This is a genomic window from Photobacterium proteolyticum, assembly GCF_001939735.1.
In the GTDB taxonomy this organism is placed as follows: Bacteria; Pseudomonadota; Gammaproteobacteria; order Enterobacterales; family Vibrionaceae; genus Photobacterium; species Photobacterium proteolyticum.
Genome location: NZ_MJIL01000040.1, coordinates 1 through 45,308, shown reverse-complemented (window position 1 = coordinate 45,308; position 45,308 = coordinate 1). Strand labels below are relative to the sequence as shown.

Sequence of the window (45,308 nt, the reverse complement as noted above, 5' to 3'; positions counted from 1 at the left end):
GGAATCGGTGATCGGTTTAAACCGGAATGAGCGATCGGATAATCCCGGAATCAGGGGTCGCAATACTCCGGAATATGCACTATGGATAAGAAACAAGCTTGATATACCAACAATCTGGCTGGATTCGCAAAATTGCATATGCTCGCATGCATCTATAACGCATATACGCCTGAATAATTGGATAGATACTAAATTTTATTATAAAACATAAGCTTAAATTTCAGAAAATATAAAGTAACACCTTTACTACCCCATTGAGTATTAATTGAACGCTAAGCTCTATCATTTCAACAACCTGAATAAGTAATTATACTATTGATTTAATACAGAACAATATCTATGGTGCCAAGGCTGTTGTAATGATAATATGTTAAACAGCTGATCTTGTTACCTTTAAGGATTCTACTTTGTCTCCTCCATTTACTGAACACCCAACTCCTCCAATGAAAATTACAGCTAAATGCCTCATTGAATATGCTTGGGACATGAACCTTCAGATTATATCAGCTGATAGTTACTTACTGAGAAGTGGATTTATTGAAGAAGCATCAGAATTAGCGAGAAAAGCGGGGGTTGATGTGCAATATCTTGACTTTAGTCGTTATGATAGTCCAGAAGAGGCATTAAAAAATCCCGACAATATGAACTTTCTTCACGCTATTGAAGATGATACTAAACCACGGTTACTCTGGTTTGATAACTGTGACAGTCTTGCTCCCTTATCATGCTCTTTAACATATTCATTGAGGAGCCAACTTACTACACGACTAACAAATAATATACAAAGCGTTTTTATTGCTAAAAAAGAAGCACTTGATCTAATGTTTAACAACTATTCTGCAGCTTTCTACCATTCAAACTTTTCCATTACTCAATAAATACCGGTTACTCCTATTCGCTAAGCTATTTTGTATTCGACTATTTCATACCAATCTCTGACGTAATGATAGCATTAAGTTGAGAATTTCTCCTGAGTAAACACCATGTATACCATCAATGATATACATGTCACCATTTTAAATGAAAATTTCCTTTTTTAAGAAATCACTTTTGAAAGCATGCGCATTAAGCTAATCTTTGAACATCATCAACTCTTCCGACACTATCAATAAAACAAATTGAAAACATAATTGAATAGCTATGTATTCTCTTCCGTCATTGTTTTAAGCACATTACAGACATAAGTAAACATTGGTTAACTGACAATCTAACAAAGTTAGAGGTCTTCGATTACCAAAAACTGTTGAGCATTTTCGAGTTTACTTGGTATATCTCACTCGCAGATATACAAACAAAACACCCCAGTAATCACTGGGGTGCCTACATTATATACTACCTTTTCGGCAGGTCTAATTTTGCCTGTTACGGATGTTCACTTCTTGGCCTTATCTCAACTGCCTATACGGCAGGTCACGTGCGTGATGTCCCTATCCCACCGTCCACACTTTTCTCAGCTGCCTATGCGGCAGGTTACTGTAAAGTTTAGTAGATATTTATTTAACTTACGGTGAATTATGGTGAAAATAACCGTTATATCCTTTTTCTTCAGCCCACATCAACCACCTAATTTTAAAGGATAATTTATCACAAGCTAAAAAAGGGGTATCACAATTTTTAACTCTGGTACGGTTCCTTCAAGCTCATCATTCGTTGCCAAACCATACTGGGAATACTGACTTGAACGTTGAGCTATATTAATATCTTTCTGAATATGAAGTAGAAACTTTGTTCCTTTACTCTTGCTTGTCATGAATGCTCGATGGAAGTGATCAACTTCTCGCTCCAATTCACACAATTGTGGTTTAAAAGCTTCCCCTCTAGCCTCCACACGACGCTTTGCCCTAGCTAGCCTTCGGCGTTTTTCACCTGCGAAACACTTAGCTACCCCTTGATTTCGTTTGAAGCGTATCTCTGGCACATCAGTTGGTACGGCTTTAACCATAGATATATCAAAGAGGTTATCCGCCTTCATGACTTTAAAGTATTGTTGCTGTTTTAGCTGCTCTAAGTGCTGCTTATTTTCTGAAACAAATGCGACACTTCGCCCTAAAGACTCTTTACACCATTGCGGAAAAGCAACCCCAATACCACCATCAATATCATTCTGCTCTGAAGACAACACACCATGCAGAATGCTAATGCATCGGCCAGCTAATAACCCATCATCGACATCATCAGGTACATATCGAATTAGAAAGTAAAAGCGGTTGCTCATCAGTTTTTACCCCGCTGAAACATACCTGCCTTGCACAGCACAGCCATGACATAATGTATTTGAGGAGGGATCTCACCACCTTTATCTCTTACGTTCCGAAGCTGCCTTATAAACACTGCGGTTAGCGTCAGCAATGAGTAAAAGTCTTGCTTCTTTACTGGATGACGGCGTGCAATAAGATAATCTCGATCAGCACCATACTCATGCGTTCTTAATCGCTTATCCGCGTCTTCATCCCACCAATCATCAATTAGATGTAACGCAGCCCCTACCTTCTCCGCATGGAAGCACGCAGCCTGATTACCATCGACACATCCCACAGTGGCGTACTGCTTTGATGACTCACCTTGTCCATGGTTATCAATAAACTTCTGACTTGGATGTAGCTCCTGACAGAACCCTGTTTTCAATGTTGCTTTGATATCTGCAAACCAATACTGCTTAGGCTCACACAGCGCCATCGCCATCTCTGAAGTTAAGTCGTTAAGCACTGCTTGTTCTTCTTCAGACCAAACAGACAGCCAATCCAAACGCCGAGCATCAACAATAACGTAACTGTTACCATTTGAGGTTTGTACATCAACCTGTGTACCAAGCGTATGCTCATTTCTCCATAACCATGTACCCAACAGAATGTTTTTACAGTAACGCCGAGCCAATTCTTGATAACCACCAACTTGAGCATAGGTTGCCGCTAACTTAGTTAAGTACCGCCTTACCTTCTCATCTTCACAGCAATCAGGTTGCAATGAGTTCGCCTCAACCCTCAGTGAAAACTCTGGGACATTTGGCGGGACATAACAGGCATCTATACATTGAGGGTTACTGTATGCAAGATCTTGGGGTGCCAAATTCTTTAGCTTCTGATTTTTATCATAGGCTTCCGTGAAACCACTTTTTGCCGCTCTGATCCTGTTAGTTTCCACTTGAATCGGCACAAAATCACACTCTGGGGCCTGGTAATAGAACACAGCCTTACCTGGAGAAAGGGAACGTATATAGTTTAAGTGTCGGCAGAGCTGCATACTGCTTACCTCAAAATACCTTTTTCATAAGCATAGCGTTATTTGCAATATCAAAGTGCCAAAAAGCTGACTGGTAAAATTGCTTACTACCTGACAGCCTAACGTTAATGGGGTTTATACACCGAACAACCCCGATACAAGGTTCAACATAACAATGAAAAGGAGTTATGCTCCCTACACGGTTCTGGGGCTCTTCAAGTGGCAGGAAACCAAGCCCGATAGGTTTTAAATCCGGCTCGCTGTCTAACCTGGTAACCAGATTATCAAACGAACTAACACCTTTATTATCAGGATAAATCCAGCACCCTCCTCGAGGTAAACGAGCTAAAACAGCAAACAATTCACTTTGGCTGAAATAAACCGACAACCAATCAGTTTGCTCAAACAATGAAGGCGGGTGAAGTGTCCCACCAGCAAATCGAGAGGGGAAAGCAGCTTGTAAAATGGTAATATCTGGTATTGAGAGCGACTCTGGTAACTGTAATTCAAACACCAAGTCCATTGTTAAATCACCATATATTCCATCAACTATTCCTGGTCGCTGTACATCTGATGCTTTATTTTGATACCTCACCTTGTCCGGTTCAGGTAACTTCTTACCTGCTTGCCGGTGGTATTGAGCAATAAACCATGCGCCTCGTTTAATTGAGCACTCACGACCAATCAATGCACTGAGCTTTCTCTGGTAGTTATGCATTACCCCTCCCAAAGCCGTTAGGGAAGGAATACCAGAAACATAGGGGTTAGAAAGTAACGATGCATCATGAACCTTCAATTGCTTAAGATGCAGGTACACACAGCTTGATTGGGACTTGATAACGGGATCTTCTGGATTCGCGATAAAGTTAAGTAGCCACTTCATCTGCTGCTTTATAGGATACAAAATATCAGGATGAAAAGCGTATTGCGCCCCTCTGTGATGATACTGTAGTGCCTTGTGAAAACGTGCATTCAAGTCACTGAGCACATCAGGCAAGCTTTTTACAGGAAGGTATAACAACTGCTCTTCCAGTGTTTCAACAGGCGAGCTGTAAGCAGTCCGAGTCTCTATACTATCCCGCCACTCCATCATCGGAGCTAACCATAATGCAAGCTGCTTTCGAACAAAACGTAATGCCGATATACGTAACTGTCGTCGCTGCCTCAGCGTTGGGGCGGGTTTCTCTCCGGCAATTCGGCATAATGCATCCAAAAAACGTTTATCTTTTATTGCCGAATAGTCAAAGACATCCTTGGTACTGCCATCTCGATATTCAGCAAATTTCCCTGATACTTTATGGGCAACAGTGGGGGGATAATTCAGTAGCCTGATATTCCCCCCTAGCGCCGCCACCAAGTTCCCAACACTAGCAGGATGGCCATGCTCAACATTGGTAGCTCTAACCTCCCGGTTAAATACCATCTTCTGTATTTGGGCTTGGACGCTATGGCTGATTACAGGAGTTAATGCGCAATAAGCCTCCTGAAATGGCACTCGGATTTGTTTGGAATACTCACTGACTTCTGACGGTAAATGGTTATAGGTATGACACTCCGAAAGATTTTCCCTCATATCTGACAACTGTTTTCTTGTCATCCCCAAAGCCTGAAACATAGCTTGCCACTCAGCAATATTATCGAGCACTACCTCAAGTAATGAGGTTTCTTGATTTTGCCAATGAAACCGTATACCGAAGAGCTTAGCGGGATTAACCTGTGAACTATTATGCGACCAACCAAAAGCTTGAGATAGATTTGAGCTACATAGAACACCATCAGCAGGCTTTTGTACTTGGGCGATTATACGTTGCCCTTTCACTCGAGAATCAGGGTACTTCACATTATGGGTATGAAACCACTGAACTTCATCAATACAGTGCTGAATGTGACTTTCGTCCATCAGCAATGATTTTGCTAATGACTTATCTAATAAGTCGCCTACTTCCTTTTTGGGCAACGTTAGGTTAATGGCGATAATCAGTAGCTGAAGCTCACAGCCTGACACATCAACCTCATCAGTGTAAGCAACCAACGTCCTTCTCAACAACTGATTGCGTTCACCTATATCTTGAACTTGCAGTAACTCCGATAAGTGCATTGGCTTCACCATGATGGAAGATAAACATCATTGGTACTGTAATCAGATGCCATACCTGACCAGCGCAGCTCCATTACATGACGCAGGAAAAACACCGCATCATTGGACGAGAGCTTTGAATGTAGTTTTAACCTTGTTACAGACTGTAAATATCCCTCTTCATAGAGTCGATAGACTTGCTCTATTGAGGTGGTTAGCAATGCGGCAGCCTCCAATACTGTTAACTTCAAATCTGCAATATTGGCCTCTTTTGTTTTCGGGTTATCGCGAACCAATTCCTGAAGGAAATCAAGTACAGCCTTAAGGACAAAGTTCTGCCGTAAATCGCGTGATGGCAATTTACGGGAAGAAACAAGCAGCTCTCCAAATACATCAGAAAAACGCGTATGGTTGAATCCTTTCACAAGCTTAACTTCTGCCTGACTCACAACCTCTTCTAAATCACGTACAAAGGCTTCAGGCCAATTTGAGAAGTACTCAACCGCTTGGTCAAACTCAGGCTCACCGAATTCATTATGAGCAATCTGATTATGCTTGATCCTTGAGTGCCAAAGTAACGCCCCTAGCCAATTGGTAATCGAAAGTGCATTCTGAGTTTCACCTTCGACAACAAGTTGGCTAATGACGATACTTTCAGGCGGTGCACTTTCAGTTCCTGCATCTCGCAGATCATAACCACAGTGGCAGTAAAGAGTTTGCTCTGATTGCTGATAATTCAAAGCTTCTTGGCAGGCAGGACAACGGAAAAGCATGCTAACGCCATGATGATGGCAAGACTGGTAGGGTTTGAAGTGCCAGTATTGGCGGATATAGGGTGATTCAGCTAAGCAAGTTGGGCATACCGGTGTGTAGCTACTTCGAATAAAACAAAGCGGAATATGTATGCCATAGCGAAACAACGCAGCTAATCTGGGCGAGAATGTTACCGCAGAGTGGAGCAAGGCATGCTGCATCAACGGCCTGGCATCACTATCAAACAGTGAATCCAAAAGCTGAAAGGCTCGCAGGCGAAACCCACTCGAATGTTTGGAGTGATAAAGGTTTATCTGACTGAGTTGGCGAGGTAACGCCCCTGCCGCTTGATGATCGTTATCAACCAACCACTCCCACAACGCACCACTAAGCAATTGAAATGATTCAAAACCATTACATTCACAGAGTCGAATCAGGAAGCTTTCGAGGGACTCATCAGGATATTGCTTATCTGGTGTAATCAGGAACATAGCCAGCCCAAACTAAGAATTACTTAGTTTAGGTATAGCAGAAATTAAGAACTGAGTTAAACTATATGCAAGTAGACCGGAATGCTAACAAGTTCAGCTCTAGTGAAGTGAAGAACCCACAGTATAATTGCTAGGATAGTAAGAATACCTGATGCCACATACAAGTACGACTTACTCTCTGAAGTGCTTATTGCCTCACTAAGTGATTGAGAATTGAAGAAATCACTGATTTCACTTTCACTCAGGAAAACTCTGTTCCGAGTTTTAATTTCATCTAGCTGATACTTGTGAATCTTAACAGTTTTATCTAATTCTTTGCTCGCAATAAATATGCTTAGAAAAGCAGCCACAATGAAGACGCTGGATAACACGGCCAGTTCGATACTGAATATGTTTTCAATCTTACCCTTGTCTATCGCAGTAAACACAATGATCGAGAAGAAGTAAGAGACAATAACAAAAATGGATTGCTTGATAGTGGCCCTGCTTGAGGATACTGCTTCATTTATTCGGTTGCATAAATCCAATGTCGCGTCGCTGACTCGGTTTCTGACCTCAATATAATGCTCAAAATCTTCCTTAATGTAGACTTGATAAATTGAGTCTAAAATTTTGATTATATTGGCATCAAACACTGAAATGATGTTTTTGCTCTGAGCTATAGCTTGATTAATGATACCAATCCTAGCTGACAGTCTTTCATCTGTATAAGCCCACTGGAATACTCGATATATAGATTCACCTTGATCAAAGTAAAAATTCTCATCGACTAGGTTAAGATCAAGCTTGCTTTCTCCATCGAAAGTGAACGTTTTTTCGTTTAGGCTGCTGGCTCTGGAGATCAAGCAAAGGCATAAGACAGTCCTTAGTTCAAGCACATGATCAAAGAAACTAGAGAAATCATAAAACTCCTCCAAAAGAAAATCGAAGTAGCAGACGTTCATCTTGATGCCAACAAGATCAGCAACAGTATCCTTTTTGTGACGTTCTATACTTTCAGCGGTAACATGTTCTTTGTATCTGGTCAGCTCAAAGGTTTGTCCATTAACTTGAATAGTTGTGTAGTTGTCTTTTACATCTCTGAGCCAGAACTTGAGTTGGTTTTGTTGGTCTCTTTTGGCTAAGTTACTAATGAAAGATTTGACATTAACTACTCTTAGGCATTTGTCTTCTGTCTTCTCGCATTTCAGTTCAAGAGTTACGTCGCCTTTGTCGAGTAGTCCAAGTTCTACATCAAGATCAGATAGATAATCTCCAGTTAGCGAAATACTTTCAACAAAATTATCGTTCTCTCGAATTTCGCAATCCAAGCTCTTGGCAATGCCGTGGAATTTTTGTACAAAATTAGACACCAATGCTGTCACATCGGTGTCTTGATTTAATGAAACTATTTGGTAGTAATACTCTTCAGTATCGTTAATTGTTATGTTCATTTTTGAACGATATTCCGCACTTTGAAACCGTCTATACCGGAGTCAGTTCTGATCAACAGATAGTTCTCGTCATCAAGCTGAGTTTTGAAAACTTTGTCTCCGATGTTTCCGTCTGATTGAAGAACCATTCCATCATCTAACTTGATTTTGTTCCGGATCTTACTTTTTATGCTGGAGAGGACAATTGAAAACTGACCGTCAAACTTACTTTTCTCTTTGAGGGAAGTGAGCTTGGTGGCAATTTCATTAACGTCAACTGTTTCGCTACTAGGAGTAAATGTTTTAATTGATTGTTCTACAAATTCGTCAAATATGAATTCTTTATGAGTCATAAAGTAAGCGTTCATACATTCTATGAGGCCGAACATATCTTCTTTAGAGTCTGCGCAAGACCTAGATATTACGCGTTTTATAGCTGAGTAAGCTGTTTTTGTGTTGACGTCGTCTTTTTGTAACGGTTCAGCGTCTAGGAAACCGTCATACCAAAAGACAGCGATATCACCATTTTTGTCAGATAGTCGAATCTCTTCTTTACGCGTATTGTCTTCATTTATCTCAATGATACAAGACTTGAGGATACCTTTTTCTTCTGGAAGACCAGCTTCTTTTTCGTAAGTAGCACGAGAGAAATAATTCTCGAAATCCAGCTTGGACATTATGATAACGTCTCGGTCATCAGCATTGATTCGCGCGAAGATGAATGTACCCTCTTTGATCTCGAAAGATGGCTTTTTCTCAGCGGTCCCTAAAGCATTAGCAATCTTTTGAGCAAAGGTTTTGCTACTTTCAGGAGATTCAATGATCTTGTCCACGTACGTCGAGACTTTGCTACCCTCAACAAACTTGTACGTGCGAGAAGAATTACTGCCATAGGTATGACGGCATAGTTCAACTAGGAATGATTTGAGTTCAGGTTTGCTTTTTAGGTCAACGTTACTTTCGGAGTAGTCCCCAACTTCATCTACATCGAATAGGTGTAGCTCCTTAATAAGTTCAGGGGGTTGTTCTTGTGATTGTAGTTGTTCTTCGACCTCAAGCGTCTCAAGTGTATCCGTCATATAAATAGCTCTGCATTATCCGATTACAGCCTATTATATTTTTTAAGCTCGACCTTGAGCAATTGATTTGTATGAAACTTGTGAGTAAAAAACAAGATCAATACTTGGTACAATTAAACATAATGTGAATATTGAGGCGCGATAAGTTACGAACACTGACTAACTTTATGGTAGACAAACGAAATACAATCTCATCATTATTCACTCTTTTTCTTAATCAACTCCAACATTTCTTTCTGCTTTTGGCTATCCATCTTTCCTAAAGCACAAATCAACTCAGCCAATAAATCATCATCACAATAGAAGTAAGCCACAGGCACACCTAACTCATCAGCGATACGCTTCATGGTCTGATAATCAGGAGTATGCTTACCCTTCTCGTACTGATTCATCCTCGCACTTGCTGTATTTGGTTCCATACCCAAAGCCATACCTAATTGTTGCTGAGTGTACCCTGCTGCTTTTCTTGCGGATTTCAGGCGAACAGGAATTGGGTTTGTCATAGCAAGCTCTTAGCAAAATAATGATTTAGCTAAGATTGTCTTAGTATGAACACTTTAAATATACTAAGGATTACTTAGTTTTTCTAGTTTGACGTAATAGTTGTGATAGAGGAAGGAGATCTGTGTACTTAGTGGGGATTACTGCATCAAACTCGTTATCAGCACCACTGTCATAATATGAAACTTCACTGACCTCTTGCCCTTCAATCTGATCGATAGATAGGAGGAACGGATTCGATGCATCAGAAAACATCAGATGATAAGCATCGGCAAGATGTTGATTTGATAGTGTTGGTGAGTTCTGAGCTAAAGCTTGTTTTACCGCTTCGTTCACCAAATGCTTAAGGGTTCTAATTTGTCCTTTAGATGCTGCAAACAAAGCTAATATTGTATGTTTACTATCTAGCTTTGGGGGTTGCTCAAAAGGCATCCTCATCGCAAGCCCCTTAACAAAACGAATGAAAGCTTCTGGCTCTTTAGAAAGAGTAAAGTATGATAAAGCCCTTCGAATCAGGAGCCTTGAAGCCCATTCAGGTACTTCAGCAATCTTTTTAGACCAAGGCATTCCGACAAGCACGATTGGAACTGTGGCAGCCTCACTAATGTATTTAAATTGAGTCGCTATATCATTAAGGGCTTGTCCAGATTTAAACTCCACTAACTCTTGAAACTCGTTAACAATAATCAGCTCAACCTCTGATGACTTTAAGCATCTAATCAGCGATTCTGTCAGAAATTGATCTCTGCTTATTCCCTTCCGATATGTTGCAGAGAAATGTCCTATGTCTTTGAGTAACTCAATGATCGTTGAGTCTATAGTTGGTTTACTTGGGATACGAGTGGATAGCACTAAACGTTTATTAGGAGCAGATTTAGATATACGTTCACAATATTTATTAACTAGATATGACTTGCCTGAACCAGTATCCCCAGTCAACAGCATGCATTGCTGATCACCACCAAATTTATGGTTATACCTCAGTCTGTCGAAGTCAGCCATGATAGTTGTAGCAATTGGCATTTCAACAAAAACATCAACAAACTGTTGATACTTAAATTCATTATCTGGTGACAATAAGGCCATCAATAAGGATCCAATTCTGATATAAACTCATCCCAGTCGTCTGAACCGGGAAAAAATTTAGAGTCTGGTTTTGTATGGGTTAAAGATAGCTCTGGTAACACTTCAGGTTCGCAATTAGCATTACTATCGCTGGCAACACCGTTATGCTTCGCTAGCCGTGCCATTCCTTTTGTTTTCCGCTTGGTTGCTCCTCGACTCAGGTTATTTATCTCTTCAGCTTCTTGCTCTATACGATCATGAATATATAACCTCACACGAGCTAACGCGTCTAGGTCTAACTTGTCACTGATAAAGTCCCGACACAGGCGTTTATTGATATTATGCTGGGTCAGAGATAGCTTCTTGGTATATCCAACAGGGTCGATGCAGGGTACTTTCAAGTATCTCTGTTCTCGTTCTAGGTAAACATAAACACTTGATATATCGTCAGGGTCTGTCTTGGTTAGTACTTCAATATCACTTGGGTTCATCCGACGATAGTCAGCTAACTCTTCACTGTCATAACGTAAACCATGAAGATGAATACCACCTCGGCGGTGCTTACGGTTTTCTTTCAAGCCTAAAATGACTGAGAGCTTTTCTAATTCATCATGGCTGTAAGTTATCGGTGGCATAACAGAAACGCCTTCTTGCCATTTTAGATACGGAATTGCTCGCTTCTTAGAGTCTGAGTCATAATGGTAAACATCAATAATCCACTTATGAAATAGCTCATTGAACGTTGAGAAATGCATAACGGCATCTTTGCGTGAATCATACTCTTCACGCTCTAAAATATTAGAGAAGGTCTTGCCGGGAATAGAGACTAACAACTTACTGCTGATTGTCCGAAACAACCGCTCTACTAAGGGCTTAAGCCAAGGCTTTCTAACTGGGTTATATTGAATATGTATCCCAACTTCCAAGCAAGATTGTTCTAAACTCTTACTCCAAAACTCAGCACCATTATCCACAACCAACGATTCCATCTTTCCTTGGCAATACCATTCATTTTCAATGCTGGGAAAACGTTCATGAATATCCGTTTTGGGCTTTATCGCATTTAATATCCCTTTCATAACTGAGTAATAGCTGGGGTCTTTAAAACCAAGGTGAAACCCAACAATACTCTTACTGTATTGATCGATAAGTAGAGTGAGATACGGCCGCCCCAGCGGTATATCAAGCTCATCATCAAGTAGAATAAGATCTAAAGGAGAGTGATCTATTTCAACTTTCTCTAGTACACGGCTTGGCGGCAAATGAGCATCAATCTTATTGAATTCAATATCAGCGAGATACTTTCCATGCCTGGCGACAGCGACCTCATAGGCTGGAAGTTTTTTTATTCGATTATAGAAGCCTTTATAAGATAGAGCTTGAATCTTCTCACCAACAAGTTGCATGTTCTCACGACGAATAAGGTCAGAGTAGTATTCATAGACTGCAGCAATAGAGGGGCGCTCAGGTACTAAATAACGTTCGACAGCACGTTCAAAGAAAACAGTATCATTCTCAACTTTTTGCTTTCGATTACCCTTTAAATGCACCTTTGGTACTAGAGACGTTATCTTTTTTCCAGATGAAGAGTATAAACTCCACCACTTCGCTAATGTCCTCCACTTTGGAGGTGGATATTCTATCTCCTTTGCAGCCTCAACAAGCAATGGCTCTAAGTTATTTTGCGTCCAACCACCAGCAAGATGCTTTTCTATCCAAGTTAGATATTCATATCGACGTCGAACTTCAACTTGAACATCATCAAGATATGTCGCTAAATCTCTTTCAAATAACTCTGACTCAGTTGACTTACGATCAAGGTCATTAGTTTTATTGTGACTATCTACTTCGCCATGCATCTCATTCCAAAAAGTTTGTTGCGGTTTGTTGATACTCATATCATTTACTCCATATGAGCGAAGAAAAGCTAAGTTCTTCATCTACCAAATTAGTGTGCAACACCCCTTGCGATACCAAACTAAACGACACTTTAATCATCAAACCTAAATCGATATTCAAATAGCTAGCGGCATCAAATATGCTTACTTTCCCATTTAACTTTACTAGCGACAGTAGCTTGATATGTATATCAGTGAAGGATTGAAATCCTGAGTAGCGGTGCAAGATCTTCAAATTATTGAGAACAGGATTAACTCTTATCTGCTTCTCTGTCACAAGCAGTAAAGGAATGCCAATTTGTTGAGCTTTGACCTGTTTAGCTCTGAACAGTTCTAGAAACGCTGGATTCTGAGTCTTTCCAAATGGCTTTACTTCTATCCACTTAACTTCTTTATTTTCAACAATATGGAAATCAGGCGTGTAAGAACGTTCGCGCCCTTCGAAGCAATAGGTAAAACCTTCAGGTTGAGCAATAAATGAAGATATAGATGTGGAATATTCGAGGTGAAAACAGGTATCAAACTCAAGGTATGATTCGACCGTTAGTACTTGGTTCATCTTGGCACTAACGAATTTGAAAAGGTTCTTTACACGTGAATGTTTAAGCTGACGACGGTACATAATGACCTCGCCCTTTTTGTTGTTAAACTACAACAAAAATAGCTTATGTACGCTTATCATGCCAGTTATGCAAGGTATTAAGGAAGATATGCAGGGATATGGTGCAGATTACAAACGCCAGATGGGTGGAAGCCCCCACCAGCCACATCCCGGCACACACGTCGCCTGCTGCGGTTGCTCCCTTCCGGGCCTGGCCGAGTTCACAGGTTAGTGTTGCGGGAGGACCAATGGGGGCCTCCATAGATTCGTTGTCTCGTTTCGAGAACGGGGGTGATTATCCGCTAACGCCTGCGACAATGCAAGGGGGCAATCCCCCTTATTAGACTGACTGCTGATTTATTACCCAGATAATACCGCTTAGGTAAAATAACCAGCATAACAGCCTGAATAGAAAGCAGGTTTACAGCTCTTCTTCCGGCTCTTCCAGCAAGAACTCGCCCAGCAGCGCCCCACCCAGAACCAGCAACCAGGCCACCAGTACCGGGTTCGGTACTTCAAAGTACGGCACCAGTACCAGCGTGGCAAAGCCGACGGCCGGCAAGACCCAGGCAAGACGAGGCACCCACTCACGCAGCTTGCCTTTCATCATCTCCTGCATCGAAGCTATCAGGCCTGTGACACACAGAGCCACCAGCGCGGCATGCTCCATGCCGCCAACCCACAGCGGGATCACCAGAAACAGTGGCCACCAGGTGTTCCCCTCAACCGGACGCCAGCTGCGGGCCACATACCAGATCAGAGTGACAGCCAGAACCTGGATCACCGTATAGGATGCATACCCCGGCAGTTTGCCTTCACCCTGAAGTGCCATCAGGCCAACATCCATGGCCAGCACGATAGAGATCAGCAAAGCTGCTAGCTGCCAACCACTCTTAGGCGAGAAACTGACAGAAAAAACAGGTAACATCATAAAGATACTGATAGACAGGGCCAGAGGTTGTTCGGGCAGCACGGCACCGAATGCGCCGAGTCCGACGAGTAACAACCAGGCGCGAAGACCACCTTGCGGTAGCAACCACAAGGCGGGAATAGCCAATGCCAGTGCGGGAAGCTCTCCTTGGCTGTAACCCAAAGCACTGACACCCAACACGGTCAGCGCAATGCTAACCACAACAAGTAACGCGGCATACAACATGGCAGCACCTCCTTGCGTTATCCGATAGTGCGAAGGAGAAAAACAGAATTCAGCAACTATCGGGATGTTTTGTTCGGTTCAGGTATAAATATGGACGATTTTGCGAGTCAAATCTATAGCCAGGTTCACCAAATTCCCCACGGAAAAGTGGCAACTTATGGGGATATTGCCAAATTTGCAGGCTATCCTGGTTATGCACGTCAGGTAGGACGGCTTATGGCGACCCTGCCCGAAGGCTCGAAGCTGCCCTGGCACCGCGTCATCAATGCGAAAGGCATGATCTCCCTATCCGGGAACGATCTGCAGCGTCAGCGCGAGCGACTACTTCAGGAAGGTATTGAGGTGGCTGAATCTGGCAAGCTCAGGCTTGCCAAGTACCGCTGGGACGGAAGGTAGGCAAATCACCTCCACAGCCTGATTCCGCCGTGGAGGATTCTCGTATTACTGAACTTTTACCAGCATCAGGTTGAGCTTGGTCGTCAAAGAGGGATCGGTAATAACGGGATTGGACGTATCAGTAATAAACATCAACTTGCCGTTCACTTCGATACGGGCACTGACTGAATAGGTATGGTTCGGCTTAATTTCTTCTTTCATGAAGTTAAGCTGAAAATCAAGCGGAACCTGCTTGCCCTCAGACAGGAAAGCCTGGCTGCTGATCACCTCGGCAGGGACATCCATTTTTGATACATCAGATAGGGTTACCGTAATACGGGCATTATTCGGTAAGGCAACACGCTCTTTATAAGTCAAAGAGCCATCCACTGTTCCCAGATCCGCATCCTGTTTGATTAAATTGGTACAAGCTGAAATAACCAATAACGCGATCAATGCTGAAAGCAGTGTAAATATCTTTTTCATCCCTCTCCCCTTGCAATCAGACACAAACCCGTAACATTGCAATTACCCGTTAATTACACTTGAATTTGTGACCAAGTATCCGTAAAAATCAGCTAATCATATCATGGAACTTGGAGCTCCGATGAGCAAAGAACTGAATGAACTTCTCACTCTGTTACACTTAGAGCAACTTGAACAAGGTTTATTCCGCGGCCAGAGTGAACATCTAGGCTTGCCTCAGGTTTATGGTGGCCAGGTTATTGGGCAGTCTTTGTCTGCCGCCAAAGAAACGGTTGACGAAAACCGCCAGGTTCACTCATTTCACAGCTACTTTCTGCGTCCGGGCGATCCGCAAAAACCTATCATCTATGATGTCGAAAACCTGCGTGACGGCAGAAGCTTTAGCACCCGGCGGGTAAAAGCGATTCAATATGGCCGCCCTATCTTTTATCTGACGGCATCTTATCAGGCTGAAGAGAGCGGCCTGAGCCACCAGTCCACCATGCCGGATGTACCGCCGCCCGAGTCGCTAATTTCAGAACAGGCTCTAGTGCAGTCAATCGCCGAGCACCTGCCGAAAGCTGCCGTCGAGACATTTGGCCGCGAAAGGCCTATCGAGGTGAGGCCGGTCACCGTCGTCAACCCGCTGGCACCCAAACCAGAGGCCCCCAAGCAATACCTTTGGATCAAGGCCAACGGCGACATGCCTGATGATCCCCGCATCCACCAGTATGTACTGGCCTACGCCTCAGACTGGGGCTTTTTGGTCACGGCACTGCAGCCTCATGGGGTAACCTTGATGACACCGAAGATGAAGGTTGCCACTATCGACCATTCGATGTGGTATCACCGCCCGTTCAGGATGGACGAGTGGCTGCTCTATGCCATTGACAGCCCGTCGGCCAGTGGCGCACGAGGGCTGGTACGCGGAGAGATTTACAACCAGAAAGGTGAACTGGTGGCCTCGGCGGTCCAGGAAGGACTGATGCGGCAAGGCCAATAGCCGGAACGCAACAGAGGTTGAGCAATCAACCTCTGTTGTAAGCCATCACAAGCAGGTAGCCTTCCATGCCACCTGTCTTAGATAGATATTGTTAAGTCGAGCATTTAAGCAGATAGTTCGGCAACGCCCTGCTCTTCTATCTGGTGCAAGTGCTCGCCCGCCTGCTGCAACTGGTACATTTGCCAGTAGTGCCCTTCCTGAGCCAGTAACTGCTGGTGATTGCCCCGCTCCGTCACGGCACCATGGCTTAGCACCAATATCTCGTCAGCCTCCATGATGGTCGACAAACGGTGCGCAATCACAACAATACTCATATCCTGACGCAAGGCATTGAGCGCCTGCTGAATATGATGCTCGGTACCCGAGTCAATATTGGCGGTTGCTTCGTCAAGAATTAATATCTTAGGCTGCACAACCAGCACCCGCGCCATGGCCAGCAGCTGCTTTTGACCAGCAGACAAGTTGGCTTCGCCACTGCCCAGACGGGTATCCAATCCTTGTTGATAGGCCCGTATCTGCTCGGAGAGCCCCACCTTTTCCAATGCCTGCCAGATCAAAGTGTCACTGACATCCCGCCCGAGACAGACATTTTCTCTGACGGTATCGTTAAGAACATGCGGGTCCTGCTGCACCATGGCAATCCCTTCCCGCAATACCGAATGCTCCAGCGAGTCCAACGGCCTGCCATCGAGCTTCAGCTCGCCACTGGTGATCGGATAGAACCCCATCATGAGCGAGGCCAGGGTACTTTTACCGCTGCCGGTATGGCCGACCAAGGCCAGAAAGCCCCGATGCGGCAACTCGACATTGATCCCCTTCAGTACCTGCTGCTTGCCATCATAGCTAAACGCGACATCACGGCATTCCAGGCGGCCTGCCGCCATTGGCAGAGCATCATCGCCATAGCGCTGCTGCTTGGCATCGATAAACCCGAAGATCCGCTCGCTGGCCACTAACGCCTGCTGCAACAGAGAAAGCTGCTGGGTAAGCTCAATCAATGGCTCGGTAACCCGGCCGAGATAGCTGATAAAGGCATACAGCACCCCGACACCGACCAGCTCGGCACCACTGATACCGAACAGGGCAACCAGTGACAGCAACGCCACCCCGGAGAGAAAATCAATCAAGGGCCGAAGCATCAGCCCGTTAAGTTTCATCACCCCGATCTGTGACTCCAGATGGCGCCGGGTCAGGCTGGAAAACTGCTTGCTGAACGCCTGCTCCTGGCGCATCAGCTGGATCAGACTCATGCCCTGAATAGATTCACTCATCGAGGCATTGATATCGGCCAGCAGATCACGCATTTTCCGGTATGCATCCGCACTCTTGCGCTGATAGAGCACCATCACGGCAACAACCGCAGGCAGCAATACCAAAACCACCATTGTCAGGCGCCAGCTCAGCATGCTCATGACCACCAGCATCACGCTGATAAAAATCACATTCTTCAGTACCGTGCCTATCACGAAGACATAAAAGTCCTTGATCGCCTCGGTATCATTGGTGATCCGGGAGATCAACTTACCGGTCGGCATATAATCAAAAGCCGACAGTGGCTGATTGAGCACCTTGCCAAACAACTGTTTGCGGACGGTCTGCACCACACCGATAGCAATTTCGTTAAATCTCAGTGCCTGCACATACTTAAACCACGCCGCTATCCCCATCAGGGCGATATAGGCCAGTGCCAGCCCTGCCACCATATCCAGCGGGTACTCATCTTTGGCGATATAGTTATCGATAAAGTGCTGGATCATCCAGGGACCAGAGACATCCGCCAGCGAAGCCACCAACAGCAGGCCAACGGCAATCGCCAGTTTTTTCTTATCATGCAAGGCATAACCCAGCAGCCGTTTGAGGACGGCTTTATTTACGGCTTTCCCTGTCATTTCGCCTCCTTAATTGCCTGCTCCAGTTGTTGATAGCGGTACATTTCACCGTACCAGCTTCCCGCCCCAATCAAGGTCTGGTGATCGCCCTGCTCGGCTATCTGGCCATGCTGCAACACCAGAACAGTATCCGCCTGCTCCAATGCCGTCAGGCGGTGAGCAATAACAATAACCGTCTGCTTCTGTTGCTGCCTCAAATTGGCCAGGATCCGGTGCTCTGTCTTACCGTCAACGGCAGACAACGCATCATCCAGAACCAGAATTTCCGCCTCTAGCAACAAGGCCCGGGCAATCGAAATACGTTGCTTTTGTCCGCCCGACAGGGTGATCCCCTTCTCGCCGACTAAGGTCTCGTAGCCATCCGGGAACTGGATAATATCTTCATCGATACAGGCCGCCTGAGCTGCCGCGCGGATCTGCGCCATAGAAGCGTCCGGCCTGCCAAGGGCAATGTTTTCGGCGATTGAACGCGAGAACAGAAACGGGCTTTGACTGACAACGGCAAACCGGCTCCGCCAATGGTGAAGATCGGCTTCAGTAATACTGATCCCACCATAGCTGATACTGCCCTGCTTTAACTCCTGCTGACGAAGCAGCAAAGAGAATAAGGTGGACTTACCGCTACCAATCGGCCCGGCAATGCCGAGCATCTGACCCGGTTGCAAGGTCACATTCACCTCGCTCAGCGCTGGTTGCGTCTGCCCGTTCCAGTAAAACGCCTCGATATCAACCTGCAAGTCCTGCTGCGTTGCAGCCAGGGCGGCATCACCGCTGACAATTTCCGGTGCCTCGTCAAAAATATGCTGAAGGCGCTTCCAGGCTGCCGAGCCACGTTCGAGAATGTTGAACAGCCAGGCCATCGCCAGCATCGGCCAAATCATTAGCCCCTGATAAAGCGCAAAAGCCGTCAGATCACCCAACGTCAGACGGCCCTGAGAGACCATATAGCCGCCACCGGCGATACTGAGAAAGAAAGACATCCCAATCGTCAGCTGGATCACAGGATCAAACTTGGCATCGACCTTTTCCACCGCAAGGTTCTTTTCCCCGACCCTGTCGACCACATCGGCAAAGTCAGCCTGCTGACGCTGTTCCAGGCCAAAGGCACGGATCATTCTCACACCATTGAGGGTTTCCTGCGTTTTGTCCGTCAAGTCGGAAAATGCTGCCTGAGACTCAGAAAAACAACTATGAAGCTGACGACCAAAACGAAAGACCGCCATCGCCATAAAGGGCATCGGCAGCAAAGCCAGAACAGTGAGCTCCCAGCTCAACATTGTGGTCATCACAAATAGTACCGCCAGCCCCATGATCAGGGAGTCAGCCGCGGTCAGCACGCCTTCACCGGCAGTCATCACCACGGCATTGACATCATTGGTGGATCGCGCCATCAAATCGCCGGTTTTATAGCGTTCAAAAAACACCGGAGGGTGGGAAGAAAAATGACGGTACAGGCGGTTACGCAGCACAGTGCCAAGCTCGGCGGCAGCGCCGAATAACCAGACTCGCCAGATAATGCGCAGGATATAAACCACGAACCACAAGACGGCAATGCCTGCTAACCAGCTCAGCATTACCGGCAGGGTAATCTCTCCCGTTACGACACCATCGACAATCCAGCCTATTGCCCGTGGCGGCAATAGCTCGAACAGAGAAACCAGGATCAAAATTACTATCGCGCCGCCGTAACGACGCCATTGTTGGCGGAAATACCATCTCAACTGCCAAAAAATCTGCATAGTCCCTCCACAGAAACAGGCATAGCCAAAGTTTAAGACGAATCAAAGTCAGTCAGAGCAGCAATTACCTCGGGATGCAATTTGCAGGAGAAGAGATACCAATCAAAGAGAAAAGAAAGGCTGTTGTATCATGCTGGCCTTGTTGCTTATAAACAAAGCCATTATCGGAAAATTGACTAATAAATCAACCAAATGGAGGCAGCAAAATACAAAACAATCACTTTCTCCATGATAATTTATAAATTAGTTATATCTGCTTTTTTATACAGTATTTCACACCGGCAAAGCAGTGGTATATTTCAGCGGCTCCATGGCAAAGGTCGAGGTCACATTGGTCAGCCCTTCGATGCTGTTGACCAGCTTTTTGTAGAACTTATCAAATGCGGCCATATCAGCTACCTGCACCTTCATCATGTAATCGTACTCACCGGCCATTCGGTAGAACTCCATCACTTCAGGAAAGTCCGATACCGTTGCGACAAAGCAGTGGTACCACTCCTTGGAGTGATTACTGGTTTTGATCTGCACGAATGCCGTAAACGACAAACCGAGCTTCACCGGATCAAGCAAGGCTACCCGCTGTCTGAGGATCCCGCTCTCCTCCAGTCGCTTTAACCGCTTCCAGCAAGGTGTCGTCGTCAGGTTTACCGCCTCAGCCAGTTCGGCCAGCGCCAAGGTACCGTCTCGTTGCAGCATCCGTAGCAATGTTCTGTCAGTGTTATCTAAGTCAGCCAAAGTATTACCCCTAAATTACAACATAGAGAAAATTTTTCTCCCCATTATCGTTATAAAAGCAAACAAAGCAAAGATTTTTCACGTGCTTCAAGTACTATGCTAAGCATTCCAATAAGAAAATAACCGTTGGTATTCACCCCCTATTACCGACCGAGCCGCCTGAGAAAGAGGAAGAGACATGAGCCATGACCCGCAGTGGATTAACAGTGCCATCCGTAAGATAGAAGCTGACTTTCAGCGTTCGGCAGACACCCACCTCATCAAGCTGGATCTTCCTTCTCTTGACGGTATCGATATTTATCTAAAGGATGAGAGCACGCACCCGACCGGCAGCCTGAAACATCGCCTGGCCCGTTCGTTGTTCTTGTATGCCCTGTGTAATGGCTGGATCGGTCAGGATACAACAGTTATCGAATCCTCGTCCGGCAGCACCGCCGTATCAGAAGCCTATTTTGCGCGCTTACTTGGCCTGCCGTTTATTGCAGTTGTGCCTCGCAAAACAGCCCGCAAGAAAATCGAACAAATCGAGTTCTATGGTGGCCGTGCCCATTTCGTCGACAGCCCTGGCGAAATTTACGCCGAGTCGCGCCGTCTGGCCAAAGAGCTCAACGGCCATTATATGGACCAGTTCACCTTTGCCGAGCGTGCCACTGACTGGCGCGGCAACAACAATATCGCCAACAGCATCTTCGAGCAGATGCAGCTTGAAGAGCACCCGATCCCGAGCTGGATCGTCATGAGCCCGGGTACCGGCGGCACATCAGCGACAATCGGCCGCTATATTCGCTACCAGATGCACCAGACCAGACTCTGCGTGGTCGATCCCGAGAACTCGGTCTTCCATGACTATTACAAGACCCGCGACCTGACTCTGACTGGCACTGTCGGCAGCCGGATCGAGGGCATCGGCCGCCCGCGTGTTGAGCCGAGCTTTATCCCTGATGTGGTTGATGAAATGCGCACCATTGCCGATGCGGCCAGTATCGCCACCGTCCACTGGTTGGAAAAACTGCTGGGACGCAAGGCCGGCGCCTCAACGGGGACCAACCTCTACGGCGTGTTGCAGCTGGCCTGCGAGATGAAGGCCCGCGGCGAGAAAGGCTCTATCGTTACCCTGCTTTGCGACAGTGGCGAACGCTATCTTGATACCTATTTCAACGAGCAGTGGGTGGCCGACAACATCGGCGATATCTCTGCTTACCTCAGCCAACTGGAAACCTTCGAGAAAACCGGTTCGCTGTAACCCCAAACTATTATGAAATAGCTTGGGTGTATTTTTCTTTGTTCTATCCTGCAATCTACACGTTAGTTTGCCGCAGCCTGTCTGCGGCTTTTTTTTTACCTTATGTTTGTCGGCTGAGCAGAGAAACTTTCCTCACCAACAACTCTGAGGTAGCATTGCCGTGCCAACAGAGAACCTGCTGATGGTAGTAATACCTGCTTATAATTAACTGGCCGATCAGATAATTAATAAGCTGGTATGTTCATTCAAGCCACCGACTGTTTTTCGGTAAGGCTATAACACAGGAAAGACAAAGTATGCGTAAAGCCGTAGTCGTTTTTAGTGGCGGCCAAGACTCCACCACCTGCCTGATCCAGGCACTTGCCAACTACGATGAAGTTCATTGCATCACCTTTGATTATGGCCAGCGTCACAAGCTGGAAATTGAAGTGGCACAATCTGTCGCCAAAGATCTGGGCGTTGCCGCGCACAAGGTTATGGATGTCGGATTGCTCAACGAGCTGGCGATCAGCTCGCTGACTCGCGACAATATTGCCGTCTCCCATGAGCTGCAGGAAAACGGCCTGCCTAACTCATTTGTTCCCGGTCGCAACATCCTGTTCCTGACTCTGGCCGGGATCTATGCCTACCAGATTGGTGCCGAGGCTGTGATCACCGGCGTCTGCGAAACTGACTTTTCCGGCTACCCGGACTGTCGCGACGAATTCGTCAAATCCATCAACCAGTCTCTGGTACTGGGTATGGATCGTCCGCTGGCTATCGAAACGCCGCTGATGTGGCTGAACAAGGCCGAAACATGGGCGCTGGCCGATCAGTACAGCAAGCTGGACTACGTCCGCCAGCAAACACTGACCTGCTATAACGGGATTATCGGTGATGGCTGTGGCGACTGTCCGTCTTGCGATCTTCGCCGTGCTGGTCTCGAAGACTACCTGAGCAATAAAAAGTCAGTGATGGCTGAACTTGAGGCCAAACAGGCCAAAGGCAATGCCTAGCGCCCGCTCAGTCATATCTGACTAGGTCACCCCATAAAAAAACCGGAGCTTGTGCTCCGGTTTCTAGTTTCTGGTATCTGGCTTCTTACAGGAACGACTCGATATTAGTCACGGTAAAGTGAAAACTCGTCCTGACATTCAAGCAGCTGCTCACGGGTCATCATAAAGACGCCGTGGCCACCGTTCTCGAACTCAATCCAGGTAAACGGAATGTGCGGATACTGCTCTTCCATATGGATCATCGAGTTACCCACTTCACAGATCAAGACACCATTCTCTTTCAAATAATCCGGTGCATTGGCAAGAATACGACGAACCAGCTTCAGACCATCGGTACCCGCTGCCAAGCCTAGCTCCGGCTCGTGACGGAACTCATCCGGCAGGCTGTTCATGTCTTCCTGATCAACATACGGCGGGTTGGTCACAATCAGGTCGTACTGATCTTTTGGTACATCGCGCAACAGATCAGAGCGTAGCGGGATCACCTGCTGCTCCAGACCATGGTCCTGAATGTTCTGCTCGGCAACTTCCAGCGCATCTGTCGAGATATCAACCAAGTCAACCTCGGCTTCCGGGAAGGCATGCGCACAGGCGATACCGATACAACCGCTGCCGGTACACAGGTCCATGATACGAGTCGGGCTCTCAGCCAGGAACGGTTCAAAACCATTCTCGATCAACTCGCCGATCGGTGAGCGAGGCACCAGTACACGCTCGTCGACAAAGAATTCCATGCCGCAGAACCACGCTTTGTTGGTCATATAAGCGACAGGGGTACGTTCGTTAATACGACGGATCACGCGCTCGACAATACGCAGACGCTCGCTGCTCGTCAGCCGTGAAAAGCGGACTTCCGATGGAATATCCAATGGCAGATACAGGGTCGGCAGTACCAATTGTACCGCTTCGTCCCACGCATTATCCGTGCCGTGACCATAAAAAAGACCCGCAGCATTGAAACGGCTTACCGTCCAACGTAGCATGTCCTGCAAAGTGTGAAGTTCGTTGACGGCCTCGTCGACAAAAATCTTATCCAAAATAGCCTCCGAATGACGCTACAATACCGCTATAGAGTTGTTGGAATATCATTATGAGTAAAAAAGATCTTACCCTGGAAGATGACCTGGCACTCTTTCAGGATGCGGTTAAAGGCGTAAAAAAGTTGTCGCATGATACCATAATCACGCCACGCCGACAGAGCCCAAAGGCTGATAAGCCCAAAGTCTCGGAAAAAGAAACCCAAAACCACGAGTTTTATTTCTCCGATGAATTCGAGCCCCTCCTCAACGAGCATGGCCCGATGCAATATGCCCGTACCGGTGTATCGAAATATGAAGTGAAAAAGTTACGCCGCGGGGTGTATGTACCCGATATGTATCTGGACATGCATGGTATGACGCAACAGGAAGCCAAACGCGAACTGGCTGCTATGATTGCTGCCTGTATCAAGGAAAGTGTGTCCTGCGCCTGTGTGATGCATGGCATTGGCAAACATATCTTGAAGCAAAAGGCGCCGCTATGGCTGGCACAGCACCCTGATGTGATGGCTTTTCACCAGGCTCCGCTGGAGTTCGGGGGGGATGGTGCGTTACTAGTCTTAATTGATATTCCGGAGAGATAGACAGAAGAGGCGAAAGCCCAGGTACGAGTGTCGAGAAAAACAACAACCTGTTTATTGCTCGTCACTCGATACTAGATTCTAACCACTTGGCTAGTATACATATTTCGCCAGGGCTCCCACATTGATCACCTGACCTTCAACAATCAGCGTCACTTCACCACTGTCGCAAATCTGCATACGGGTTTTTACCGCACCTTCGCTGTAATAGTGTTCACAGTTACCATTACGGGCGCTGTCAATACGCGAAAAGATAGTGATCCCACCAGCACTAAAAATGCTCTGCGGCGCGGCAAACGTCAGGGTACTGCCGGATGCGGAAATGTGCATTTCTTCACTGACACCATTGGCCCACTTGATTGCACCGTTGGCATTAATGCTCGGAGCCCGAGGCCCCTGGATACAGCCAGCTAACAGTACGGCACTGAGGATTGCAAAAATTTTACCTTTCATAACAGTAACTTTGTTAATTCTCGTTCGATGAATGATACTCAATCCAGCTAGGGATGAAACCTCAATTGATAAAAACTGAGCCCTAAATCAGCTCTCGATACTTGTATCGGCAGCCATTCCCAAAGCTTAAGGTTAAATGTTGTTCATCCTTCAGGATTGGCCTGCCACAAAAACTCGACTTCTTCATCATCAGGCTGGTAGTCAAGAGCCGCAATCGCGGATGTACGGAACATAGGCGGCTGCAGGCCCGGTGCCAACTCAGCAGTCAGGTAGCCAACTAGAGGAAGGTGAGAGACAATCAGAACAGTTTCCGGACGCTCGACGGCAATCACCGCCTTCAGATAGGCCGCCACTTCCTCTGCCTGCCCGTAAGGGGTGATTTCTTCGACAGTCATCAGGCGTTTGGGCTCTGGCAAATGCCCAGCCATCGCCTGCCATGTCTGCTGGGCACGGAGGTAAGGGCTCACCCAAACCATATCCAGCCCATCACTTAGCTGACTTGTCAGCTGGAGCGCCATCTGTTCGGAGTGTGACTCACCACGCGCTGTCAGAGGTCGCTCCGCATCAGTGGGAGCGAAGTTCTGCGCCTCGCCATGACGCATGATATAAATTCGCATATAGCCTATCCAATAAACCCGCCCTATTAACTAACCGGACCGTAGACGCCAGATTATCTTGCCAAACCTGCACACGTCCGCTGCCTGTGGTGAGTTAATACGACCAGAGAGTACGTTCAATCAGCCGTTATGCTAACAAGTCCTGCCGATACTGAATAGCCATTCCGCATATTCTGTTACCGTTCCGTGACCGGTGAAACGCCTGAGCAAAAAAATCAGCAATTCTCGACACAATGCTTAATTAGCCTCATCCCAGCCCCGGTAAGGGCTGATGCGAATAAGAATCACGGCGAAGTTAATTTGCCACCCTCTATATTGAGCGTCATAATTAGCTTAATTTACTAAGAAAATAGGCTCTTCACGTGCATATCAGTCCTAATGATCCTAAGCAGTACCGCTACCTGACTTTAGATAATAAGCTTAAGGTTCTATTGGTACATGACGCAGACGCCCCACGTTCAGCTGCGGCATTATCGGTCAAGGTCGGTCACTTCGATGATCCCGTTGATCGACAGGGCATGGCACATTTCCTGGAGCACATGCTGTTTCTCGGCACGGAGAAGTACCCCAAAGTCGGCGAGTTCCAGACATTCATCAACCAGAGCGGCGGCAGCAACAACGCATGGACCGGTACAGAAAATACGACCTTTTTCTTCGAAGTTAGCCCCCATGCCTTTAGCGAGGGACTTGATCGCTTCGGCCAGTTTTTCACCGCTCCCCTGTTTAATGAAGAAGCCGTTGATAAAGAGCGCCAGGCCGTCGATTCTGAGTACAAACTCAAAGTCAAAGACGATGTACGCCGCCTTTACCAGGTCCATAAGGAAACCATTAACCCGGCGCACCCTTTTTCCAAATTTTCCGTCGGCGATCTCACAACATTAGATGACAGGGACGGCAAACCGGTCCGCGATGAGCTAATTGCCTTTTACCAAAGCCATTACTCAGCCGATCTGATGAGCCTGGTACTGCTCGGCCCGCAGTCGCTGGACGAACTGGAAAGCTATACCAATACCTACTTTGCCCACATCCCTAATACGGATATTGCCAAGCCGGCGATCACCGAACCGCTGGTCACCGCCAACGAAACCGCAAAATTCATTAAGATAGAGCCAATTAAAGAAGTTCGAAAGCTCACCCTGTCTTTTGCTATGCCTTCTGTCGAGCAATATTATCGCCAAAAGCCCCTTTCATATATTGCCCACCTGCTGGGCAATGAAGGCTGCGGCAGTCTGATGTCGATACTGAAAAGCCGAGGGCTGATCAATACGCTCGCCGCCGGTGGCGGAGTCAACGGCAGCAATTTTCGCGAATTCACCATCAGTCTAAACCTGACCCCGAAGGGACTGGATAATATCGATGATATCGTGACGGCTGTTTTTCAATATATCCACCTCATTAGCCAACAGGGACTGAATGAGTGGCGCTATAAAGAGAAGCAGGCCGTACTGGAGCAGGCTTTCCGATATCAGGAAAAAAGCCGCCCGCTAGATACCGTCAGTTATCTGGTCATGAACCTGTTCCACTATGCACCGGAAGACGTGATCTACGGTGACTATATGATGACTGAGTATAACGAGCCGCTGTTGCAAGAGCTGCTTGCCTACCTCAGCCCGGACAATATGCGCCTGGTACTGGTAGCCCAGGAACAGGAGTACGACCGTATCGCTCAGTGGTACCATACTCCCTACTCCATCTCGGCCTTTACCGACGGGCAACTGGCACGCTGGCGACAGGTAGACAGCTCGCCCGATCTAAGCCTGCCCGAGGTCAACCCCTATATCTGTGAGAAACTCGATCCGCATCCGCTGGTCGCCGGGGCCGAGCTTCCTCCCCAGTTAATCCAGGATCTTCCGGGGTTCCGCCTGTGGTACAAGCAGGAGCATGAATTCCGGGTACCCAAAGGTGTGGTGTATGTGGCCATCGATAGCCCGCACGCCGTCGATACCCCGCGCAACATTGTCAAAACTCGCCTTTGCGTCGAGATGTTGCTGGAAGCCATCAACGAATCTGCCTACCCGGCAGAAATCGCCGGTATGTCTTATAACCTCTATGCCCACCAGGGTGGTGTTACCCTGCAGCTATCGGGTTTTAGCGAAAAACAGCCACTCTTGATGAAACTATTGCTGGAGCGCTTCGAGGGAAGAACCTTCAACCCGGAGAGGTTCCAGAACATCAAGGCACAAATGCTCCGTAACTGGCGCAATGCCGCCGAGGACAAACCGATATCTCAGCTTTTCAACGAGCTGACCGGGATATTGCAGCCTAACAACCCGCCTTACCCGGTGCTCATCGAAGAGCTGGAAACCATTGAGGTCGACGAGCTTCCGGAGTTTGTCGAGGCGATGTTTGCCGAACTGCACATCGACACCTTCATCTATGGCAACTGGCTGAAGGAAGATGCACTGGCACTGGCAGAGCTTCTCAAGGACGCCTTCCGGGTTACCGACCAGCTCTATGGCGAATCACAAAGACCACTGGTTCGTCTGGGCAAAGTTGGCACCCTGCGTCACGAAGTCAACTGCAATCATGCCGATTCTGCGATCCTGATGTACTACCAGTCGAGAAAGACGACCCCCAGGAAGATTGCCGTCTACACCCTGGCAAACCATCTGATGTCGACCACCTTCTTCCATGAACTGCGTACCCGCCAGCAATTGGGTTACATGGTCGGCACCGCAAACCTCCCCCTGAACCGGCATCCGGGGCTGATTTTATATATCCAATCGCCGGTAGCCGCGCCAGCCCAGCTGTCCGAGGCCATTGACGAGTTCACTAATGCCTTTGCCCTGGTTTTGCTGGAGCTGACCGAAGCACAATGGCAGGCCAGCAAACAAGGTCTGATCGCGCAAATCTCTGAGCCGGATACGAACCTGCGTGCCCGGGCACAGCGATTCTGGGTCAGCATCGGCAACAAGGATGCGGAATTTAACCAGCGCCAGAAAGTGGTGCAGGAACTGCAGGAACTCAGCCGCGCCGATATGATTCGCTTCATTGTCGAGATCATCAAGCCACGCACATCAAACCGGCTGGTCATGCACTGCCAGGGCGATGCCCATAGCAACCTTGAGCCGCTCAGCATCGGCCTGCCCATCGAATCAATCGATGAGTTTCAGAAAAAAGCGCGCTAACATCTCAGATAGCAGTATTTAGACATAAAAAAATGGCCTGCATTTGCAGGCCATTTTTAATGGTTACACTTATCAGGCTTGATAGAAGCTCTGGCCTTCGTTTGCCATCGCGATCAGCTTGTCACATGGCTTGAAGCGCTCGCCGTACTTATCAGCATGTTCGTTGAGCAATTCGACCACTCGCTTGATCCCCAACTGATCCATATAGCGGAACGGACCACCGAGGAATGGCGGGAAGCCGATACCGAAGATAGCACCGATATCACCGTCCCGTGCCGACTGAATAACCCCCTCATCCAGACAGCGGGCCGCTTCGTTCAGCATCATCAGACTACAGCGCATGGCCAGAGCCGCCCCTTCCGCTTTCTTCTCCGGTTTGATGTTCAGCAGTTTGTAGACGGTCTTATCGACAGACTTTTTCTTGCTGTTATACAGATAGAAGCCTTTACCGCTCTTGCGCCCTTTACGGTCGTCGTTAAGCAGCACATCAAACACATCCGGCCCGCGGAAGCGCTCGCCCAGTTCCTCGACCATAATAGGCATGATTTTGGCACCGATATCGACACCCACCTCATCAAGCAAGGTAATTGGCCCGACCGGGAAACCAAAATCCAGCAGTGCTGCATCCAGATGCTCGATAGGCTCTCCGCTTAGCAAGACCGATGCCGCCTCGTTCATGTAAGGAGCAAGAATACGGTTGACATAAAAACCGGCTTTGTCGCCGACAACGATCGGAGTTTTGCCCTGCTTCTTCGCCAGCGCAACAACTGTGGCCACTGTTTCCGGAGAGGTGCCGGCATGAGGGATCACCTCTACCAGCGGCATTTTTTCTACCGGGCTGAAATAGTGAAGACCGACGACGTTTTCCGGACGCTCGGCAGCCTCGGCAATCTGGTGGATCGGCAACGAGGAAGTGTTAGTGGCAAAAATAGTCTCGGCCTTGGCATTATCCTCAATCTCCTTCACCATCTGATGCTTGAGTTTCAGATCTTCAAATACCGCTTCTACCACCACGTCCACACAGTCAAAACCGGTATAGTCAGTGCCACCGGTAATGCTCATCATCTGCTTTTGCAGTTCAGCTTTGCTGATGATCCGGCGCTTACGCTTTTTATCCAGCAGCTTATAGTTATAAGCCATGGCGTTTAAAATACCGTCATTGGCAATATCTTTGATCCGCACAGGGTACTTGGCCTTGGATGCGGTAACATGGCTGATACCACCGCCCATCAGGCCGCCTCCCAACACGCCAACTCGTTTGATGTCGCCCGGTTTGGCATCCGATCCGGTTTCTTTTTTCATTGCCGTCGTGGCAAAGAAGATGCTGCGCAGCGCGGCCGATTCCGGGCTCATGACCAACTCGCCAAAGCGCTTGGCCTCCTGCTTCAGGCCTTTTTCCATACCAAACTGCAAGCCGAACTTGATGACTTCCAATATGGCATCAGCCGCCGGATAGTTGCCGCGGGTTTTTTCATGGGTTTTCTTGGCTGCCTGATCGAACACCAGCGAGCGCCCCAGGGCATTACCGCCCATCGCCCAATCCTGGAACGAATGTTTACGCTTAGGTTTGGCTTTCAGTGCCTGCTTTTCAGCAATATCAAGCAAAATACTGTGCGGAACAGCCTCATCAACAACGCCTAGCTTTTTCGCCTTCTTGGCCCGCAACTGCTTGCCGGTCAGGATCATATCCAGGGCATTGGCGACACCGATAAGGCGTGGCAAACGCTGGGTACCGCCCGAACCCGGCAGCAAACCCAGCTGGACTTCAGGCAGACCCAAACGGGTCTTGTCATCATCGGAGCAGACTCGGCTATGACAGGCCAGCGCCAACTCCATACCACCACCCAGACACGGGCCATGAATGGCTGCCACCACATGAAATGGCAACGCTTCAAGCTCGGCAAACAGCTCCTGGCCTTTAGCGGCTAATTGTTGGGCTTCTTCGGCGGTGGTGCAGGCCGCCAGCATACGAATATCAGCACCGGCAATAAAGTTGTCCGGCTTACCCGAATGGACAACCAGCCCTTTGATATTTTGCTTGGCCTTCAATTCAGCCAGTACATCGGACACCTGCTCGACAAACGCTGACTGCAGCGTATTCATTTTTTCTTCCGGCACATCGATTTTCAGCCAAGCGACGCCGTTATCACCGTAAGATAAAGAAAATGCGGATTCTTGTTGGGTCATTATTCTGCCTCCAGGATCATTGCAGCGCCTAAGCCACCCGCTGCGCAAGCGGTATTCAATGCCAAACCACCTCCTCGACGCTGCAGTTCACGCAGTGTCTGGGTGATCATTCGTGCCCCTGTAGCGGCAAACGGGTGACCATAAGCAATGGAGCCTCCAAGCACATTGAACTTGTCCATATCAATCTCACCAATTGCCTGGCTGCGACCGAGCTTCTCTTCAGCAAACTTCTTCGAACCAAACATCTTCACGTTGGCCAGCGTCTGTGCGGCGAAAGCTTCGTGCATATCAATAAGAGTAAGATCAGACAGACTGATACCGGCACGATCGAGAGCCATAGGTGTCGCATAAGACGGCCCCATCAACATGTCTTTCTCTACGCCGATCGCCGAGAAGGCATAGGAGCGGATATAACCCAATGGTTTGAGGCCAAGCTCTTTGGCCCTGCCTTCGCGCATCAGCAGGATCGCCGCCGCACCGTCTGTCAGTGGTGTCGCATTGGCTGCGGTAACTGAGCCAAACTTGCGGTCAAACGCCGGACGCAGCTTGGCATAAGACTCAAGCGACGAATCTTCACGAATATTATTGTCTTTATCTATCCACTGACGATAAGGTTCCGGGAAGGCAGTGATCACCTCACCCTGGATCAGGCCGTCTTTCCATGCTTGTGCAGCAAGCGTATGAGAGCGGTGAGCCAGTGCATCCTGCTCCTCACGGGTAATGCCATGTGTTTTCGCCATCTGCTCTGCGGTTTGGCCCATGCTCAAGCCAGTTGAATATTCGGCCACCGCCGGCGGTACCGGCATCAGATCTTTCATGCTGAGTTTGCTAAGCAGTTTTAAACGCTTGCTCATGGTTTTGGCCTTGCTCAGTGCCAGCAAGGTCGCCGCCATTTTTTTCGAAACGCCAATCGGCAATACCGAAGAAGAGTCGGCTCCACCGGCAATACCGATATCAACGGTACCCGAGATAATACTCTCAGCCACGTTCGCCGCCGCCTGGAAACTTGTTGCACAGGCCCGGGTAACACTGTAGGCATCAGTGCCGATATTCATGCCGGTACCAAGAACAATTTCACGGGCAATATTCGGTGCTTCCGGCATCTGGACAACCTGTCCAAATACCACCTGATCAATCAGTTGGGGATCAAAGTCAATCTGCTGCAGCATTTCATTGACCACCATTTTCCCCATGTCCAAAGCAGGAACGCCATTAAAGGCCGTGGCCTGACGGGCAAACGGGGTTCGTAATCCACTTACAACGGCGATGCGCTCACCTTGATGGGTGGTGAGATTCTGGAGACGTGTCATCGCTACTCCTTATTATGATTTGCAGGGCACTCAATGTGCACGGTAGAGGTCTGACCACATCAATTGTAATCAACTTGTTACTTATTTCAAACAAATGTTTTAAGTATTTACAAGAAGCGGGACACGAGTTGGAAATTACGGCGGGATTATGTGCTTTCTATCATAGTAGAATAATAGCAACTTGTTGCTTACTATGAGAAAAAGGCAAAAAAAAACCATACCGATATGGTATGGTTATAATTTACACGGATAAAATCCATGCAAGGTATAAGTCAATTAACATAAAGCCAATTGCAAATCAGGCAGAGCCTGATAGGAGAAAGTAAAGTCAGCCTTCAAAAGGAAGTTGTCATCTTGCTCAACAGATAGTAACCATACAAAAACAGACCTGTTCCACAGAACCGAATTCAATGCTTACCATCAGATGACGTGAACTACTATAGCTTCCTCACGGGGACACAATTTGAACCAGATCAATTTTAGTGCTGATAATCCGATGAATCATGCAATCGCTGAATAAAACGAGCTGAATAACGGCCCAGCGGTTTCTTTTTGATGGGCAAATTTATGATTAAGCAATTTTTTCGTAAGAAAAAGACGGATGCCTCGGTCTCTGTAGACATGAATAAGCAAAGACGGTACGAAGCCCTTGTCCGGGCCTGGCATCGGGACTTATATCGCTACGCCTACTGGTTATGCCACGATCCTCATATCGCCGAGGATCTTGTGCAGGAAACCTGTCTACGTGCGTGGCGCTCTCTCGACAGCCTACATGATGACAAAGCCGCCAAGTCCTGGCTGATCACAATCCTTCGCAGGGAAAACGCGCGTCGTTTTGAGCGAAAACAGCTGGATTTGGTCGATATTGATGACTATGCCATCGCAGATACCAAGCATCAGGGCTCCGAGATGGATGTCGAGCAGCAGATCTTGCACAAGCAGATTATGAAGCTGGCACCAGAATACCGGGAACCATTAGTGTTGCAGGTTATGGCTGGGTTTAGCGGCGATGAAATTGCCGAAATCCTCGACCTAAACCGCAATACTGTAATGACACGCTTGTTCCGCGCCAGAAATCAATTAAAAGAGCAAATTGAAAAGCAATCCGAGCGGAGGGGCCAACAAAATGGACGATCTTGAATTCCGTCGTCGTATCCTGGCAGATCCTAACGATACCAGTCAGGAAATGATCGCAGCAAAGAATGCATCGATAGCCAACCGAAAGCTATCGGATGAACTATTGCAGCTCGATGCCAAGCTTGAAAGTATTTTAAAAGTCGATGTGCCCGATGATCTTGCTGATCGTATCTTGTTTCACCAATCCGGACAGCCTGAGCAGAATCGAGGAAAAACGCGATTCCATCTTGCTATAGCCGCCTCTATCGCTTTTGTCTTCGGTTTGTTTGTCGGTCAGTTCAACTCTCAAATTGTACCGGCCGGTGCCACCAGTGAAATTGCACAGGTCGCGATGGAGCATGTCTACACCGAAGCCCCATTTATTGAAGGTATAGACGAATCGGTCACGCTACAGCAGGTCAATGCCAAACTAACGCCTTTTGGCTCAGAACTGACCAGCTTGCCCGGTCATGTTTACTATGTAAACCATTGTGGTTTTGGCGATAAAAATGCGCTTCATATGGTCATGGCAACCGAAAACGGCAAAGTGACTGTATTCGTCGTGCCTGAGCAGCAACCCAAAATGTCATCGTTCAGTGACAATAATTTGAACGGGGTGGTGATGCCTGTTCAAAATGCGAGCTTGATAGTGGTTGGCGAGAAAGGACAAAACGTCGCCCCTATAGCCGAAAGCCTGGGCTCAGATCTTAACTGGGAAATTTAACCCACTTGCCTCACAATAGCGGTCATTCCCTGGAATAATGGAAATGACCGCACCTATTCCCCTGAAAAATAAAGCAATTTAATTTGTTACCTTGGTTGCATATTTTCGATTTTACCATCCCTTTCCTCGATGAATATTCGCTAGAATCCTTCCCTAGTTATTAACTTTGCAATAACAACCAATAAGTTACTAACTGGTCTGATTTGATACGTCAGGCTACCCACCTACAATCGTGCGCAATCTGCAAAAATAGCAGATAAATGCAGTATATGATTAGGAATAACAATAAATATGAATAAGAAGCGTCTGTTTACAAAATCTGTGGTTGCAGTAGCAATCACCATGGCATCGCAGCAAGCACTGGCTGCCGGTTTTCAGCTAAACGCACAATCTGCAACCGGCCTTGGCCGTGCTTTCGCCGGTGATGCCGTTATCGCTGATAACGCATCAGCAATGGCTCGTAACGCAGCAGCAATGTCGTTATTTGATGCGCCGGCGATCTCGCTGGGTATCAATGCTATTGATACTGATATCAAAGTTAAAAATGCACAATATACAAATGTTCTTCAACAAACTAGCTCTATTGATGATGAGCAGATTGGAGACATTTCATATGTACCTAACATCTACTATATCCACCCAATCAACGACAAGTGGGCGGTAGGTGCCGGTATTTATTCTAACTTCGGTACCAAAACTGAATTTGGTAGTGATTACGAAGCCAACGAATATGGCGGCATGACCGATGTGAAGAGTATCAACTTTGCCCTGAGTGCCTCTTACCGCATCAACCAGCAGTGGAGTGTCGGTGGTGGTCTGGATGTTATTTATGGTTCAGGTAAACTTCAGCGTACAAACAAGACGCTAGAAGGTTTAGTTGAACAACAGACAACAGTCGCAGGACCACTGGTTGATATTGATGCTGACGGCGTCGCTCTAGGCTGGAACGTGGGTACGGTTTATGAACTGAATGATAATAATCGCTTTGGTTTTTCCTACCGCTATAGCCCAGAGCTAGAAGCTGATGGCGATATGTACTACCAGCCAGGTGGCGGCGATATCAGTAACGAAAAACTGAAGATGCCTCTGCCTGATATGGCGGAATTCTCTGGCTTCCATAAGCTAAATGACAAATTCGCTGTACACTATAGTGTGCAATGGATTGGCTGGAGTGCTTTTGACAAGCTAGAAACAACTGGCAATAAAGAGCTAAACACCTACGAATGGCAGGATGGTTGGCACTACGCTTTGGGTGGTACTTACTACCTAAACAACGACTGGACGCTACGTACCGGTTACATGTATGACACCAGCGCACAGGATCAGAAAACATCAATCTCTGTACCTGATTCAGACCGTCAATGGTTCTCTGGTGGCTTCACTTATCACCTAGATGCCAAGTCCAATATTGATGTTGGTGTTACTTATCTTCTTGGTGAAGATGTTAGTGTTGTTGAAAACAGCAATGGCCTAACAACCATTGCGGGTACTACCCGTGCTAATGCATGGCTATACGGTATCCAGTACAGTCGTTCATTCTAATTCAGCGAACCTTTTCGTTTGAGTTTATAAAAGGGAGCCTTTGGCTCCCTTTTCTAATTTTAACCCTAACTACTTGTCATTTATAACTTTTACTACTCAACGCTACTTTTCTTCGCTATTTTCAGTGAACACTACGTCGCTGAAACCCTCTATTTCATATACATGTGTACGCTGAAATCTCATCCGACCAGAATGATATGAGTATTTTTTACCAGATATAACACCAGGATTATAAAACTAACCAGCATAAACAACTTAATTATTATCAAGAACAAAGAATAACTTAAAGCTTTTACTCTAAAGCGTATGATTCGCAGCATTACGTTTCAGCGAACATATAGACTGATGAACAAAAATAAAATTACTCTTTCTTTGGCAGCAGCAGCAACTTTAGGCATGAGTGCCAATGCAATGGCAGCAGGCTTCCAGCTGGCAGAATACTCGGCAACAGGCCTTGGCCGCGCGTTTGCCGGTGAAGCAGCAATGGCAGACAATGCCAGCGCCCAGTTCCGCAACCCGGCAATGATGACCTATCTAGAAGGAACGCAGCTCTCTGTTGGTGCAATCTATGTCGATCCGAATATCGATGTCGATGGCAATATTGAATACGGCCCACTTAAAGCTAATACTAAGGCTAGTGACGTCGCTCACTCAGCGGTCATCCCTAACTTTTATCTTTCACATCAAGTCAATGACAAGTGGACTGTAGGCTTAGCTATTGCGACTAACTATGGTATGGAAACAGAGCTAAACGGTAACTTCTACGGAACACTGTTTGGCAACGAGGCAATGGTTAAATCTGTCGAAATCAACCCGAACCTTGCTTACAAGATCAATGATCAGTTCAGTATTGGTGGTGGTGTTCGCTATGTGATGGGCGAAGGTCATTTTGGTGCCTCTCTGCCAAGCTCTTTGCCTGCAGGTGCAGAAGCACTTCTGCAGTCAAACCCGCAGGCTGGACAGCTATTGTCCCAGCTTAAGGGCAAAGACCTTAAGTACATGGAAGGTGATGATACCGCATGGGGCTGGCAGCTAGGCGCTGCCTGGCAAATCAACCAGGATCACCGCATTGGTGTGAACTACCGCTCTGAAGTTGATTTCAACCTTGAAGGGGATGCTTCCGGTCTGTCATACACTGGTATAAGTGGGATCCAAAAAGGTACCAAACTCCCTGGTAGCATGGAGCTAACCCTGCCAGCAACAGCTGAAATTGCCAGCTTCCACCAGCTAACTGACAAGTTTGCGATGCATGCGAGTTTCAACTGGACAGACTGGAGCAGTTTTGAAAAGTTAGTTGCAGTCATTCCAGGCCATCCAGATAGCCCTGATACGATTAAAGTAGAAAACTGGAAAGACAACTACCGCCTTGCCGTAGGTACAACCTACCAGCTAAACAACAAACTGGCGCTTCGTTCTGGTGTCGCATACGATACCTCTTCTGTTGATGAAGAATACCGTACCCAGACTATTCCAGAAACTGATCGTTTATGGCTAAGCATTGGTGCTGGTTATAGCTGGTCTAAAAATCTAAGCTTCGATGCCGGCTTCACTTACATCTTTGCTAAAGATGCGAAAATGAAAGAAGAAATCGAAGACATTCCAGGCCTAAGCTTCAACGGTGAAACCTCTGGCAACGTATGGCTAGTTGGCGTACAGGCAAACTACAAGTTTTAATGACAGGCTGAAACTAGAAACTAGATTTTAGCTACGTCCATCAAGAGAGTGTATTGATATGCACTCTCTTTTTTATTGCTCGCACCGCATGCATGAATTCAATTAATCCATAAAGAAAGAAATTTCATTCGACGTCACAAAAATTGCCTCATAGAATCGCATCTTTCTTAGCATTCTTAGTATTTCATCAATTTTTCTCATGCTTTTAACAACACTATACATCATCGGAATAACTGCCGAGGCTATGACCGGCGCACTGGCTGCCGGCAAGCGTCATATGGACTGGTTCGGGGTCATGCTGGTTGCCAGCGCGACTGCAATCGGCGGCGGTACAGTACGCGATATATTACTGGGCCACTACCCGCTCGGCTGGGTGGCAAATCCCCAATACCTTGCGATTACTTGCCTGGCCGGGTTGTTTACAACCATGGTGGCTCCGCAGGTTGTCCGCTTTCACAAAATATTTGTTCTGCTCGATTCTCTGGGACTGATTGTATTCAGTATCATCGGCTGTCGGGTAGCCATGGATATGGGCCTGTCTCCGCTTATCTGTATCGTAGCCGCAGTGGTGACTGGGGTCTTCGGTGGGTTGCTACGGGATTTAATCTGTCGTCGTACCCCCATGGTGCTGCATAAAGAGCTGTATGCATCTGTCGCATTCATGGCTGGCGGAATGTATTACACGATGATGTATTTTGCCGTACCGGAAACAATAACGACGATTATGACTCTGGTTGTCGGCTTTATGGTACGTGTTGCTGCCGTGCAGTTTGGCTGGCGCCTGCCGATATTCAAGTTCGAAGAAGTCGGCAAGGTTGAAGCCAAAGAGCTTGATTCACAATCCTGACAACGGGTATCAAACATTCCGTTGGATATGCAGGCAAACAAAAAGCGAGAGGCTTTCACCTCTCGCTCTTTTTAATCTCAAATCGATAATGATCAGATCTTCGGTGTTTCTGTCACCACATCGGCGTTCTGACCACGATGGCGCAGCAGATGATCCATCAGTGTGATCGCCAGCATCGCTTCAGCAATCGGCACCGCGCGGATCCCGACGCACGGGTCGTGGCGACCTTTGGTGATCACTTCCGTGCTCTCGCCCTGACGATTAATGGTTTCGCCCGGTACCGTAATACTTGATGTCGGCTTCAGGGCAATATGTGCAACCACATCCTGACCGGACGAGATGCCACCCAAAATACCGCCGGCATGATTGGTTTTAAAGCCTTCCGGTGTCATCGCATCACGATGTTCGCTGCCGCGCTGCTCAACCACATCAAAACCATCACCAATCTCAACCCCTTTTACCGCATTAATACTCATTAGCGAGTGGGCAATGTCGGCGTCAAGACGGTCAAAAACAGGCTCTCCCAAACCAACCGGTACATTGCTGGCTACAACCGTCAGCTTGGCACCAATGGAGTCGCCTTCTTTCTTCAGTTTACGTATCAACTCGTCAAAGGCTTCAACCTTGTCGGCATCCGGACAGAAAAACGCATTTTGCTCAATCTGATCCCAGTCAACCTTATCAATGGTGACATCTCCCATCTGAGAGAGATAAGCACGCACCTCAATACCATGCACTTGCTTCAGGTACTTTTTGGCCACAGCGCCAGCAGCTACACGCATCGCCGTTTCACGGGCTGACGAACGACCACCGCCGCGGTAGTCACGAACTCCGTACTTTTGGTGGTAGGTATAATCAGCATGTCCCGGGCGGAACTTATCCTTGATGTTGGAGTAATCTTTTGAGCGCTGGTCGGTATTTTCAATCAGCAGACCAATCGAGGTACCGGTTGTCTGGCCTTCAAAAACGCCAGACAGAATCTTTACTTCATCGGGTTCACGACGCTGAGTTGTGTACTTGGAAGTACCTGGACGTCGACGGTCCAAATCATGCTGCATGTCCGCTTCTGTCAGTGCAAGCCCCGGAGGACAGCCATCAATGATGCAGCCTAGTGCCAGGCCATGGCTTTCACCAAAGGTAGTGACGCGAAAAAGTTGTCCTATCGTATTGCCTGCCATTACTTCCTCTGTTCTTTTCGATGTTTCTAAAATACCCGCGCAACATTTGCCTTGCCGGGATCATCATAGTTGTGTTTTCGTTAATGAGTACATAGTGCAAATTAGTCGCAGGGAATGCAAGAGGGGAAATACGCTTATTATCGGCAATTAAAATGTGAAGGGGATATAAGGGGGGATATAGCGAGAGAAGGCTCTCTCGCTATACAAGCAGAAATTACGCGTCTTTTTTCGATTTCCACTTCTTGATGCCGCTTGAGCCAGAATTGCGGCCACGAGAGAAATCATTGTCACGGCTAGATCTGCCATCGCCTGACTTACCTTGGCCTGATTTTCCTTGACTTGGCTTATTGTGGCTAGGCTTGTTGCCACGCCCAGGGCGAGAGCCTCGGCGTTCGTCTGAGCGTGAATCCTCTTGATCGCCTGAACGGCGCTTGCGGTTAAACTCGCCTTTGCCCTTGTAAGTTTTGTACTGAATCTTGCCGCCATTACGCTCAGCTGCATCTTGCTGACGACTGTCAAACAACTTGGCATCCGTCGCTTTTTTGATGGATTTGCCTTTGCCATCAACCTGCGAGGCTTCCTCTGTACCGCTGGAATCGGAAATCAGGCTATGAATCTCAGCAATTTCTGCCTCTGTCAGGTAACGCCATTTCCCATTCGGCAATCCATCGATGCTGATATTCATAATACGAACACGGCGCAGCTTGAACACGTCATAACCCAGTGCTTCACACATACGGCGGATCTGGCGGTTCAGTCCCTGTGTCAGCACAATACGGAACGAGTAGGTCGTTTCCTTGGTGACTTTACATGGCAAGGTGACGGTGTCGAGGATTGCGACACCCGAGGCCATCTTGTCGATAAATTCCTGGGTGATCGGCTTGTCTACCCGAACCACATATTCTTTCTCGTGCGAGTTACCGGCACGCAAGATTTTGTTGACGATATCACCGTCATTAGTCAGAAAAATCAGACCGTCTGATGGCTTGTCCAAACGACCAATCGGGAAGATACGCTTACGGTGACCAATAAAATCGACAATATTATCTTTTATATGACGCTCGGTAGTACAGGTTATGCCTGTTGGCTTGTTAAGCGCAATATAGATTGGCTTTTCTTTGGCACGCAGAGGCCGGTCATCGACCAGTACTTCGTCGCCCGGTTGTACTTTCATGCCCATTTCCGGCTCTTGGCCATTGATGGTCACTCGGCCTTGATCAATAAGCTTGTCCGCCTCACGGCGTGAGCAAAAGCCCGTATCACTGATAAATTTGTTTAAACGTACTGCTTTTGCCTGATTCTGGTCGGCATTGTCAGTTGAATTCTGAGGCTGATTCTGAGACATGGTGTTCTTCTTTGCTATGCGTTTCACAACGCGATCAAGGTCAGTTAGTTGGCTATACCCTCTAATTCTACCAACCCCGTAGGGTGCTGGAAAAGAAATTATGTTTAATAGCGAAAAAAACCGCCCAGATGGGCGGTTTCATTTCAGTCAAAGAACAGCGCAGAAGGCTATTAGCTCTCTTTTGCTGTCGGCAGCTCACCATGATTCGAGCGACCGACATAATCTTGCTGCAGGGCTTTTTCCAGCTGTTCGGCAACATGACCCGGTGATGCCGTTTTCTCCGACATCAATCGATACATCGCAGGGATCACCAACAGGGTCACAAAGGTAGCAAACGCCATGCCGAAGAAGACAACTGTTCCGACAGCAATCCGGCTTTCAGCTCCCGCCCCTGTCGACAGAATCAAAGGAACAGAGCCAAACAAGGTAGTAAAGGCTGTCATCAAAATCGGGCGCAAACGACGCTCAGAAGCATCGATAATTGCCTGCTCGAATGCAACACCCTTGTCACGTAGCTGGTTGGCAAACTCAACAATCAGGATACCGTTCTTGGTTACCATCCCAATCAGCATGATCATCCCGATCTGGCTGAAGATATTCAGACTCTGGTTTAAGATCAACAGCCCTGCCAAGCCACCGAAAATCCCCATCGGCACTGTCAGCATCACCACCATCGGGTTGATGAAGCTCTCGAACTGGGCAGCCAATACCAGGTATGCCACCAGCAAGGCCAGACCAAATACCAACAAGATACTGCTCTGGTTTTCACGGAAATCCTTTGACTCACCGGCATAGTCAATCACGATATCGCTCGGCAATATTTCCAATGCCTTGGCATCAAGAAACTCCAGGGCCTCACCCAGGGTATACCCAGGTACCAGACTCGCTTTCAGGGTGATGGATTTCTGCTTCTGGTTATGGCTCAGCTTCTGGGCAGACACCACTTCCTCAACCTCAGCGACAGACTCCAGGGTGATCAGCTGACCGGAACGGGCGCGAACATAAATCTGACTCAGATCCGTTGCATTGTTAAAGCTGTTCTCATCCCCGCGCAGGTAGACATCATATTCTTCACCGCGATCAACAAACGTCGTTTCGGTACGACCACCCAACATGATCTCAAGCGTCTCGGCAATCTCGGAGACTGGAATACCCAGTTCACCCGCACGCTGGCGGTTTACGGTAACCACCAGCTCCGGTGTCGTCTCCGCATAGTCCAGATCAGCGCCTTCCATCATCGGACTGGCTTCGGCAATATCCATCAACTGACTTGCCCACTGGAACAGCTCGTCATAATCCGCCCCGTTAAGGACAAATTGGATCGGCTCGGAAGACCCGCCACGAAAGCCCGGCATAAACGGCCATACGCGTACATCCGGGATCCCCTGTAAGGCCTTGCGAACCACACCAAGTGCCTCGGTCGCAGTGACAGTGCGATCTTCCCAGTTCTCCAATGCCATGATCACAAAGCCAGTCTGATCCCCGGCGTTGCCACCAAACGCTGGCGTCTGGATCGACAGCGACTTAATCACACCCTCACCGACCATCGGCAGCAACCGACGTTCAACCTCTTCGACATTACCGACCATACGGTTATAGCTGGTTCCTTCAGCCCCTTTGACAAAAGCAAAGATCACCCCGCGATCTTCCTGCGGCGCCAGCTGAGAAGGGACAGACTTCATCAGCACGACACTCAGGCCAATGAAACCCAGCACAATCAATGGCGCAACATATCGGTAGCGCACCGAAAAGCTCACTACCTTGCGGTATCGTGCTTCCAGCCTGCCAAACATACTATCAACCCAAAGGTTAAACTTGCCGGGCTTCACACTGGCCTTTAGCAGCTTGCTGCCCAACACCGGACTCAGCGTCAGAGCCACCAGGGACGAGAAGATAACCGCGACCGCCAACAGCACCGAAAACTCGGTAAACAGCGGGCCGACCATGCCGTCCATAAAGGAAATAGGCAGGAAGACCATCACCAGCACAACGGTTGTAGCCACGACGGCAAAGCCAACTTCACGTGTTCCTTTGTACGCCGCAAGCAGTGGCGGCTCGCCCTTTTCAATGTGGTGATAGATGTTCTCCACCACCACGATGGCGTCATCCACAACCAGTCCGATAGCCAGGATCAGCGCCATCAGTGTCAGCAGGTTGATAGAGAACCCCAGGAAGTAGGCCACCATAAAGGCAGATATCAGTGAGACCGGTACAGTGATTGCGGGGATCAAGGTTGCCCTTGCCTGCCCGATGAAAATATAGAGCACCAGTACCACCAGCATCCCGGTGACAAACAAGGTACTGTAAACTTCGCTGATTGAGCGATCGATAAACACCGTCGAATCATAATCGACATAAAGCGACGTCCCTTCGGGAATAAAACGCTGCATCCGCTCAACTTCGGCATGAACATCAGCAGCCACATTCAGCGGGTTGGCATCTGTCATGGTCACCATGCCTAAGCTCAGGTTAGAAACACCGTTATTTTTAAAGGTCGCATTCTCGTTCTGGGCACCAATTGTCACCCTGGCGACATCTTTAAGATAAATCGGTGTGCCATCATCAGCCGTACGAACAACCAGATAGGCGAAGTCATCAGGCGTCCGGTACAGGCGCGCGGTCCGTACCGACATGGTTGTCGTGTCATTACGCACTTCCCCGCCCGGCAACTCGACATTCTCGCTATTAAGGGCACTGACGATATCTTTAGTTGTCACCCCGCGACCGGCCATCTGCTCCGGCATCAGCTTCACATACATAACCCGATACAGGGCGCCGCTTAGCTGCACCGAACTGACACCATTTATTAAGCTAAAGCGGTCCATCAGCACCCGCTCGGCGTAATCAGTCAGCTGGGTCCGATCCATAATGCTCGACGTCAGGTTGATATACAGCGCCGGCTCGTCGGAACCATTGTCTTTCGACACCACCGGATCGTCGGCTTCATCCGGCAGACGTCGCTGTGCCCGTGAAACCGCATCACGAACATCACTGACGCCTTCAGTCAGGTTCCAGCCCATCTCGAACTCAATCTTGATCCGCGAGATACCATTGCGGGTCGTCGATTTAATGCTGTCTATCCCGCTGATCCCCGATAACTGATCCTCCAGTACCGTGGTGATCCGGCTTTCCATAATTGTTGCCGAGGCCCCTTCATAGCGCGTCGAGATACTGACCACCGGATTTTCGACATCCGGCATTTCCCGAACTGCCAACTTAGAAAAAGAGACAATCCCGAAGACACATAGCAGCAAACTTAAAACGATTGCGACAACCGGGCGCTTAACGGAAACATCAGATAACCACATCAGGCACTGTCTCCCGATTTAAGCGGCTTCTTTGCGGTTAAGTCATTGACCCTGGAACCGTCACGCATGTTAACCAGCCCCTGCACGACAATACGATCACCAATACTAATGCCGGACTCAATCACAACCTCGTTCTCGACACGGGCCCCGAGTGTTACCTCGGTGCGGCGGGCGATATTTTGCTCATCGACCAGATAGACAAAGCGCTTGGTACCGGAGTACTCCAGTGCCTGTACGGGAATAATGGCGGCATCATGCGGGGTAAAGCCAATGGTTGCTGCCATCAGCATGCCCGGCTTAAGCTTGTTGTCGCTATTGTCGAAATTCACCCGCACCTTGATATTGAGCGAGTCTGCCTGCACCCGGGAATCGATAGCTTGGATCTCTCCCATAAACTCACGTCCGGGCCAGGCCTGACTGGTTGCCGTGACTGACATTCCCTCACTCATAAAAGAGAGGTACTGCTCGGGTACCTGAATATCGAGACGCATCGAAGAGAGATCATCAAGAGAAAATAACTCGCTGCCAACCGTCAACATGTAACCCGGGCTGATATCAATCAGTCCGACGGTACCGGCGAAAGGGGCATGAATGGCATGATCATCAAGTTCGGCTTTCGCCGCTTTCAATCTGGCATCTGCAATGTTTACGCTAGCCTGCTGGGCATCAATCTCAGTTTGGGTGATCGCACCGCGCTTCACCAGGCTTTTGAACTCGTTTAATTTTCGCTTTTCATCATTAAGGTATGCCAACGCCTCTTCGTAAGCCGCCCGTGCTTTGGCATCATCAAGCTGAACCAGCAATTCGCCCTTGGCGACCTTATTATTGACACCGACAACGATACTATCGACCTTGGCCGCAACCTGAGTAGCAACATTCACCGAGCGCTGGGCTTCCAATTTACCGATCAGTGACAGTGACTGGGCAACCGGATGAGAAGATACCTCCCCGGTTGTCACCGGGATAAACCGGCCTGCACCCGGGGCGGCTTTTTTCTCTGCCGCGTGAGACTCGCCCTGAAAATACAAAAAACCACCACCGGACAGAGCAGCGGTCACCAATGCTGCTACGAGGATTTTTTTCATAATAAAAAACGCCTAAAGAAAACTGGTTGAATAATATCGAAACCAGAGCGCTAACGGGGTAAAGAAATGTAAAGTTACGCAATAATACGTTCATCTGTCCGGAATCTGGTGCGAACAAATCGTCGGTAATGTCCTGACAAGCAACAATATGATGAAAATTACAGCAGGCAGACAGAATTTCGCAGGAAAAGGGTTTACAGCAACGTATTGTTTGATATTATCCGCACCGCACTTGTGGAGGGGTTCCCGAGTGGCCAAAGGGATCAGACTGTAAATCTGACGGCTCTGCCTTCGATGGTTCGAATCCATCTCCCTCCACCATTATTCTTGAAAGCTGTTCCTTATTTGTTGTAAGGTACATCTTTCCGGCCTAAACAAGCCTTGTTGGCTTGTTGCCAAAGCAACACCCCGTGGAGGGGTTCCCGAGTGGCCAAAGGGATCAGACTGTAAATCTGACGGCTCCGCCTTCGATGGTTCGAA

General features: G+C 47.8%; 36 protein-coding genes, 1 tRNA gene and 1 other RNA gene. 13 read left to right on the top strand and 25 right to left on the bottom strand.

Annotated features, from left to right (window positions below; all coding sequences use genetic code 11):
- Positions 1-407: 407 nt before the first annotated feature.
- On the top strand, positions 408-878 hold the full coding sequence (locus tag BIT28_RS01415; protein ID WP_233353487.1) for a hypothetical protein: 471 nt from the start codon (positions 408-410) through the stop codon (positions 876-878).
- A 713-nt stretch (positions 879-1,591) separates the two neighbouring features.
- Here BIT28_RS01415 and cas6f read toward each other — a convergent pair.
- The 12 genes from cas6f to BIT28_RS01355 all read right to left on the bottom strand — a co-directional run bounded on the left by cas6f (position 1,592) and on the right by BIT28_RS01355 (position 14,252).
- Positions 1,592-2,215, bottom strand: coding sequence for a type I-F CRISPR-associated endoribonuclease Cas6/Csy4 (gene cas6f, locus BIT28_RS01410; protein ID WP_075761852.1), 624 nt, complete (start codon positions 2,213-2,215; stop codon positions 1,592-1,594).
- A complete protein-coding gene (gene csy3, locus BIT28_RS01405) occupies positions 2,215-3,240 on the bottom strand; it encodes a type I-F CRISPR-associated protein Csy3 (protein ID WP_075761851.1) in 1,026 nt (341 codons plus the stop codon). Before csy3 ends, cas6f begins: the two co-directional genes overlap by 1 nt.
- 10 nt (positions 3,241-3,250) lie before the next feature.
- Entirely contained in the window at positions 3,251-5,317 is a 2,067-nt protein-coding gene (locus BIT28_RS01400; protein ID WP_083651691.1) for a type I-F CRISPR-associated protein Csy2, read from the bottom strand.
- 5 nt (positions 5,318-5,322) lie between these two features.
- Positions 5,323-6,540 (bottom strand): TniQ family protein, encoded by a 1,218-nt coding sequence (locus BIT28_RS01395; protein WP_075761849.1) that lies wholly within the window; start codon positions 6,538-6,540, stop codon positions 5,323-5,325.
- Positions 6,541-6,596: 56 nt separating this feature from the next.
- The gene (locus BIT28_RS01390) at positions 6,597-7,973 is read right to left on the bottom strand and encodes a hypothetical protein (protein WP_075761848.1); all 1,377 of its coding nucleotides are present in this window, start codon (positions 7,971-7,973) and stop codon (positions 6,597-6,599) included.
- On the bottom strand, positions 7,970-9,031 hold the full coding sequence (locus tag BIT28_RS01385; RefSeq protein ID WP_075761847.1) for a nucleoid-associated protein: 1,062 nt from the start codon (positions 9,029-9,031) through the stop codon (positions 7,970-7,972). Before BIT28_RS01385 ends, BIT28_RS01390 begins: the two co-directional genes overlap by 4 nt.
- Positions 9,032-9,228: 197 nt before the next feature.
- On the bottom strand, positions 9,229-9,534 hold the full coding sequence (locus BIT28_RS01380; RefSeq protein ID WP_075761846.1) for a helix-turn-helix domain-containing protein: 306 nt from the start codon (positions 9,532-9,534) through the stop codon (positions 9,229-9,231).
- A 70-nt stretch (positions 9,535-9,604) separates the two neighbouring features.
- Positions 9,605-10,618, bottom strand: a complete 1,014-nt coding sequence (locus tag BIT28_RS01375) for a TniB family NTP-binding protein (protein WP_075761845.1) — start codon at positions 10,616-10,618, stop codon at positions 9,605-9,607.
- Positions 10,618-12,495 carry a transposase family protein gene (locus BIT28_RS01370; RefSeq protein ID WP_245823628.1) on the bottom strand — a complete coding sequence of 626 codons (1,878 nt, stop codon included), beginning with the start codon at positions 12,493-12,495 and terminating at the stop codon, positions 10,618-10,620. Before BIT28_RS01370 ends, BIT28_RS01375 begins: the two co-directional genes overlap by 1 nt.
- A 1-nt stretch (position 12,496) precedes the next feature.
- Positions 12,497-13,117, bottom strand: a complete 621-nt coding sequence (locus BIT28_RS01365; RefSeq protein ID WP_075761844.1) for a TnsA endonuclease N-terminal domain-containing protein — start codon at positions 13,115-13,117, stop codon at positions 12,497-12,499.
- Between the two features lie 133 nt (positions 13,118-13,250).
- Positions 13,251-13,347, bottom strand: an RNA gene (gene ffs / locus BIT28_RS01360) — signal recognition particle sRNA small type.
- A 170-nt stretch (positions 13,348-13,517) separates the two neighbouring features.
- Positions 13,518-14,252, bottom strand: a complete 735-nt coding sequence (locus BIT28_RS01355; RefSeq protein ID WP_075761843.1) for a VP0952 family biofilm-associated protein — start codon at positions 14,250-14,252, stop codon at positions 13,518-13,520.
- A 90-nt stretch (positions 14,253-14,342) separates the two neighbouring features.
- Here BIT28_RS01355 and BIT28_RS01350 point away from each other — a divergent pair, with 90 nt between their 5' ends.
- A complete protein-coding gene (locus tag BIT28_RS01350) occupies positions 14,343-14,648 on the top strand; it encodes an MGMT family protein (RefSeq protein ID WP_075761842.1) in 306 nt (101 codons plus the stop codon).
- A gap of 45 nt (positions 14,649-14,693) precedes the next feature.
- Here BIT28_RS01350 and BIT28_RS01345 read toward each other — a convergent pair whose 3' ends face one another.
- On the bottom strand, positions 14,694-15,113 hold the full coding sequence (locus tag BIT28_RS01345) for a YbaY family lipoprotein (RefSeq protein ID WP_075761841.1): 420 nt from the start codon (positions 15,111-15,113) through the stop codon (positions 14,694-14,696).
- 121 nt (positions 15,114-15,234) lie between these two features.
- Between BIT28_RS01345 and tesB the strand changes: the two genes are divergently transcribed.
- On the top strand, positions 15,235-16,095 hold the full coding sequence (gene tesB / locus BIT28_RS01340; protein WP_075761840.1) for an acyl-CoA thioesterase II: 861 nt from the start codon (positions 15,235-15,237) through the stop codon (positions 16,093-16,095).
- 104 nt (positions 16,096-16,199) lie between these two features.
- Here the strand turns inward: tesB and BIT28_RS01335 are convergent, their stop codons facing one another.
- From BIT28_RS01335 to BIT28_RS01325, 3 genes are all read right to left on the bottom strand, one after another.
- Positions 16,200-17,984 (bottom strand): SmdB family multidrug efflux ABC transporter permease/ATP-binding protein, encoded by a 1,785-nt coding sequence (locus BIT28_RS01335; protein ID WP_075761839.1) that lies wholly within the window; start codon positions 17,982-17,984, stop codon positions 16,200-16,202.
- Positions 17,981-19,723 (bottom strand): ABC transporter transmembrane domain-containing protein, encoded by a 1,743-nt coding sequence (locus BIT28_RS01330; protein WP_075761838.1) that lies wholly within the window; start codon positions 19,721-19,723, stop codon positions 17,981-17,983. The genes BIT28_RS01335 and BIT28_RS01330 overlap by 4 nt, the downstream gene beginning before the upstream one ends.
- 273 nt (positions 19,724-19,996) lie before the next feature.
- A complete protein-coding gene (locus BIT28_RS01325; RefSeq protein ID WP_075761837.1) occupies positions 19,997-20,458 on the bottom strand; it encodes an Lrp/AsnC family transcriptional regulator in 462 nt (153 codons plus the stop codon).
- Between the two features lie 178 nt (positions 20,459-20,636).
- Here BIT28_RS01325 and BIT28_RS01320 point away from each other — a divergent pair, with 178 nt between their 5' ends.
- Positions 20,637-21,701, top strand: a complete 1,065-nt coding sequence (locus BIT28_RS01320) for a PLP-dependent cysteine synthase family protein (RefSeq protein ID WP_075761836.1) — start codon at positions 20,637-20,639, stop codon at positions 21,699-21,701.
- Positions 21,702-21,997: 296 nt separating this feature from the next.
- The gene (gene queC / locus BIT28_RS01315; RefSeq protein WP_075761835.1) at positions 21,998-22,696 is read left to right on the top strand and encodes a 7-cyano-7-deazaguanine synthase QueC; all 699 of its coding nucleotides are present in this window, start codon (positions 21,998-22,000) and stop codon (positions 22,694-22,696) included.
- A 104-nt stretch (positions 22,697-22,800) separates the two neighbouring features.
- Here the strand turns inward: queC and prmB are convergent, their stop codons facing one another.
- Positions 22,801-23,733: a 50S ribosomal protein L3 N(5)-glutamine methyltransferase gene (gene prmB / locus BIT28_RS01310; protein ID WP_075761834.1), complete on the bottom strand. Its 933-nt coding sequence runs from the start codon at positions 23,731-23,733 to the stop codon at positions 22,801-22,803.
- Positions 23,734-23,786: 53 nt separating this feature from the next.
- On the opposite strand from prmB, the gene smrB reads away from it, so the two are divergent.
- Positions 23,787-24,317 carry an endonuclease SmrB gene (gene smrB, locus BIT28_RS01305; protein ID WP_075761833.1) on the top strand — a complete coding sequence of 177 codons (531 nt, stop codon included), beginning with the start codon at positions 23,787-23,789 and terminating at the stop codon, positions 24,315-24,317.
- A 90-nt stretch (positions 24,318-24,407) separates the two neighbouring features.
- Here smrB and BIT28_RS01300 read toward each other — a convergent pair whose 3' ends face one another.
- The gene (locus tag BIT28_RS01300) at positions 24,408-24,767 is read right to left on the bottom strand and encodes a hypothetical protein (RefSeq protein WP_083651690.1); all 360 of its coding nucleotides are present in this window, start codon (positions 24,765-24,767) and stop codon (positions 24,408-24,410) included.
- A 143-nt stretch (positions 24,768-24,910) separates the two neighbouring features.
- Positions 24,911-25,384: a phosphohistidine phosphatase SixA gene (gene sixA / locus BIT28_RS01295; protein WP_075761832.1), complete on the bottom strand. Its 474-nt coding sequence runs from the start codon at positions 25,382-25,384 to the stop codon at positions 24,911-24,913.
- Between the two features lie 362 nt (positions 25,385-25,746).
- Between sixA and BIT28_RS01290 the strand changes: the two genes are divergently transcribed.
- Positions 25,747-28,512, top strand: coding sequence for an insulinase family protein (locus BIT28_RS01290; protein WP_075761831.1), 2,766 nt, complete (start codon positions 25,747-25,749; stop codon positions 28,510-28,512).
- Positions 28,513-28,584: 72 nt separating this feature from the next.
- Here the strand turns inward: BIT28_RS01290 and fadJ are convergent, their stop codons facing one another.
- Positions 28,585-30,699 carry a fatty acid oxidation complex subunit alpha FadJ gene (fadJ, locus tag BIT28_RS01285; RefSeq protein ID WP_075761830.1) on the bottom strand — a complete coding sequence of 705 codons (2,115 nt, stop codon included), beginning with the start codon at positions 30,697-30,699 and terminating at the stop codon, positions 28,585-28,587.
- Entirely contained in the window at positions 30,699-32,009 is a 1,311-nt protein-coding gene (gene fadI, locus BIT28_RS01280; RefSeq protein WP_075761829.1) for an acetyl-CoA C-acyltransferase FadI, read from the bottom strand. The genes fadJ and fadI overlap by 1 nt, the downstream gene beginning before the upstream one ends.
- 567 nt (positions 32,010-32,576) lie before the next feature.
- On the opposite strand from fadI, the gene BIT28_RS01275 reads away from it, so the two are divergent.
- The 5 genes from BIT28_RS01275 to BIT28_RS01255 all read left to right on the top strand — a co-directional run bounded on the left by BIT28_RS01275 (position 32,577) and on the right by BIT28_RS01255 (position 37,912).
- A complete protein-coding gene (locus BIT28_RS01275; protein WP_075761854.1) occupies positions 32,577-33,149 on the top strand; it encodes a sigma-70 family RNA polymerase sigma factor in 573 nt (190 codons plus the stop codon).
- Entirely contained in the window at positions 33,136-33,849 is a 714-nt protein-coding gene (locus BIT28_RS01270) for a DUF3379 domain-containing protein (protein WP_075761828.1), read from the top strand. Before BIT28_RS01275 ends, BIT28_RS01270 begins: the two co-directional genes overlap by 14 nt.
- Positions 33,850-34,140: 291 nt before the next feature.
- Complete coding sequence (locus BIT28_RS01265; protein ID WP_075761827.1) at positions 34,141-35,391, top strand: outer membrane protein transport protein; 1,251 nt, start codon at positions 34,141-34,143, stop codon at positions 35,389-35,391.
- A 345-nt stretch (positions 35,392-35,736) separates the two neighbouring features.
- Positions 35,737-37,065 carry an outer membrane protein transport protein gene (locus BIT28_RS01260; protein ID WP_075761853.1) on the top strand — a complete coding sequence of 443 codons (1,329 nt, stop codon included), beginning with the start codon at positions 35,737-35,739 and terminating at the stop codon, positions 37,063-37,065.
- A 199-nt stretch (positions 37,066-37,264) separates the two neighbouring features.
- Positions 37,265-37,912 carry a trimeric intracellular cation channel family protein gene (locus BIT28_RS01255; RefSeq protein ID WP_075761826.1) on the top strand — a complete coding sequence of 216 codons (648 nt, stop codon included), beginning with the start codon at positions 37,265-37,267 and terminating at the stop codon, positions 37,910-37,912.
- A gap of 92 nt (positions 37,913-38,004) precedes the next feature.
- Here the strand turns inward: BIT28_RS01255 and aroC are convergent, their stop codons facing one another.
- From aroC to BIT28_RS01235, 4 genes are all read right to left on the bottom strand, one after another.
- Positions 38,005-39,090: a chorismate synthase gene (gene aroC, locus BIT28_RS01250; RefSeq protein ID WP_075761825.1), complete on the bottom strand. Its 1,086-nt coding sequence runs from the start codon at positions 39,088-39,090 to the stop codon at positions 38,005-38,007.
- A gap of 214 nt (positions 39,091-39,304) precedes the next feature.
- Positions 39,305-40,435: a 23S rRNA pseudouridine(2604) synthase RluF gene (gene rluF / locus BIT28_RS01245; RefSeq protein WP_075761824.1), complete on the bottom strand. Its 1,131-nt coding sequence runs from the start codon at positions 40,433-40,435 to the stop codon at positions 39,305-39,307.
- 170 nt (positions 40,436-40,605) lie between these two features.
- Positions 40,606-43,743, bottom strand: a complete 3,138-nt coding sequence (locus BIT28_RS01240) for a multidrug efflux RND transporter permease subunit (RefSeq protein ID WP_075761823.1) — start codon at positions 43,741-43,743, stop codon at positions 40,606-40,608.
- The gene (locus BIT28_RS01235; RefSeq protein ID WP_075761822.1) at positions 43,743-44,828 is read right to left on the bottom strand and encodes an efflux RND transporter periplasmic adaptor subunit; all 1,086 of its coding nucleotides are present in this window, start codon (positions 44,826-44,828) and stop codon (positions 43,743-43,745) included. Before BIT28_RS01235 ends, BIT28_RS01240 begins: the two co-directional genes overlap by 1 nt.
- Positions 44,829-45,064: 236 nt before the next feature.
- On the opposite strand from BIT28_RS01235, the gene BIT28_RS01230 reads away from it, so the two are divergent.
- A tRNA-Tyr gene (locus tag BIT28_RS01230) sits at positions 45,065-45,149 on the top strand.
- Positions 45,150-45,308 lie beyond the last annotated feature (159 nt).

Excerpts from the sequence above, each read along its gene's own strand:
- cas6f (WP_075761852.1), bottom strand. The coding sequence starts at position 2,215 with ATGAGCAACCGCTTTTACTTTCTAATTCGATATGTACCTGATGATGTC.
- csy3 (WP_075761851.1), bottom strand. The coding sequence starts at position 3,240 with ATGCAGCTCTGCCGACACTTAAACTATATACGTTCCCTTTCTCCAGGT.
- BIT28_RS01400 (WP_083651691.1), bottom strand. The coding sequence starts at position 5,317 with ATGCACTTATCGGAGTTACTGCAAGTTCAAGATATAGGTGAACGCAAT.
- BIT28_RS01395 (WP_075761849.1), bottom strand. The coding sequence starts at position 6,540 with ATGTTCCTGATTACACCAGATAAGCAATATCCTGATGAGTCCCTCGAA.
- BIT28_RS01390 (WP_075761848.1), bottom strand. The coding sequence starts at position 7,973 with ATGAACATAACAATTAACGATACTGAAGAGTATTACTACCAAATAGTT.
- BIT28_RS01385 (WP_075761847.1), bottom strand. The coding sequence starts at position 9,031 with ATGACGGATACACTTGAGACGCTTGAGGTCGAAGAACAACTACAATCA.
- BIT28_RS01380 (WP_075761846.1), bottom strand. The coding sequence starts at position 9,534 with ATGACAAACCCAATTCCTGTTCGCCTGAAATCCGCAAGAAAAGCAGCA.
- BIT28_RS01375 (WP_075761845.1), bottom strand. The coding sequence starts at position 10,618 with ATGGCCTTATTGTCACCAGATAATGAATTTAAGTATCAACAGTTTGTT.
- BIT28_RS01370 (WP_245823628.1), bottom strand. The coding sequence starts at position 12,495 with ATGAGTATCAACAAACCGCAACAAACTTTTTGGAATGAGATGCATGGC.
- BIT28_RS01365 (WP_075761844.1), bottom strand. The coding sequence starts at position 13,117 with ATGTACCGTCGTCAGCTTAAACATTCACGTGTAAAGAACCTTTTCAAA.
- BIT28_RS01355 (WP_075761843.1), bottom strand. The coding sequence starts at position 14,252 with ATGTTGTATGCCGCGTTACTTGTTGTGGTTAGCATTGCGCTGACCGTG.
- BIT28_RS01350 (WP_075761842.1), top strand. The coding sequence starts at position 14,343 with ATGGACGATTTTGCGAGTCAAATCTATAGCCAGGTTCACCAAATTCCC.
- BIT28_RS01345 (WP_075761841.1), bottom strand. The coding sequence starts at position 15,113 with ATGAAAAAGATATTTACACTGCTTTCAGCATTGATCGCGTTATTGGTT.
- tesB (WP_075761840.1), top strand. The coding sequence starts at position 15,235 with ATGAGCAAAGAACTGAATGAACTTCTCACTCTGTTACACTTAGAGCAA.
- BIT28_RS01335 (WP_075761839.1), bottom strand. The coding sequence starts at position 17,984 with ATGACAGGGAAAGCCGTAAATAAAGCCGTCCTCAAACGGCTGCTGGGT.
- BIT28_RS01330 (WP_075761838.1), bottom strand. The coding sequence starts at position 19,723 with ATGCAGATTTTTTGGCAGTTGAGATGGTATTTCCGCCAACAATGGCGT.
- BIT28_RS01320 (WP_075761836.1), top strand. The coding sequence starts at position 20,637 with ATGAGCCATGACCCGCAGTGGATTAACAGTGCCATCCGTAAGATAGAA.
- queC (WP_075761835.1), top strand. The coding sequence starts at position 21,998 with ATGCGTAAAGCCGTAGTCGTTTTTAGTGGCGGCCAAGACTCCACCACC.
- smrB (WP_075761833.1), top strand. The coding sequence starts at position 23,787 with ATGAGTAAAAAAGATCTTACCCTGGAAGATGACCTGGCACTCTTTCAG.
- BIT28_RS01300 (WP_083651690.1), bottom strand. The coding sequence starts at position 24,767 with ATGAAAGGTAAAATTTTTGCAATCCTCAGTGCCGTACTGTTAGCTGGC.
- sixA (WP_075761832.1), bottom strand. The coding sequence starts at position 25,384 with ATGCGAATTTATATCATGCGTCATGGCGAGGCGCAGAACTTCGCTCCC.
- fadJ (WP_075761830.1), bottom strand. The coding sequence starts at position 30,699 with ATGACCCAACAAGAATCCGCATTTTCTTTATCTTACGGTGATAACGGC.
- fadI (WP_075761829.1), bottom strand. The coding sequence starts at position 32,009 with ATGACACGTCTCCAGAATCTCACCACCCATCAAGGTGAGCGCATCGCC.
- BIT28_RS01275 (WP_075761854.1), top strand. The coding sequence starts at position 32,577 with ATGATTAAGCAATTTTTTCGTAAGAAAAAGACGGATGCCTCGGTCTCT.
- BIT28_RS01270 (WP_075761828.1), top strand. The coding sequence starts at position 33,136 with ATGGACGATCTTGAATTCCGTCGTCGTATCCTGGCAGATCCTAACGAT.
- BIT28_RS01265 (WP_075761827.1), top strand. The coding sequence starts at position 34,141 with ATGAATAAGAAGCGTCTGTTTACAAAATCTGTGGTTGCAGTAGCAATC.
- BIT28_RS01260 (WP_075761853.1), top strand. The coding sequence starts at position 35,737 with ATGAACAAAAATAAAATTACTCTTTCTTTGGCAGCAGCAGCAACTTTA.
- BIT28_RS01255 (WP_075761826.1), top strand. The coding sequence starts at position 37,265 with ATGCTTTTAACAACACTATACATCATCGGAATAACTGCCGAGGCTATG.
- aroC (WP_075761825.1), bottom strand. The coding sequence starts at position 39,090 with ATGGCAGGCAATACGATAGGACAACTTTTTCGCGTCACTACCTTTGGT.
- rluF (WP_075761824.1), bottom strand. The coding sequence starts at position 40,435 with ATGTCTCAGAATCAGCCTCAGAATTCAACTGACAATGCCGACCAGAAT.
- BIT28_RS01240 (WP_075761823.1), bottom strand. The coding sequence starts at position 43,743 with ATGTGGTTATCTGATGTTTCCGTTAAGCGCCCGGTTGTCGCAATCGTT.
- BIT28_RS01235 (WP_075761822.1), bottom strand. The coding sequence starts at position 44,828 with ATGAAAAAAATCCTCGTAGCAGCATTGGTGACCGCTGCTCTGTCCGGT.